Origin of the sequence: Anoxybacillus andreesenii, from assembly GCF_030813005.1 — a bacterium.
Classification (GTDB): Bacteria; Bacillota; Bacilli; order Bacillales; family Cytobacillaceae; genus Robertmurraya; species Robertmurraya andreesenii.
In genome coordinates this window covers 1-48,163 of sequence record NZ_JAUSTU010000024.1, presented here as the reverse complement: position 1 = coordinate 48,163, position 48,163 = coordinate 1, and the positions used below count along the sequence as shown (strand labels likewise).

The window sequence follows — 48,163 nt, the reverse complement described above, 5'->3', positions numbered from 1 at the left end:
CAGAAAGATAACTCAAGAAGCAACTCGATGAGTACGCTGGATGCTATTTCTCAGAAGCTTATTCATCGTGCTCTACCGACTGAGCTACTGAGCCATAAAATATGTAATGGCGGTCCGGACGGGACTCGAACCCGCGACCTCCTGCGTGACAGGCAGGCATTCTAACCAACTGAACTACCGGACCAAACTTAATCGACGTAAGGAGATTAACCTTCCATATTATCGACATAAGGAGATTAAGTATATTTATGGAGGAGGAAAGGGGATTCGAACCCCTGCGCGGTTTGACCCGCCTGTCGGTTTTCAAGACCGATCCCTTCAGCCGGACTTGGGTATTCCTCCAACATATTCATGGTAGCGGCGGAGGGGATCGAACCCCCGACCTTACGGGTATGAACCGTACGCTCTAGCCAGCTGAGCTACACCGCCATATTAATTTCTATAAATTTTCTAAGAAAAACAAAGTGGAGCCTAGCGGGATCGAACCGCTGACCTCCTGCGTGCAAAGCAGGCGCTCTCCCAGCTGAGCTAAGGCCCCATTCTGAGTATTAAGGAACATTTTTAGCTATGTAAAAAAGTACTGGTGACCCGTACGGGATTCGAACCCGTGTTACCGCCGTGAAAGGGCGGTGTCTTAACCGCTTGACCAACGGGCCATGCTTTATCAATCTTCAAAAACAACTATTTCAATATATCATCATTATCAACTACCGTCAATGCTAATTTTAAAAATTTCTTTTAAAAAAACTTATTGCCATAATAATAAAAAAACAGCGGAAGATCCTTGCCCCCACTGTGATCCAAAACTATATATACTTTCGATGAACTCCTTTTCCGTCATAAGTAAATAACATTTTCCTCTCTTCGATAATCGTCTCTAGATGTACTCCTCTCCCCCAAAGCTGATACATATAGGGGAGCACCTTTTCCAAATACTTAATATCTAATTCAATGCCCTCATACCAATGTTTAATATACAATTCCCCATTTTTGAGATAATCTCCGTTTGTCACCGTCAAGTAAGGAAATCCTCCATTAACCCTCATGTTTACAAGCTGGTCCCTTACTTCCTTCCAATCCTTATCGACAATCTTGTAATCCCTACCCTGTTTTTGGAATAAATACATATCCTCTCGCAGCACGAGATCCTTTGTTAAATAATTTCGTAAAAATGAGATGTCTGACTCAATTTCCCGTACTTCAAACATTTTTTCCCGACCCGAGTTTTCTTTTACTCCCCTTTCCTTCATTTCCTCCGTTGGATGATTATAGCGCTCCTCGATATCCTCGAAAATTTTCAATCCTAAATAGTATGGATTAATTCCTGTTCTTGAAGGCTGAACAACCCCTGCATTCAGCTTGGCAAACTCCAGTGCTTCTCCAGAAGTTAAATCCATTTCACGTAGAATTCTTTGATGCCAATAGGACGCCCAGCCTTCGTTCATAATTTTCGTTTCGAGCTGCGGCCAAAAATACAACATTTCCTCTCTCATCATCGTTAGAATATCCCGTTGCCAATCCGATAATTCTCGGCTATAGCTCTCAATAAATAGCAGAATATCCTTCTCTGGCTGAGGTGGGAATGGCTTTTTCTTTTTCTTTGGTTGTGTTTTTTTCTCATCCCTTTTATCTAATTTCCATAAATCATCATACGGAGTGGACTGCTCCACCTCCTCCTCATACTCTGAGTCATCTAATGTCCAGGCAAGCTTCGGCCTCATTAATGAAGGATCAATATGCTCTTCGATCGCGAGAACAGCATCAAGAAATTTCTCCACCTCATGTTTTCCATGTTCGATTTCGTACTGTCTTATCCTTTCTGCCGTTGCAGACATACTTTCAACCATATCCCGCTTTGTATTTTGGAAACGAACATTATTTTTGAAAAAATCACAGTGGGCAAGAACATGGGCAACAATCAGTTTGTTCTGAATCAAGGAATTAGAATCAAGCAAGAAGGCATAACATGGATCTGAATTGATCACCAGCTCATATATTTTGGAAAGCCCTAAATCATAATGCAGTTTCATCTTGTGAAATTGCTTGCCAAAACTCCAATGCGAAAATCTAGTCGGCATTCCATATGCACCGAATGTATAGATGATATCAGCTGGACAAATTTCATATCTCATTGGATAAAAATCCAAACCAAATCCAGAAGCGATTTCGGTAATTTCATCAATGGCATATTCAAGGGCTTTTCGTTCGTCTTCTCTCATCCGCTTCTCCCCCTTCTAAGTCTTACCATAATGTATGTTAGACCTCAGAAAAACATGATCTGGTTAAGCGGTTGAACAGCGGCTTTATTCAGGTAAATGATGATAATCGCTTCATATCAAGATGTCCAACTTTTGCTGAGTGATTTTTTTCGAATCCCTCACACAATAACATCAACTCCTTAAACAGAAGGAGATGAGACATTTGAATTTGATTGATTATGACCGGGCATTATATTATACGCATCGGTCGGAATGGGATAATTTATTGATACTGATGGTTCGAACAAAGGACCATTTTTTATCAAAAAAAATTGAACACTTTCTACATGCCTATAATTTTGAAAAGGATTATTCAGTCATCGAAAAACAGTTATATACCTTGTTAAGATACATCGATCATGCCAACGACCACCTTTCAGAGCAAGAAAACATTGATGTCAACACAATATAATGAATTCCACCAAAAAAAGAGGGTGTCCAAATAGCGCAATTTTGGACACCCTCGCAATTATAATTTTATTTTTTCCATTTTATTATTCACGATCTTCATAAAGCTCTCTTGCAAAAGTTCCAGCTTTTCTCTGCTGGCTTCTAAAGTCTCACCCTTTACCCCAAAATAGAACTTTATCTTCGGCTCTGTTCCTGACGGTCGTAGGCATACCCAAGAGCCATCTTCAAGGATGTATTTCAGCACATTTGATTGAGGAAGATGGATTTTCTCTTGACCCGCTTCACTCATGACGATTCCTTTTAAGTAATCTTCTTCTCTAACGACCTTTTGTGCTGATACTTCCTTCAAATTGTCTTCCCGGAAGGATGTCATAATCTGCTGAATGAGTTCAGCCCCTTCCTTCCCTTTTAATGTTAGTGAACGGAGCCCTTCCTGAAAGTACCCAAATTTTTCATATAGCTCCAACAGAGCGTCGTATAGAGACATCCCTTTTTCCTTATAATAGGCACATATCTCTGTGGCTAATAAAGCCGCTTGGATTGCATCTTTATCTCGAGCGAAATCACCAATTAAATACCCATAGCTTTCTTCATAACCGAAGAAAAATTGATGCTCACCCGTTTCCTCATATTCCTTGATTTTTTCGGCAATGTACTTGAAGCCTGTTAGAACATCAACTGTGCTGATTCCGAAAGAAGAGGCAATTTCCCTGCCAAGCTCAGAAGTGACAATCGTTTTTAATACGACCCCATTTGGGGGAAGAGCATTTTTTTTCTTCTTTTCAGTAAGAATATAATAGAGGAGAAGCGAGCCTGTTTGATTTCCCGTCAGAACCTGATATTCTCCCTCTAAATTTTTCACGGCGATCCCTAAGCGATCCGCATCTGGGTCCGTTGCAATCAATAGATCCGCATCGATTTCCTTCCCTTTTTCAATGGCAAGCTCAAATGCAGCATGCTCCTCCGGATTTGGACTCTTTACGGTCGAAAACTCGGGATCTGGATGCTCTTGTTCCTCAACAATTGTAACTTGCTCATAATTTAAAGCCTTTAATGCCCTTCGTACTGGCTTATTACCCGTGCCGTGTAAAGGAGTAAAGACTATTTTTATTTTTGAATTCGTTCCAAGTGGATTCTCGGAAATGCTCGTGAGCCTGTCAAGATAGGCTTGATCAATTTCCTCTCCAATTGTTTTTATGTATTCTGTTTCCCTAAGCTCTTTTTCACTTTTTACCTCTATCTGTAATTCATCGTCGATTTCATTAACCTTGGCAATCACCTTATCCGCAGCTTCAGATGTAAGCTGTGCACCATCCGGTCCATATACCTTATATCCATTATATTCAGGTGGATTATGACTGGCTGTGATCACAATCCCTGAATAAGCGTTCATGTGACGTACGGCAAAGGAAAGCTCTGGAGTGGGACGCAGTTCATCGAATACATAGGTTTGAATGCCGTAGGTCGCTAAAGTCCTGGCAGCTTCAAGTGCAAATTCACTAGACTTATGACGGGAATCATAAGCAATGACGACACCTCGTTTTTGGGCCTCATTGCCATTTGCTATGATCCATTTAGCTAGCCCCGCTGATGCTTTTCTAATTGTATAGATATTCATACGGTTTGTACCAACACCAATTTCACCGCGCATTCCACCTGTTCCGAACTCCAAATTCTTGTAGAAAGCGTCCTCTAATTCCTTTTCGCTTAATGACCGTAGCTGTGATTTTAGCCCCTCATCAAACCCATCAAATCGCAGCCATTTCTCTGCTTTTTTTCTCCAATTCATTACAACAAGCCTCCACACCATTTTGGATTCTTCTTCCATTATAACGCACCTCCATCTTGATGACCATGATTGTAGAAACACCTTTAACCATCTGTTTATGGACATTCTCGTAACAATAATCCAATCATTTGAAAAACAGCTTTATTCAGAATAAAATAATGAGGACTACCTATACGAGGGATTGATTAATTGATGAATCATAAAAAGGATAACCGAGAATCACTTATATTCTTGGCATGGGCTGCATCCGTAATTGCGATGTTTGGAAGCCTGTATTTTTCGGAAATTCGCCAATATGAGCCCTGTGAATTATGCTGGTATCAAAGAATTGTTATGTATCCCTTTGTTATTATCCTTGGAATAGCTACCGTTAAGAAGGATTATCGTATTTCGTTATATACCATGATTCTTTCTGCCATTGGAGCGGCGACATCTCTTTACCATTATGGTCTGCAGAAGGTTTCCTTTCTAGCGGACGCGGCACCGGCATGCGGACGAGTTCCTTGCACTGGTGCCTACATAAACTGGCTCGGATTTGTAACGATTCCGTTCCTTGCATTAACTGCATTTATCATTATTTTTGTTTGTAGCTTCGTGATTTGGAAGAAGACAAAGGAGGTCGAATATAATTGAAGAAAGTCATCATTTTTCTTGCTGTCATTATTGTATTATTCGCAGGAGTTGCCATCATGACGAAGATGCAAAATGAAGAAAAGGTTTCAGAGGATAATAAATACAAGAAAGAAACGCTGCATCCAGATACAGTGGCACAGCTCGATGATCCAAACTACCAAAACCTTATATTACCTGATGAATTAGAGAAAAAGCTAAATAATAAAGAAGATGTCACGGTCTATTTTTATAGCCCAACCTGCCCACACTGTAAGCGAACAACCCCAATTGTCGCTCCTTTAGCTGAAGAAATGGGAGTCGACCTTGTGCAATTTAACATTCTTGAGTTCGAGAATGGCTGGGATCAGTACGGGATCGAGGAAACACCAACGATTGTTCAATTTAAGGATGGCAAAGAAACAGAGCGCATCGTGGGATATAAAGAAAAAGAAGTCTTTGAAAAGTGGTTTAAAGAAAATAGCAAGTAAAAAAATAGGTACCTCCTATCTTATTCGAGGTACCTATCGTTATTTGAACATCTAGATCAGCAATTCATTGGCTGCCTTTGTGTAAATACTAAACACATTGTCCTTCATACTTCTTTCTTCTAAAAAGTGTTCATAATCAAATGGGAAGAATAACCCAAATTCTTTTAGGAACTCTGCATTTATTTCAAAGATCTTCTTATATTTTGGTTGTCTTTCGCGAGACTGCAATATGGATATTAAGGTCTGCAAGCTTGAAATAACCTGATAAGCTTCCTTTAAAGTACCAAAATATTCGAAATGTCTCGTAGAAGTATGTAGCACTTTTAGATTTTCAAATTCCTTTATGTCTTTGTCTGAATAATAAAGAGGAAAAACGTCCCGATAAAACGTCTTAACAAGCTCCCGGATCATTTCTTCTTGGTCTGGTGTAGACGCAAAAACAATCTTCACTGATAACCCACCTTTAATAACCGTAATCTATTTGTCATATATGTTAAGAATAACATAGAAAAAGTTAAGTTTACCGTGGTAATTTAAGGCATTAGAAAGGAAGATCCATATGATCGTTACCTCCAAAAAAGGAGATTGGTTCGAATTAATCATTCCTTCCCAATGGGAAGGAATCACTTTAGAGCAATTATTTTGGGAGGTCTGGAAAGCCCCTAGGAAGCTTACCCATCAATTTAGAATGGAAAAAGAAGTCACCATCAATCATATGCAAGCGAAGTGGAATATCCCGTTGAATATCGGGGATCGTCTTAATATAAGACTCTTTCAGGAGCAAGATTTTGGAGTTCCCCCAACCTATATTGAAATGGATATTCTCTATGAGGATGAGCACTTACTTATTGCCAACAAACCACCAGGGCTCAAGACCCATCCAAACACACCTGATGAAACAGAAACATTGGCAAATGCCGTTGCCTTTCATTTGCAGGCTAAGGGAGAGTTTCGGCATATTAAGCATGTTCACCGATTGGATCAGGATACATCAGGGGTGATTCTTTTCTCAAAGAACAAATTAGCTGGTGCCATATTGGATAGGATGCTCGAAGAACGCCAAATAAAAAGAAACTATGAAGCGCTCGTTCAGGGTCGAATGAAAAGGAAAAAAGGAACGATCGATGCACCCATCGGTCGCGACCGGCATCATCCAACAAAAAGACGGGTCTCACCAAATGGTCAACCTGCTGTTACTCACTTTGAAGTACTGGAATTCAACAAAAATTCGACCAAGGTTAAATGTCAATTGGACACCGGCAGGACCCATCAAATTCGGGTACATCTTAGCTCGATTGGACATCCCATTATAGGTGATGCTTTATACGGGAATAGCCCTACTTCCAAACGACTCGCACTCCATGCAGCGAGACTTCAATTCATCCATCCTTTTACGTTGGAAAGCATTGAAGTTTCATCTCCTTCAACATTTGAATAGCCCTTCGAAGTAAAAGAGCGCCCTCTATGGATATGGGGCGCTCCATTTATATAAAGTATTTCTTAAATGGAAGGAGGGACCTCGCCACTCTGCTAATTTAAGAAATACGGAATCGAATTAACAAGATGGCAGATCAAGTATTTCTTATTCTTCTGTGTGGAGAAGTGATTAAATACCTTTTTCCCTTGATTATTTTGTCCAAAACAAAAAAACAACCTTGGAGAGAAATCTCCAAGGCCTAATTTGTTTATTGTGGTAGTTCAGGTTTTTCATACATTGGTGGTTCACCGCTCATGCTTTCTAAGAAAGCAACAAGATAGCCAACCTCTTCATCTGTTAATCCTAATGGCTTAATTAACGCACTCTTATTCGGATGTGCGCCTCCACCTGCATTGTAATAGTTCACAACATCTTCTAATGTTGCCAGGCTACCATCATGCATGTACGGTGCAGTATGAGCAATACCGCGAAGACCAGCTGTTCTAAATGCTCCTTTGTCAACCTCTTGGTTCGTAACAGCGAATCTTCCATCGTCGCCTTCCATACCTAAGTTATAGTAGTTATGGTCAGAAAGAAGTGGACCAGCATGACATGAGATACAGCTTGCCTTTCCAACGAAAAGCTTCATACCTTCTTTAGCATCAGCAGAAATCGCATCATCGTCTCCAGCAAGGTATTTATCGAAAGCAGTATCCTTTACGACAATCGTTCTTTCAAATGCAGCTATTGCTTTGGCAATATTATCTGCTGTAATTTTATCATTAAATACTTTGTTGAATTCATCGACATAGCCAGGTACTGCACTTAATTCCGTAACTAATTCATCTAAATCCTGATTCATTTCCCCTGCTGCTGTAATCGGTCCAACAGCTTGTTCTTCTAAGCTCCCAGCACGTCCATCCCAGAAATTCTCTTTGTAATATCCCGCATTAATAATAGTCGGGCTGTTTCTCGGACCATTAAAGCCTTGGAAACCGACAAACTTTGCTAAATTATCTCCATAGCCAGCTGCTGGAGCATGACAGGAAGCACAGCTTAATGTGTTATCTCCTGATAATCTTTCATCAAAATATAGCATTTGACCTAAAGCAAGTTTCTCATCTGTCATTTCATTGTCCTCTGGAATTGGAATATCACCAAGAGGCTCGAATTTTGCTTTAGCAGCTTCTAGTTCTTTATCTACTTCTGTCTCTGTTGTTGCTGGTTCTTTCTTCTGATCGTCTACTGGTGCACTGGCATCGTCTTTGCTATTACATGCTGCCAACAGCGCAAGAGCGAAAAAAAGAGTGAATAGTAGCTTCAAACTTTTCATTGTTTAATCCCCCAAAAATTTTTATTGGCTGAAAATTTTTCGTCGCGACTTATCCAAATATTTCATCCAATTACAGATATTATATAATTAGATTAATTATTATTTTCGAGTCATTTTTGAAAATAATGTGAAATATGTCACAAAGATAGTTTGACACGTTTGTCATATTAGATAACATTTTTCGACAAATTCACTCCCACGCAGACATGAATCCACATTTTTTTATAAAAATTTGAAGGAATTCGTTTATTTTTTACTTTTTTTAATATAAAATTAACTAGTTTGGAAATATAAAAACTAAGGTTCACTATTTATAGGGGGTAAACCAATGGCTTTTAAGAAGCAAGATAAGTTCTCAGTTTTGTTGAAAAACATGTCCACAAATTTAAGAGAAGGCGCGGACTTTTTTGCTGATTATAAGATTCGGAATGTGAATGACTTAAAAATATTTTTCGAAACAATGAAAGAATATGAAACAAAAGGCGATACATATGTTCATGAAACCATTCAAGAACTGAATAAAGTGTTTATCACACCTATTGAAAGAGAGGATATTCTGCAATTATCCATGAGTATGGACGATGTACTGGACGGGTTTGAAGCCTGTGCTGCATTATTTGAAATGTATTCCATGACAGAAGCAGATGAATACATGATTAAATTTGTTAAGGCCATTAGGGCCTGTACAGTGGAAATTGACACATCGATCGATCTGATGACTACAAAAAAGCTTCATCAAATTCGGGAGCACGCGATCAAAATTAAGGATTATGAATCCAAATGTGATGGAGTGTTACGTCAATCCATTAAGCATTTATTCTCGGTGGAGAAGGATCCCATTCGCATTATCCAATACAAAGAAATATATGAAACATTAGAGGAAATCGCTGATCACTGTCAGGGTGTAGCCAATACGCTTGAAACCATTGTTATGAAAAATGCCTAAGGAGACTTTAATATGGAGCCTATGTTAATTCTTACCGTCCTTATTGTCATCGGGGCATTGACATTTGATTTTATTAACGGATTTCACGACACAGCGAACGCCATTGCGACTGCCGTATCAACAAAGGCACTAAGGCCGCGTCAAGCAATTATTCTGGCAGCCCTCATGAATTTTCTAGGGGCGATTTCATTTACCGGAGTTGCAAAAACGATTACAAAGGATATCGTTAATCCGTTCAACCTCGAGAATGGTTCCGTGGTTATCCTGGCGGCACTTATCGCAGCCATCGCTTGGAACTTGATTACTTGGTACTTTGGAATTCCCTCCAGTTCATCCCATGCGATCATTGGGGCTATTGCTGGTGCCGCGATCGCCGCTGCTGGTTTTGACTCTTTAAATTACAATGGTTTTATTAAAATCGTGGAAGCCCTTATCCTGTCACCCATTTTGGCTTTCGGAGTGGGATATATTGTCTATAGCATTTTTAAGGTCATTTTCAAAAATAACAATCTTGCCAAGACCAATCGTAATTTTCGTTTATTCCAGATTGCTACAGCTGCCATTCAATCCTATACACACGGGACCAATGATGCTCAAAAGGCAATGGGGATCATTACGATGGCACTGATCGCGAACAACTATATCTCAACTAATGATGTTCCATTTTGGGTGCAATTATCCTGTGCAACAGCAATGGGACTAGGTACCTCTATCGGTGGATGGAAAATCATCAAGACCGTCGGTGGGAAAATTATGAAAATTCGTCCTGTTAATGGAGTTGCTGCTGATTTAACTGGAGCGATGATTATATTTGGAGCTACATTCATCCATTTGCCAGTAAGTACTACCCACGTTATTTCCTCTTCTATTCTCGGAGTTGGTTCAGCTCATCGAGTGAAGGGTGTAAAATGGGGAACAGCCCAAAGAATGCTTATTACTTGGGTAATAACTTTGCCTATTTCTGCGTTTTTGGCGGCAATTTGCTATTTTATCATAAATCTATTCTTTTAATTGACAAATCGGGTGCCCACACCCGATTTTTTTGTTGAAGGCCATTCATAAAAATGAACAGAATATAGCAAAATAATAAAGAATACGCTCCCTTTAGTAGGTTAAGTAGAAAAAATAGAAGAAAATATTCGATTTAGACCTTGTATTCCCCATGTGAAACGAATATTATAGAGAATGTGTTTTAAAAACGTTCGTGTTTTTGGAGGTCAGTCATGTTTAAATTAAAAGAGCATCAAACGAATGTTAGGACTGAGGTTCTAGCCGGAATTACAACATTTTTTACGATGGTCTATGTCGTGGTCGTTAATCCGATTATTTTAGCTGATGCGGGTGTTCCCTTTGAACAGGTATTTTCCGCTACCATTATTGCTGCGATTGTCGGTACCTTATGGATGGGTTTATTCGCGAACTATCCGATTGCGATTGCACCTGGGATGGGCTTGAATGCCTATTTTGCGTATTCCGTTGTTGGAAGTCATGGAAATATTGACTATATGACTGCCTTTGCTGCAGTATTTGTTGCTGGTATCATTTTTGTTATTTTATCATTAACACCTTTAAGAAATATGCTAATTGAAGCTATTCCTGAAAATTTGAAGCACGGAATAAGCGCAGGTATTGGTCTCTTTATCGCATTTATTGGTCTACGTCAAACAGGGATTATTACCGATCATCCGACAAACCTTGTTGCCTTAGGAGATTTGCGTGATCCAGTGGCCTATTTAACCCTCATTGGCCTAGCTGTAACCTTAATACTCATGACATTGCGGGTACATGGGGCTTTATTCTTTGGCATGATTGTGACGGGAATCATCGCTTTATTCACAGGGCATCTATCCTTTGACGCTGGCTTTATCGAAAAGCCGAGCTTACCTGAAGGATTTATCGTTTCAAATCCTTTTGAAGCCATCGGTCAGGTGGTTGAACACGGGCTCTATGCTGTTGTATTTTCCTTCTTGCTTGTGACCATTTTCGATACAACTGGAACCATGATCGGTGTGGCTCAGCAAGCGGGATTAATGAAGGGAAACTCTTTGCCAAATGCTCGTAAAGCATTGCTTTCCGATTCTGTTGCTACTACGGTTGGGGCTATGTTTGGGACTAGTCCAACAACAGCATTCATTGAATCATCCTCTGGAGTTTCAGCTGGCGGTCGGACAGGTCTTACCTCTGTTACCGTGGCGGCCCTATTTGGTGTAGCGGCCTTCTTTGGACCACTTGTGAGTGCTGTATCTGGACTGGCTTCGATCACAGCTCCAGCCTTAATTATTGTCGGAAGCCTAATGATGGGGTCCATCTCAAATATTAGATGGAACGAACTAGATGAAGCATTCCCTGCGTTTCTAATCATTTTGGCGATGCCTTTAACTTCAAGCATAGCAACAGGGATTGCCTTAGGATTCATCTCCTATCCTCTGCTCAAAATTTTCAAAGGACAATGGCGTCAGGTTCACCCATTAATTTATGTATTTGCTGTTCTTTTCTTTTATCAGCTTGTATTCCTTCCACACTAAAGTTTCTTCTGCTTTTACAGCTTTTAGAAAGCATGAAGGAAGGAGAAAAGTCCATAATAATGATGTATGGCCACATGCCTACAAATTCTGAAGTTATGGGGGTACAAGAATTTGCAACAGTTTTACGGCAATGGACAACAACAGCAACCCATGAATCAAATGATGCAGACAGGTTTTACAGGTCAAATGAATCACGGAGCACACGAAATCCTTGATACTCATCAAGTGCTGTCTGGTTTTACAGGGGCGTTCAATGAATATTTAATGTGTGAGCAGCATATAAAGGACCCAGAGCTAATGGATATTCTTCAGCGCCAAAGACAATTTATGACCAATGAATACAATATTCTAGTCGAGTCCTTTAAGACGGGACAAGAGCCTTCTCAGAAAACCTCTACCTATCTTATGGATCAGTCGAACGAGGTAAAGTATGGGTTGTCCCCGTCACAGCCAACAAAACCAAATCAAGAGCTCTCTCAAATCGGTGACAAATGTACCTCTGGGATCATGATGTCCTGTATGAAATCATTAGCTAGCTGCATGACGATGGCAGCAGCTGAATGTACAAATCCTGTCGTTAGACGTGTTCTAGCCGATAGTATTCCGAATCATATCGAAATGGCTTATGAGCTATTCCTTTATCAAAACAAAAAGGGCTACTACCAGGTACCGCAATTTAGCCAGCAGGATATGCAACAGATGCTGAACTCCTTCGCACCTGCACCTGAAATGCCTAATCAAATGAAACCACCATTGCAATAAAAGAAAGGGACCCACTTTTGGGTCCTCTTTTTTAATATCGTCATTAATTTGCGATAAAACTTGAGGCGTTGAAAAAGGGATGCCATCTTTTCGTGATGACATCCCCTTGTATATTAAGTACCATATTCAACATTCGTTTCCTTTTCAACTGGTACACATAGTGTGTCACCAATGGTAAGCTGCTTTGGATCCATATGTTTATTGACCTTTAAAATGGAGATTATGGATATGTTGAATTCCCGAGCTATGGAGCAGACTGTGTCACCTCTTTTGATCTTATAGGATCTCAAGCTACCATGGACTACTGTACTCTTACCCATTTCCATCACCACCATGCTTTTTCTTCCTTCTACCCCGCTCAACTAGGCATTAAACCTATGACAATATCAAACGTTTAGACAAATTGGGAATCAAAAAAGCCCCCTCCTAAAAAGGAAAGGGCCTTAATCAAACAATCAAGCTACTACATAGGTAATGACTACATTTTGCGGTAGATCTTCTTCATGCTCTGAATTCTTCAATCTTTCACAGGATGGCATTTCAAATGAGAAATCCTCTACACCATTTGGAATGATCCCCTTTTTCTTGAGGTGATCAAAAACCATTTGAATGCCCTCCTCAGAGGACATTTTCTCCCCTGTGTCTGACCTTTCAAATCCTTCTACACATGTTTCAATAATATGTTCGTTAACCTGCTCCGTAGCAAAAATCATTTTTGCTTCGGTAATTTCTTCAACCTCTTGATTTTCCAACTCAATATAAGTAGTTATATGCATAACAGGCACCTCCACCATCTTCACTCACATTATAGGAGATGAAGTTAACCGTTGGATAAAGATTGGATAAAGTTCATCTTTTATCCATATATTTTTGACAAAATTTAGTCTTTTTATGTCTGAGATCATTATTCGTATCTCAATGCTTCGATTGGATCAAGCTTTGATGCTTTGTTCGCTGGGAGCAATCCAAAAATAATGCCAATTGCCATGGAAAAAATAATTCCACCAACAACGACCTGCCAGGAGATAAGCGACGGCCAACCAGCAAAGAATGCGACCACCGAGGAGACTCCCCAACCTAATAGGATTCCAATTAGGCCCCCGATCAGCGTCAGGATAATGGATTCAATAAGAAACTGAGTGAGTACCTGATTTCTAGTGGCACCAAGCGCCATGCGAATGCCAATTTCACGGGTTCTCTCTGTCACTGAAACGAGCATAATATTCATCACGCCAATTCCGCCAACAAACAGGGAGATCCCCGCAATACTGCCGATGATAATCGTCATAATCCTTGTAATTTGCCCAATTCCCTCGGCCATTTCCTCCATATTAATCACCATATAAGAGTCTTCGGTCTTATGAAACTGATTCAGCTGAAAGGTAGCTTTTTCACCCAATGCTTGAATCTGATCTGCCGAAGCAGCCTGAAGGGTGACCTGAGTAATATCGTCCTTTCCAAAGACCATTTTCCACGTATTAAACGGAAGATAGATATCCATTGAACCAAAGGAAAATAAGCCCGTTGGTTTCTTAAGAACACCGATGATTTCAACAGGCTGGTTTCCAATGCGGATTACTTCCCCAATAGGATTCTTATTTTCAAATACCTTTTCCTGCAAGGAGTGACTGATTAAGGCAACCCTTCTTCCACCAAAAAAATCTGTGGCGGCAAAACCTTGCCCCTTCTCAATTTGCAGATCATTCAAATCCATATAGGCCTGATTAATGCCAAAAACAGAGCTATCGGCTGTTTTGTCGCGATATCGTATTGGTGAAAATTGAGAACTGGAGGCCACAACCTGCTTCACCTCTGGAATAGCCTCTAAAATTCTAATGTCCTCCGATGTAAAAGCTGCTTCATAAAGAACACTGGGATTCGCTTGTAGCTCCTCTTCACTCGGCTGGTAGAAAATTTCAATCGTATTTCCTGGTCCGGTAATTTGGGATTTCAGCATCGCCTCACCACCTTGTCCAATGGCTACAACGATAATCACGGCCCCAACGCCAATAATGATTCCTAGCATCGTCAAAATCGAGCGGAGCTTATGGGCCTTCAAGGAGCTAAAGGCCATTTTAATATTTTCCATCAAACTCATGGCTGTAGCCTCCCTGTCTCATCCGCAACAATTTCTCCATCCCGAACCATGATTTTTCGATTCGTATACTCAGCAATTTCTAATTCATGGGTGACAAGAACAACCGTGGTCCCTTCTTCATTGAGCTTTGAAAACTCCTCCATAATCGAAACGCTCGTTCTCGTATCAAGGGCACCTGTAGGCTCATCAGCCAAAATGAGCTTAGGGTTATTGACGATGGCCCTGGCAATTGCCACTCTCTGCTTCTGCCCTCCAGATAGGGCGTTTGGAAGATGCTCCATTCGATCCCCTAGCCCTACCTTGATCAGCGCTTGCTCAGCCCGCTCCAGCCTCTCTTTTTTTGAGAGCCCGCTATAGATCATTGGAAGCTCCACATTCCGAAGGGCATTTAACCGAGGCAATAGCTGAAATTGTTGAAAAACAAAGCCGATGGATTGAATTCGGATTCGAGCCAGATCCGTATCCTTATAATCCGATATATTTTCCCCGTTCAGAAAATACTCACCTGAGGTTTGCTTATCAAGGCAGCCAATAATATTCATCAAGGTAGATTTACCAGAACCGGAGGGTCCCATAATCGACGTGAATTCTCCATCCTCTATGACTAGATTAATAGACTTTAAGACATCAATTCTTTCCTTGCCAACGGAATACGACTTCGTAATATTCTTCAACTCAATCATTGAGTAGACACTTCCATTCCATCTGTTATTTTGCCAGATGGATTCTTGATCAATTTGTCTCCGGCTTTGAGCCCCTTCACGATCTCTATTTTTTCACCCGAGGATATCCCAATTGTTACCTCTTGTTTATGCGCTACGCCATCTTGAACGACAAACACATAGCTTTTTTCTTGTTCATATGTAATGGCATCGATGGGTACCGCTATTCCCTTTTTCTTTTCTGTTTCAATTTCCATGATTAATTGAAAGCCTGGTTTTAACGGGATATTCGTGCTCTGTAACTGCACGGAAATCGGGTACTGAACCGCTTGGTTCTCAAGAGTGTTAGATAGGGCACTGCTCGCTGGGATCGTTCCCACCTCAATAATTTCACCCTCCCATTTTTCATCAGGCAGGGCATCTGACTGCAGGATCACCCTTTGACCCTCTTTTACATTAAGAACGTCATACTCGGATAACAACCCTGTTGCGATCAAAGATTTAAGGCTCCCTACGATGACAATCGGCTGAGCAGTATCCGTCGGAGCTTGAGTTGGCTCATGAACGGATAGCACCATGCCATCTATCAAACTAACAACCTCAAGCTCCTTCACACGTTTTTCAAGAGCATCCTTTTGGAGAAGAGTTTGCTTTAATTCGATATTCGCAAGCTTCTTTTCCATGTCAAGCTGTTCAAATTCAGAAGCCATTTGTTTATCCGCTTCTTTTTTCCCGATCTGCTTTACTAATTCCTTCTTCCTATCATCTAAGGCTTTCTTCTGTTTATCAAGCTGATTGATGCGCAGATTCCCAGATTCAATCGAAAGCTTATTCTGCTCTAGTTCAAGCATGAGCTGGGGATTTTTGAATTTAACTAGGATATCTCCCTTCTTTACCTGCTGTCCTTTTTCAACAAGAATTTCTTCGACCTCTCCAATTTCTGGAGAGGCAAAGACCGATTGTTCGTCCGCTAATTCCAATGTTCCCGGAGTCATCAGCAAAGAAGAAACCTCTTCAAGCTTAGCTTCAATTATTTTTACTGTGGGGGGCTTACTGAAGGCTGTTCGATAGACACTTATACCGATCATGGTGAGAAGCAAAGCTGTCACACCGATCCCAATCCAAATTTTCTTCTTCATTATAGACCCGTAATCCCCTCAAAGGCTGTTCCAATCATGGCGAAGCCAAGCCCGATTAGGAAGAAGACAATGGCAATCGCCCATGAAGCACCTTTTGAAAGTTGACCAACCTTATGAAGACCTATAGCTGTTAAAATTAGGCCCCAGATGGAGAATACTTCAAATTGAGCGAGAACGAGCGAATCACTATTCATCACGCCCGCAAGACTAGTTATTTGAATTCCAGGCTTTCCATCAAGCATCGTTTGCAGGAGCGAATTTAATAACATCCCCGTGGCGCTAATCACCATAATATAAGTGGTCATGGAAAATAATTGCTTAAATGTCGTATCCTTTTTGGCAATTTTTACGATGATTAAATAAATGACTGAGGAAACCAAAATTCCAATGATCGTCCCAACTATACCAGATACCACCGTTGTAATTTTTGTGAATCCGAGGAACGCCTCTGCATCCTCAAGCGTGAGAGCTCCCGGTACAACTAAATCCTCAGCCTTCATCATGGTGGCCATTATAACGGAAGCAACCGTGTAGATTAGGGTCACAATCGCTAATGGTAGCCATATCCGCGGCTGGTGGCGTATTCTTTCAAACTGCTCGCTAGGACTCCAGAACATTCCCAGTAAGGACGGCTTTCCAGTACTTTTTTCCATTTCATAACACTCCAATCCGATAGGTATTCCTTTTCACTTACGATTGATACAAAAAAAAGTTTCACCCTTGCATTTCGTCACTTGGGTAGACAACTCCCATCTGTCTTCTTGCTTCATCAAGGATTTCCATCACCATTAAAGAATATTCAAGTGAATTAATACTGGATTCCCTCTTGCCTGTTTTAATCAGTTCGATAAATTCCTTTGTTTCATAGTACATCGGGGGTTCGGTTTGTGCGCACGAAATATCCTCTATTTCTCCATTGCGGTAGTAAATTTTTACATCCTCAGGAGGATTCAATTTATCAAAGACAATGCTTCCTTCTTCTCCCTGTACTTCAGAAGGAATAAAGGAGTTCGTGATTTTCGAAAAAATCATCACTGCCTCTTTGTCTTCGTACTTTAGGATTAAGCTTCCCTCTGCATCTACGCCTGTTTCAAGCAACAGACCACTTGCCTTGATCTCATTTGGTTTGCCAAATAGGACGACTGCAGGATAGAGACAATACACCCCAATATCCATTAATGACCCATTGGAGAACTCTGGCTTGAAGGCGTTTAAGACGTTCCCTTCCTTATAAGCATCATACCTTGACGAATATTGACAGTAGCTTGAAAAATAGCGGCGCACAGGACCGATTTTCGACAAATTGTCCCTAATCGATTGAAAGTTAGGAAGAAAAGTGGTCTTAAGCGCCTCCATTAGAAGCACATTGTTCTCCTTTGCCGCTTGAATCATTTTTCTTAATTCTGATGCATTTGATGCAATAGGCTTCTCACATAATACATGCTTCTTATGATTCATAAAAAGAATCGCCTGCTCTGCATGATAAGAATTAGGGCTTGCGATGTAAACTGCATCAATGTCACTGCTCATTGCCATTTCCTCTAGGCTTGTGAAAGTGAGACTGACCCCATACTTCGCCGCAAAATCCATTGCTCTCTCCTTTGTTCGTGAATAAACTGCAGAGAGCTGAAAGTCTGGATGCCCACTTGCCGCTTGTAGAAACCGATCCGTAATCCAATTTGTTCCGATGATTCCAAAGCGAATCATGAAGATTCCTCCTTTTTATGTAGGTTATTCTTCTAGTGTACACCAAAACTTCCATGAAAATTGAGTTTCACAAAAATCCGTGGACTTTCGCAAAAATCTGCTATTTTTCGCAAATAAATCCCTAATTCCGCAAATATCATTCATTTTTCGCAAACATCCCCGAAAAAAATAAAAACTTGGCCATTTGACCAAGTTTGCATAATTATTATTTAACTTTTGTTAATAATTTTCGTCCGCATGCACAAATACTGGAATGTTTGAGCTGAACCATTTCCTGTTGACAGATATTACAGATTTTCTTAACCAAATTCAATCCTCTCCTTCATGCAAACAAGTAATCTATCGTAAAACTAATTATTTACCATATCTTAATTAGAATTATACCAAATTAAAAATTAAAGTCAATATTTATTTAGAATAATTATAAATTATCTCGTTTTGAAGATGTTTCGATTAGCTGTAAGAAATGAGTGAGGATCCTCGCTGTCAATCCCCATATTACCTTATCCTCGTAGTAATAGAAGTGCTCCTCCATACTTCTCGCCTGCCATTTATACTTTTCCCCTCCGATAATATGATGAAAAGGAAATTTGCCTTCCGGTTCTAATTTGTAATCGATTTGGTAAATATCCGGTCCTGTATTTTGCAGATAGGTTAAAGGAACAGTAAAAACTTCAGCCACTTCATCAGGATTCGGAATGATTTGTGAAGAATCGTGAAGAAAGCCAACAAATGGGTAGATGATCGTTCCAAAGGGATTGACCATATAATCGAGCGGGGTAACATCTGCAATATCTTTTTCAGAAATTCCTAATTCTTCACAGGTCTCTCTTATGGCGGTATGCCTTTCATCTATATCTTTAGGATCAACTTTTCCGCCTGGAAAGCAAATCTCCCCTGGCTGCCTGCGAAGTTCGAGGGAACGCACCTCAAACAAAATATGCAGTTCTTCATTTTTTTCAATGATCGGGAGTAGCACCGCATATCGAGTAAGCCGATCGCTTCCCATAATTCCCGGCTCACGACCGTGAATTCTATTTTTTATCTCCTCTATTTTCAAGTTATTCACCCTCTTAACCAATTCCATTTCCTTTATTATAGCTGTTATCCACCACTTTCTTAAGCCATTTGATTTTTTGATCCTAACGAACACATAAATCAGGCATCTCGTGTCTTTTCTGCTTTGTTAGGAGGAAATCCTCCTTTGAAAAGTGAATATATTAAATAATCAGAAATATACAACATGCATAACAAGGGGGAAAATAACATGAAGTATGATGTCATTGTGGTAGGAGCTGGACTTGCAGGCTTGGTCGCTACAGCTGAGCTCACTGATGCAGGAAAAAAGGTGCTCCTACTCGATCAAGAACCGGAAAGCTCATTGGGTGGACAAGCTTGGTGGTCCTTTGGTGGTCTTTTCCTAGTTGATTCACCAGAGCAACGACGAATGGGGATTAAGGATTCACGTGAATTAGCCTGGCAGGACTGGCTTGGTACAGCTGGCTTTGATCGAGAGGATGACGAGGACTATTGGGGGAAAAAGTGGGCAGAGGCATATGTCGATTTTGCCGCTGGCGAAAAACGGGAATGGCTATACAATATGGGGGTACGCTTCTTTCCAGTTGTTGGCTGGGCGGAACGTGGAGGATACTTAGCGGAAGGACACGGCAACTCAGTTCCCCGATTTCATATCGTTTGGGGGACTGGTCCAGGGCTGGTGAAACCATTTGAAGAGAGAGTTCGGCAGGCCATGGCAAAGGGGTTAGTCGATTATCGTCCCCGCCATCAAGTCAACGAGCTTATGACGGAAAATGGAGCAGTAGTCGGAGTAAATGGCTCCATTCTTGTTCCTAGCACGGCTGCTAGAGGAGAAGCGAGCTCTCGTGAAGTAGTTGATACATTCGAGTTCTATTCACAGGCCGTGCTCGTATCAAGTGGGGGGATTGGAGCAAATTTTGATCTCATCCGTCAAAATTGGCCTTCTCGCTTAGGAGAACCGCCACAAAGAATGATTTCTGGTGTCCCTGAGCATGTGGATGGTCGAATGCTAGCCATTACCGAGAGAGCTGGCGGAAGAATCGTCAATCGTGACCGGATGTGGCATTACACAGAAGGAATCAAGAACTGGAACCCGATCTGGCCCAAGCATGGCATTCGCATTCTTCCAGGCCCATCCTCCATTTGGCTAGATGCCAAAGGAAATCGCTTCCCTGCACCAAACTTTCCGGGATTTGATACACTTGGGACGCTCGAGGCGATTCAAAAAACAGGCTTTGACTATTCATGGTTCATCCTTACACAAAAGATCATCGAAAAAGAATTTGCCCTCTCCGGCTCTGAGCAAAACCCTGATCTTACCGGCAAAAGTATTAAAAAGGTGCTATCACGAGTATTGCCTGGGCCAACCGCTCCCGTTAAGGCATTCATGGATAAAGGAGAGGATTTCATCGTTGCAGGCACGCTTTCAGAGCTTGTTGATGGGATGAATAAACTTACAGGAGAACATCTACTCGATCTTTCACACATCCAAAGACAAATAGAAGCTCGGGATCGAGAAATCGATAACAAATTTACAAAGGATTTGCAAATCACAGCGATGCGTGGGGCACGGAATTATCTTGGTGACAAGCTGATTCGAGTGGCCTCCCCACACAAGCTCCTTGATCCGAAAAACGCTCCTTTAATTGCCGTTCGTCTTAATATCTTAAGCAGAAAAACATTAGGTGGGCTGCAAACGGATTTGTCTGGACGTGTCCTTAGTTCTTCTGGTGACCCTGTTCCTGGTCTATATGCCGCAGGAGAGGTTTCAGGCTTTGGTGGGGGTGGCATTCACGGCTACCGTTCCTTAGAAGGGACCTTTGTAGGCGGATGTTTGTTTACGGGCAGACAAGCTGGAAGGGCGATGGCGAAGGAGCTTGGATAATCAAAATTCATCAAAACAAAAAATACTCCCACTTCGACATCATAGGTGGGAGTAACTAGTCATATACATTTAAGAAATGCTAATCTATCAATTGTGCGAATTCCTTTCTTGGTTCCACGCCAAGCTCTTGTTTTAGGGATGTTTTATAGCCATTAAATGAATCCTTTGCTTCTTTATATTTCCCCTTCGAAATATAATATTTCACCAGCTCCATTGCATACCGTTCTTCCCAAGGCTCCAGCTCACATAGCTTTTCGATTACTCTTCTATAAATATCTTGTTTTCTAGTATCAATATTAGCTGAGAAGACAAAGCTATCTAGGTAATGTAAAAATTCCTTATGTAGATTTTCTCTTTTATGCATAGACCATGGATAGCTATCCCCTGATAAATAGTCGTCTTTATAAAAATCTATAAGCCTTTCAATGTTTCCGGAAGCTTGAAGGTTTTGTAGTTCATCGACATCTGTAAAAATATCTACCGTCAATCGGTATCTTTCATCCAAGAATCGGATTGGATTTTCTATTCCTATATCCCTGAATTTTTTTCGAAGTTGATAGATGGTCGTATGAAGCAGAGCCGAGGCTTTATCGCTTGAGTACTGTGGCCATAAATCTTCCATAATCGCATCACGATGAACAGGTTCATTGTGGTGGATCAAATACGCACATAGCTCCTTAACTTTTTTTGTTCTCCATTTTATTGGCTTATTATATATATCTCTTAATTGAAAATCACCAAGCAAACGCGCATATAGTACTTCTATTTCCGTCCCTAACGCGCTTTGGACATTCCTTCGTTGGAGAATTCTTTCTATCGTCTTCTTTAATCTTGCCTTCTCGATCGGCTTGAGAACATAATCAACCGCCTGAACATTAAATGCCTCAAGGGCATAGTGGTCATATGCCGTAACAAAGACAATATCAGTGTCAGAGGAATTAATTTTTTCCGCCACTCCCATCCCCGTCATTTCAGGCATCTCAATATCTAGAAAGACAAGGTCCGGCTTAAGTTTTTGAATCTGTTCAAGCCCCTCAATTGGATTCAAGAATTTTCCTACAATCTCAATATCCCCTATCTCAATCAAAATGGCCTCCAATAAATTTAATGCCAATATCTCATCATCGACCAATACCACTTTGAGCATCATGGTCACCCCGTCTTTTTGCTAAATCTATGTTATAGTTTAAATTTTGATACGATTGATTGAAGTCCTTCAGCCATTTGAGCTAATACATCAGCCGATGCAGAGATTTCCTCCATTGATGCATTTTGCTCCTCCGCTGCCGAGGCTACATTCTGAATGAAGCTGCTTGATTCAGTTGCGATATCCTGTGCATCCTCCGCCGATTTAACAACCTTATCAGTACTTACCGTCATTTCTTTTACCATGGTTGCCATCTCATCTATTTGAGAAGTCACTGTTTTTACTCCCTGTTGTATTTCTTGGAAGGATTGTCCTGCACTATCTGCTAAGTTAATCCCAGCCTCAATGACGGAGCTATTTGTTATAGACGCTTTAATGGTTTCATCCATTTCCTGTTGAATGCCGTAGATCAGCTGATTCACCTGTTCCCCCGCCTCAGCTGATTGCTCAGCTAGCTTCCGAACTTCATCGGCAACCACGGCAAATCCTTTTCCGTATTCCCCTGCCCGTGCCGCTTCAATTGCAGCATTTAAGGCCAATAAATTAGTCTGTTCTGCAATGGAGGTAATGATCGAAATGACGGCACCAATTTGCTCTGACTTCTGTCCTAGAGAAAGAATGATTTTTTTCATTTCATGACTAGATTGTTTAATCTGATCCATCTGCTTTATGGATTCTAGGATCACTTCGTTTCCTCTAGTTGCTTGTCTAGTCGCTTCATTCGAAGAGGTGGCTACCTCTTGAAATTTTGCCGAAATCTGTTGAATGGTGTCAGAAATATTCTCCATTTCTTGTGCGGCATGGTATGCCTTTGACATCTGCTCTTCCGACCCTGTGGAAATTTTGTGAATCGATAAGGTAATTTCCTCTGTCGCCTTACTCGTTTGCTCACTGCTTGCAGACAGTTCTTCTGAAGTCGCTGCAACCTGTTCGGTTGTTCTTGCCACTTCTCCGATCATTTCTTGCAGATTTATGGTCATTTGGTTGATATCGTGAACAAGCTGACCAATTTCATCCTTTTGTTTGACCTGCAGGGGTTCTGCCGTTAAATCACCTGTGGCAAGTCTATTTACCTGCTTCATCATTTAACACATCAATCATTTGGATTACTTGTTTCGCACTATTTTTCAGCATTTGTCTCCCAAGTTCATCCATATTAGATTTGGAAGTTTCATAGCCTACGAAACCAATAACGAGACATGGCACTGATAGGATGAGCATGGCCACTGTAATTAATTTCAGTTGAATATTATACTTCATCATAACCCTCCACCACTCAAAATTCATGGTATAAGTCTATCAACCTCTACTGAACATATTCTGAACAAATATCCTACGAAATAGATTGAGGTTCTCTCAAAAACGGAAAATGTATTTCTGCTATCGTTCCGATATCATTGCTATCAATTGTAATCGAGGAGGATTCATAATGGGTGAGCCGTTTGGCAATATTTAGAAGACCCACTCCCTGCTTAATTTGTTTATCCTTATCCCATATTTTCCTGAGAACTTCCTTTGGAATCCCCTTTCCATTGTCAATAATTCGAAAAATGACCTGTCCGTTCTCTTTCTTAATGATTACTGTTACCTTTCCACCTTCAGACTTATTCTTGAGGCCATGAATAATTGCGTTTTCAACAAGCGGCTGCAGCAATAATGGAGGTATCAAGCAATGAAAATCCCCATCCATCTCAATTTCTAATTCCAGTTGGTCCGGAAATCTCGTTCGGTGAATATTCACGTAGGATTGAATCAATGAGAGCTCCTTCTCTAGTGGCACCAATCGACTTGTATTTTCGAAAGCAAAGCTTCCCCTCAAGAATGTTGCAAAATCTGTGATCATCGTTCGTGATTTTTCCAAATCAATATAGCTTAGAGATAATATCGTATTTAGCACATTATAGATAAAATGAGGCTTGATCTGCGCCTGCAAAAAGGCAATCTCCATTTTCGTAACCGTTTCTGATGATTCCTTCATTAATAATAGATTCCTTATCCTTGTCTTCAGTTCGGAAGCGACGAATGGCTTATGCAAGAAATCATTTGCTCCAGACTGAAACGCAGCAATCATATCCTCTGGAGTGATGGCAGCAGTCAGCATGAGTATAGGTAATTCCGAGAGATTAAAAGATTTTCTAATTTGTTGGCTAACCTCATATCCTGATAATCCTGGCATCATGATGTCAAGGACAACGAGAGCGATTTCAGGATTATTTTTTAACTCTTCAAGTACGGCCGCCCCATTATCGACTGCAATGATCGAATAGGCTTCTGACTCAAGTGTATCGATCAGAACTCTTAAGTTGACATGATCATCATCGGCAATCAGAATCTTTTTCGGACCATTTTCATATCGATATGGCAATGATAACGCTACCGGACTTTGGATCGAAAAATATTGCCTTGGGACCTTCTTTTTTCTCATTTCATTTGGGAAAGCAGCAGGTAAAGAAACTAAAAAAGTGGTGCCTTCTCCAACCTTCGAATGTACAGAGATTTCTCCTCCCTGTACTTCAACAAGCTGCTTTACGACACTAAGACCCAAACCAGCTCCCTTTACCGAATTATCGAATTGCGTGAAGGGCTCAAATAATCGTTCCATATGTTCTGGTGGTATCCCCACTCCCGTATCACGAACCTCCAACACCACCTTATCCATTTGCTTATAGCATGAAATGTCCACACTTCCAGCTTCCGTGTACTTCACTGCATTATCGATTAAATTATAGAGAATTTGCCGCAGCCTATCTTCATCTGCAAAAACAAATGTCCCTCGGGGGATATGGCTTGTCAATCGCAAATCCTTTTTAATCATATACTGAAAGATTTCAACAGTGACATGGATGAGCGCATACAAATCAACTGGGGTTTTCAAAAGCTTTAATTCACCTTGCTGAAGCTTCGAATAATCCAATATATCTTTCACAAGATGAGACAGGCGTTCCGCAATACTTAAGATAAGAGATACTTTTTCTTTTTCAGCTTCATTCATCCCCGAATCCTTTCTGTCTATGATGGATTGGGAAATCACAGTAATTCCATGGAGTGGCGTTCGGAATTCATGGGAGGTCTTTGCCAAAAATTCGTCCTTTAATTTGTCAATACGCATGAGTGCATTGGAAAGCTCTTCTTTTTTCAGAAATGAATCGGTAAAACGGTAGGAAATGAACAGGGAAAGCATTGTCAAAATAATAAACGGCAAAAAAGGTGGTAAAATGGTCAATTGAAAATTACTAATTACATTCAACGTACCGACGATAAAATACCCAAGTATGGCAACCGAGCTGACAGTTAAATAGACGGCTCCGGTTTCTTTATTCTTAATAGCTCTAATTTGGATAAAAATTACATACAAAATGATGATAAGCAGGTAGGTTGAATATGCCATCTGCAATTCCGAGTGAAGACGAATGGGCAATACACAAGTAGCATTTAGAAAAATTCCAGTTGCTACCAACAACTGCAAGATCCTTCTATTCCCATATTTTTGTAAGGCATAATAAAAATACAGAAGTAGAAAAATTCCAAAACAAATACTCGTAACCATTTGGATTCTCTCAAATACTTCATACGTCATATTCGGAATAATTGACAGCAGCACCTTCTCTCCATGTGAGGCGGAGTAGCCAATGACTGCCAAGCATAATTGAGAAAAATAGAACAGCTCAATATCTTTTTTAAAATGAAGATAACTTCCAAAGAAATAAATAAACATCATGATGAAAGCTGAAATGGTCACCCAATCATATAGAAGGGAGCTCTCATGAAGTTTTGAAATACTTTGCTGATCGCCAAAATAAATCGAACCGACGATTCCGCCGCCAGAAGCATAATCAAAATTAGCTACCTGGACGATTAATTCTATTTCTGTTTGATCTGGAGAAAAATAAACTGAATAAGGAATATTGTGCTGCACATATGTATCCTCATCCCCAGGCTGCCCGCTCTGTCCCTTCAGCTTCCCATCGATGAAAATAGCATTGGACATGCGTATATTCGTTGTCTTTATTCCAAAGACATCATCATTTTCATCGATTAAAATTTTGAGGCGGTACGTACCATTCGTATATTTCGGCACATTCGCTCCGTCAATTTCGTATTTTGTCCATAACGAGGGAACTTTGACGGAATGAGAAAGAGCTGAATCATATTGTTTTGGTTCCAATAATTGACCTGGAACAAACTCCCATTCCCCTTTGAGCTCAATTGCTCCCTATTGAAAATCATAGTCACGGGCATCAAGTACCCCATTCTTCGCTATGGGTACACGAGGACTATGAATCTGCTTAAATATTTGATTGGTAATGACACCTAACATCAATGTAATTACAATTAATAATACGATCACTGGTACTTTCTTCATTCGACCAATTCCTCACGCTCAATTTAAAATGTTCCTAGTAAGTTGATTGTAGTGTGGTTTTGGTATCCATTCAATACCGAAATTTTAAAAAATTATGGAAAAGTATAGAGAAAGGGGATGCTTCATTGATTGAAACATCCCCTTCCTCTCATTATTATTTTAGTATCTCTGTTCCATCTTTTTCTATTTTGTATTGATGCTCTCTTCCCGCTTCTTCAATCTCTTCATATGCCCAGTGAGTAGTTGGTACGTCCTTGAAGGTTGGAGTAGTTACTTCAGTTAATGGACCACGCTTGAAAAGACGGTTAAGCACCTTCACGGCTTGAGCTCTTGTTAGCTTTTCTTCTGGGTGGAAGTTGCCATCCTCATAACCAACCATAATTTCGGTAGCTTTCAAGAAATTAATGGCGTCAGCTGCCCAGTACTTTGCTGGGACATCCTTGTAACTAGCCTTGCTGATACTTGAGAGTTTTCCACAGCTATCAAGGTTTTTTGCATGTCTTTTTCTGTTTAGCTGTTAAAGTCAGGAGTCATTGATGACTACCGATTTTAGGACCTTCGGGTCCCTTTCTTTTTATGAGAATAGTATAAATTTCATTTGAATTCAATGGAACTTATATCCACTTAATGCCAATATAATTGACGAAAATAAAAAGAAAACGAAAGTGACGGTGGCGAACTTAATTCATCACCGCCACTTTCGTTTCCGAATAGAACGCCATTGAATATGACTCTTAATAGCTTAGTTTGCTGCTTTATCAACGAGACAACTACTAATCCATTTCCTTCTTTATATCTTCTATCATTTCTTTTGGGAGTCCTGTGAACTCTCTAATGCTATTAACGTCAATCCCTTTTCCTAACATTTTTTTGGCTATTTCTATCCCTTGTATCAATTTTCCTTGTTCGATTCCTTCTTTAATACCCTGTTTAATTCCCTTTTCAAAATAGGAATTTGGTAGCTTGAGCACCTGGTTCATCTCATGTTCTGGAAGCTTTGTTATTTCCTCTCTCATTCGTTCTTCCTCCTTTTCATTCAACCGTAAATACGTTTCAAAGAAACCGTAGAGGAGTTCCATCTTCGCTGGATTTAATTCCATTTTACTTAGCATTCGCAGAAATTCAAGTTTTACTTGAATACGTTCTTCTTCAGCGTATCCCATTTTACTTAACAAGGCTGCAGCAGCAGGATTATTATTGTGAATAAATGCTCGCCAATTTTTCTTAATGAGATGAAGCTGTAAATATTGAAACTCATGAATTTTCAATGTTGGAAATGAGATTGTAAATTGAGTAGGAATGTCACGCTTATTAGGATAGCTGAAGACGGCAATTGGAAGTATAGGCTTTCGATGGTGTTCGTAGAGGCGGCTGTTATAAATAAACATTCTTTCGTGGAATTCATGCTGGAAGTAGGATTGGGGCTCGATATGAACAATAACAATAGTGTCTTTACCCTTCAGCTTTGTTTCAACCAAAATATCGACCTCTCGTTTTTCACCCATTACAATATCGGTATATATTTCTTTATCTAGAAAAGTGAGTTGTGAGAAATCGATATACCCATACTCCTCAGGGAAAAAGGCTTCAATAAATTCTTGAAAAAACGTCTTGATGAGTTCTTTAAACAATCGGTCGTGGTCGATGTAATAATTGGTTTCCTCATAAACAATACTAGTCGTTATCAACTGAACACTTCCTTTCAATTAGAATATATAGCTATTTTATTGTATCATATAAATTTTAAAAGAGGATTGCCAGATTTAATCGTGGCAACCCTCTTGGTGTTATTGCTATTTTTTCAAAACTTCTTTTCCTTCAGCATCCATAGTAAATTCATGCTCTCTTGCTGCTTCTTCGATTTCTAAGGTTCGGTAGGTTCGGTGCCTGTCACTCCTCGAATTTTCTTGTTCCACATTCATGTTTCACGGAGGTTTTATTTCCTAAATTCTACATCAATCCATAGTTAATGTAGTTTTATATGTTTTTGTAATCTCAAATTGTTCGAAATTCCCCCATTCCCTCAATACATACAATACTATATTATAAAGAACCTTACAGAACAATTTCGACAAAAATCCACTTTAGTCCGTAGAAGAAAATAGGATCCTATTTCAATGTGTAATTGCTAGAATAAGTTTTTTATTGTCCTCTCGATAAAAAAAGGATTGGCTGAACAAAATCAAGTCGATCCTCTCTCTGCTATAAAAAAATTTCTCCAATTTCCACACAAAAACCATGCTGAACCCTCGATGTAATAACTCCTGTCTCAACCTTCAAGTCTTGCTGAACATACATACCATTAATTTGGATGGTCAAAGAAATAAAAAAGCGCTATAACGAAACGGTAATAGTATTAGGCTCTTTTCTCAAACATTGTTGCTTTTAGACAAAATGATTAAGCTAAACTAGTGATTTTGCTCGTATATTTATTAATAAAACGGAGAAAAGAGCTGTTTACTAAATGCGTATCGCACGCTACGTATGAAGAGGAATGGCTGGCAGTAGAGCCATTCCAAAACAACATTCCGTACGAAAACAGCCTAATATTAAATGCTGGGTTTGGTTAGAAAGGCTTAGAATTTCGACAACCAATGCGGGAACACCAATATATCTTTAATTGGGCAACCCTGTTTTATCACAAATCACAGCCAAGTCTGGTATAACAATTTTAGTTCCGTCTATTTTTTTCATTTATTGATTTGATTTTTCTTAACGTATTCTTAAAATTCTCTTACTCATTCCCTATCAAAAAGCAGTATAGTTAGGATACAGAATAATAAGAGTGGGGCGAAAGGCATATGAAAAAAAGGATTCTTGTGATTGAAGATGAAGTGCGTATCTCGAGGGTCATTTCACTGGAATTGATGCATGAGGGTTATGAAGTGGAAACGATTGAAAATGGAAAAGACGGTCTGTCTCGAGCGAAGGAAGAAAAATGGGATCTAATCCTTCTTGATGTGATGTTACCAGGGATGAGTGGATTTGAGGTGTTAAGACGACTTCGGATGGAAGATGAGAACACACCGGTGATACTTCTTACTGCACGCGATTCAGTATTTGATAAGGTAAATGGCCTCGATCATGGGGCAAATGATTATATTACGAAGCCATTTGAGATGGAGGAACTGCTTGCAAGAATGCGTTCTGCGATAAGAGTGTCGACTACACGTAACAGTCAATCTTCTGCCACTGCACTTAAAAGTATCGATGATCTAGAGATTGATGAGGGAGCTCGAACGGTTAAAAGGGCAGGCACTCCAATTGAATTGACACGAAGAGAGTTTGATTTGCTTGTATTCCTACTAGACAATCGGAATCAGGTGCTTTCAAGAGACCAGCTTTTAAACAAGGTCTGGGGCTTTGATTATGTTGGAGAAACCAATGTTGTCGATGTTTATATTGGCTATTTACGAAAAAAAATCGACCATGACTATGATTATCCCCTCATCCATACAATTCGGGGCGTAGGATTCATGCTAAAGGGGCAAAACACATGAGTATCAAGACGAAGCTAAGCTGGCTCTTAATCGGCTGGTCTCTTCTTATCCTGGTCGTCGCAAGTTCCATTATCTATTTCTCCTTTCTCAAGGTGACAGAAAATCGCGAAATGGATAATCTAGCCGATATAGGTGAAAGGCTCCTCGAAACAAGTGAGATAAATGATCTTTTCTCAGAAAAGATGCATCCCTTCTATCAATCATTTATCCCTGATGATGGAATGATACGAATTCTCGATCGCAATGGAGCCATAGTGTTTCGTGCTGCAGATGATGATGAACTGTACGAGCTCCCGGTACGGGCGTCTCAGGTGTCAAGATCAGAAATGGTTACCCTTGATGGAGAGATGGTTGCACTATTTTCGTCACCTATCTATAAAAATAATGAAATGATTGGTTCGATTGAACTCTCAAGAAGCATGGATGATCGGATTGAGGACCTTGATGTTCTACTCACCATACTCATCGGTGTTTCTCTCCTATTAATTGTGCTTGCTATTTTTTTTGGAAAATGGGTATCAAGGGTATTCTTAAGGCCAATCTCTGTAATCGGAATGACGATGAACAATATTCAGAAGGACGGAAGATTTAAGAAAATTCAGCTGCGTCAGTCTAGACGGGATGAAATTTATCAATTAGCGAACCATTTTAACCAGATGATTGATACTTTAGAGATTATGTTTCAGAAGCAGGAGCAATTTATTTCGGATGCCTCTCATGAATTGAAGACCCCGCTGACAGTAATTGAGAGCTACGCCTCTATGCTCAAGAGATGGGGCAAGTCTGACCCCGAGCTTTTAGATGAGGCCATTGAAGTCATTCAGGATGAATCGAAGAGACTGCATCATATGGTCGAGCAGTTCCTTGATCTAGCTACGATGAATCAGAAGCCTTTCGAGGTTGAAAACATAAATATTACTGAAATTTGTGAAAGCACAGCCAAACGGCTGCATATGGCAACCAATCGCAAAATTGTCATTGAACATGATGATGAGCCTTTGTTTGCCCTGTTTAATCGTGAAAAGCTGATTCAGGTTTTGATCATTTTACTAGATAATGCCTTGAAATATAGTGAAAAAGATATTGTTCTCCGTACATCCCAAAGCATCAATGGACCAGCCATCCAAATTATCGACCAGGGAGCCGGAATTCCCAAGGAGGAAATTAAGCGTTTGTTTGAGCGCTTTTATCGAGTTGATAAATCAAGGACGAGAACAACAGGTGGTAGTGGACTAGGCCTGACAATTGCCAACACCCTTATCGAGCAAAGCGGTGGTTCGATTGAAATTGATAGTGAGATTAATAAGGGCACAACAGTCACCGTTTATCTAAAAGCTGCCTCAAGCTTTTCTTAAGAATTTCTTACAAACATCAAATAATCATCTTAATTTCCGCTGTTACATTAAGGCTAATAAAGAAATGGAGGAATTGAAGATGAAACACTGGAAAAAATTTTCTATTATTGGGGCGATTGTGGCTGTTTTAGGAATCGGGGCTGTTTTGGTCTATGAAGAATTCTATGATGAGAGAAGAGGTTATAAGAACTACGTCAGTAATACGAACTCTCCGAACAGTAATACGCAAGGAACTACAGCTAACACCGGCATACAGGCAAATAATCTTTTTATCGAGCTTGACGGGAAGGTAACTGCTCTAACAAGTGATTCTTTGACCGTTGAGGTTCCTCTTCAAGGAAGTAAAACCTTCAAAATAGATGCTAATACTAGAGTCGAGGATTTTCTATTACCACTAAAGGAAGGCTCGTTGGTCGACATTAATGCTAACGGAGAGTTTGCCTACAAACTTGAGACAGATAGAACGATGGACGCCCACGGTACAATTGTGGCTGTAACAGACCAAGAGGTAACCATCAGCTATAATGGTTCTGAGCATGTATTCAAGAAGGCTTCAAACTTCCGCATTGAAACGGACGGATATATGGGCCCTATTGAAGGCCTCCCAGCAGATATCACCTTTAACGAAAATGTTGAAATTATCGGCATTGATATCGAAGATGACTACGACGGGGGCTATGATGATTAATTAAATTCTTTTTTTCAAAACAAAGCCAGATGATAGGCTTTGTTTTTTTGATAGAAATTGGATTTCTTAGGAAATTCTTAAAAAATATAAAGAATCATCTTATTTTCAATTGATAAAGTTAAGATAAATTAAGAAAAGGAGGAAAAATGACATGCTAAACTGGTTAAAGAATAATAGCTTTCTATTAGCCGTTCTGGTCGTAAGTTCGACTGCCATCGTCATGATGATAGCACAGAAGAGCAAGGAAACACCTGAAACTGCGGTTGAATCAAACCGGCAAATTGTTAGTTCTGAAGTGGCTGCCGCAACAACTAACGAAGTTGTTGAGACGGGTGAAGGTATAAAAGCCCAGGCATCTGAACAATCAAGTTCAGGACAGACATCTGCTACTACATCTGCTGAAACAGATACTACTACTGACGGCAGCAAAACGACGAACAGTCAAGCGCAATCAAAGAGTACTGCATCATCTACTAATTCTTCTACATCAAGCAGCACAGAAACAGCTCAAAAGAAGGTAACTACCTCTACTAATTCCAGTATCTCTTCAGGTACAGGAAATGTGTTTCGAAGTCTAGAAGGGAAAGTTACTGCCTATAGCAGCAATCAAATCACCATTGATGTTCCAATTGAGGGGAAGCTTACTTTTGCAATAAATAATCAAACCATAATACATGATCAGTATCATCCAATCGGTGTCGGCTCGTTGGTGGATGTAGATGCCCAAGGGAATGTTGCATACAAAATTGAGACAGAGCGTGTTGTTGAGGGACATGGGACCATTGTCAATGTTACAAACAATAGTGTAACTCTTGAAAAAAATGGCAAGCAGGTAACCTTCGCAAAAGCTCCACAATTTTATATGGACACCGACGGATACCGTGGAAATTTGGCGGGGCTATGGGCTGAATATACATTAACAAGTGAAAATAAAATCATTGGCTTAGACATCGAAATTGATGATCAATATGATGACTATGATGATGATGATCGGTATGATGATTAACTAATGGGAGGAGTCGCATATGAGACAGGGAATAAAAAGTTTAATGGCTTTCGGAATCCTCTGCACTGGGCTTTTTGCTGGGATTTCTAATACACAAGCCGCATCTGATAACAATACTTATAAAAGTCTGGAGGGAAAGGTTACTTTCTATGACGGTAAGAATATCACTATTGATGTCCCTTTTGATGGAACCCAAACCTATTCCGTCGATGCGAATGTTCGAATCAGTGACCGCACCATTCCACTTGCAGCAGGGGTCTTAGCTGAAATTGAAGGTAAAAATGGAGTCGTGACGAAAATCAAGACTGAGAAAACCTTTGATGATCATGGCACCATTATCTCTATCACAAATAGTGAAGTAACCATTGAAAAGAACGGCCAACAAGTAACCTTCACGAAGTCGAACAACTTCCGTTTGGACAATGATGGATATCGGGGTGATCTTAAAGGACTCCGTGCTGAATTCTCAATTGACAAAGATGATTACATTGTTGAACTCGAAGTTGATCATGATTAAGTAAAATGAGTCTCGAAACACCGAACAGCGTTTGAAATACAATTAGTCCCTACCTCTTTCAAGAGATAGGGATGATTTTTTTCTATGAAACTAGCTTTTCCGTCAGCATTCCCCTATTGCATCCGCTCAGGCATCCATAGTGAAAGCTGCGGGAAGAGGACAACAATGGCAAGAACAATGATCATAAGAACAATAAATGGGATAACCCCTCTTACCACCTGGCCTAGCTTCTCCTTGGCAATTCCACTGACAACGAATAGATTCAAGCCAACTGGCGGTGTAATCATGCCTAATTCCATATTGATGGTCATGATGATCGCAAAGTGGATCAAGTTAATATCAAAATGTTTTAGCATTGGTAGTAAAATTGGTAGTGTAATCAAGATGATGGATACTGCCTCTAGGAACATTCCCAGAATGAAAAATAAGATATTGACAATGATCATGAATACCCATTTGTTCATTTCACTTTCTGCAATCCAGCTACCAATTTGGAATGGAATTTGTGCGTTTGTTAAATATAAGCCAAAAAGGCTTGCTGCACCGATGATTAAGAAAATCATCGCAGTGATATTGATGGATTCAATAATAATTGGACGAATATCTTTCCAGTGAAGCTCGCGATAAATAAAAGCAGAAACGATAATACCATAGAATACCGCAATAACTGCCGATTCAGTAGGTGTGACAATCCCGCTGTAAATACTACCGAGAATTAAGAATGGTAGGAAAGCACCCCAAATCGCTTTGAGTGATTTTTTTCCTCTCTCCCCCCATGTAGCTGGTTTCCCTTTTCCGTAGCCATTCTTTTTTGCATAGAAAATAGCTGAAACGATTAATACTCCACCCAATAAGACTCCAGGAATAACTCCAGCCATGAATAGCTTACCAATGGATTCCTCAGATGTAATCCCGTAAATAATAAGCGGGATACTCGGCGGAATGAGGATTCCTAGTGTACCCCCAGCTGCAACAAGACCCATTGAATACTTCTTATCGTAGCCAGCATTCACCATTGCTGGAATCATAATCGACCCGATTGCCGCTGCAGTTGCAGGACTGGATCCAGAAATAGCCGCAAAAACCATACACGCAAGAATCGTAACAACTGCTAGTCCACCTGGTAAATGTCCAACCCAAGCTCTTAATGCTTCAATTAAGTATTTAGAAATACCACCGCGCGCCAAGAGGACACCAGCAAGAACGAAGCCTGGAATGGCCATCATCGGAAAGGAATCAAGAGCTGTGAAGATTCTCTGAGGAACCATATTCATATTGAAATCAGTTAGAAAAAGAACAACCATGGTCGATGATGCTAGACTGATCGCAATAGGTACCCTGAGAAGCATCAAAACTAAGAAAATACTAAGTAATAGGATTATCATAGTTCACGTCCTTTCCGCGCAGCTGGCTGACAAGCCTTTCAACAAACCGCACTAAGAATAAGACACCAGAGATTGGTAATATTAAATAAACAATCCACATTGGAATCCCCACATCGAGTGAGACCATTCCAGAGTGGAATCTATTTTCAACGAGAATGTAACCATAGTAAGTATAAGCAAGACAAAAGACGATGCTGATCGTTGTGGCAAAAATATCGACAATTCTCTTAGTTCCTTGAGAGAGCTTATCGTATACAATGTCAACTTGGATATGCTGGTTATGACGTAAAGCAATAGCAAATCCTAAGAAGGTTCCCCAAATAATAATATATCGAACAACCTCTTCCACCCATGCCTTCGGTTCATTAAAAATATATCGCATGATAACCCCATAAAATATGAGTGTGATGCCTGCAAAAAAGAATGTTCCTGCGGAAATTTCTTCAAACAAGCTCCAAACTTTGTTTAATTTTTTCATTTCCGTTTATCCCTACTTTCCAAAACCTAATCCAAACTTAAGGGCACTTGGAGAAAAATGTATGGGTGTCAATCATGTTAACTGACTGACACCCGTCCCTTCCTACTTCAGATTACGAATTCCATCAATTAATTCTTTTGTAATTACATCTTCGAATTCGTCATAGACAGGTTGCAATGCTTTCTCAAATGCAGCGCGCTCATCAGCAGTTAACTCAAGAACTTCCATCTTTCCAGAATTCTTTAAGTTGTCTAAGCTCTTATCGTTTTCTTCTTTAGCAAGCTTCCACTCAAGCTCTGTTGCTTCCTTCAAAGCTTCTTCTACTTGTGCACGAATGTCATCTGGCATACCTTCCCAGAAAGATTTATTTACAAAAATCGCATAGTCTAGACGTCCGTGTTCACTGATTGTCATATATTTTTGTACTTCTTGATACTTTTGTGTGTCCATGTTGTTATAAGTATTTTCTTGTCCATCAACCGTTCCTTGCTGAAGAGCAGCATAGGTTTCACCAAACGCAATGGTCGCACTTCCAGCTCCAAGTGCTTTGAATTGTGCTTCTAACACTTTACCAGCTTGAGCACGGAATTTAAGACCTTTCATATCCTCTGGTTTTTGGATTGGACGCTCATTGTTTGTAAAATGCTTAAATCCATTTTCCCAGAAAGCTAATCCCATAATATCGTTTGCTGCTAACTGATCACTATTTAATAATGTCTTAGCCACATCACTTTCAAAGAACTTATGAACATGCTCTTGGTCCTTGAAAAGGAACGGCATGTCTACATACTGCCAACGTGGGTCAAGCTTTACCATCTTTGTAACAGATGGTGCAATCATATGGACGTTTCCTGAAACAAGAGCATCTAGCTCATCGTTATCTCCATATAATTGCGAAGATGGATATACTTCAACAGTAGCTTTTCCACCAGTTTTCTCCTCAACAAGCTCCTTGAAACGCTCAGCTGCTTTTCCTTTCACACTATCAATAGAAGTAACGTGTGAGAATTTGATCACAATGGGCTTACTGCCTTTTCCTGAATCCTCTTTGCCTGAACCGCCAGACTCCTTAGAGCCACCGCCAGAGCATGCTGCTAACGCAATTAGAAGCACAGCTGCGAGTAGTGTTAACGCTTTCTTTTTCCAATTCAAAATGATTTCCCCCTTGAAATAATTTAGAATCTCCCACTTATTTGTTTTTTGGAAGACTCTTTATATAGTCAGCTCCGAACCGATCTGCAAAATTTTTGTAGACTGGTCTAAGAGCGTCCTCCCACCTTTGTTTCTCTTCTTCTGTTAAATAATGAATATCAATGCAATTACAGGTTTCTACCTCTCTCAATCCCTCATCATTCAACTGTTCAGCTCTTTCGATTTCCCATTTCGTCACTTCATCCATCGTTTCTTGAATGATGGATTGAATATCCTCCGGAAGCTGATTCCAGAAATCTTGATTCATCAAAACTACATAGCCAAGGTATCCATGATTACTGACTGTTAAATAATCTTGAAGGGAGTACAAGTGTTTACTGACGATATTGGAAAAGGTATTCTCCTGTGCATTCATTTGTTTTTTTTCCAACAGCTTGTACACTTCATTAAAGGAATTTGAATGCGTTGTAGCACCCAATTGTTGAAATTGATTTTGAATAACCGAACTAGGCATAATTCTAAATTTCAGTCCGATAAAATCATCGGGGTTCACGAGTGGACGAATGCTATTCGTCATTTGTTTGAACCCATTATCCCAAACTCCTAAAGGATGGTAGCCGCTCTTTTCAAGTAAATGTAGTAACGATTTTCCTTTTTCACCTTCAAGGTATTCTCTTACTTCTTTACTATTTTGGAAGGCAAAAGGTAGATCAATGACCTCCCATTCGGGAACAATGGTCGAAAGCTTTGACATAGCAGGAGCAACCATTTGAATATCTCCCTGAACCAAAGCCTCCAGCTCTTCTCCATCGCGATAGAGATAGCCATTGGGAAAAACTTGGACTTCAACAAACCCATTTGTTCTTTCCTTCACCAAACTTGCAAATTTCCTTGCCGCTAATCCCTTTGGGGTATTCTCACCGACAATATGAGAAAAGCGAATCACGATTCTCTCCTCTGCACTTAATTGCTCGTGATCCATTGGATATTTCTTAATATCACATCCTGAAAGGAAGATCATCATACCAACCAATATGAATCCATAAACGGTAAGCGCTGTTATCAACTCATGTGGATTCAACATGATAGCCATCCATCCATTCTTGTCTGAAAAATTCGCATAGTTCTATGTAGCAGTCCAGCAGTTCTCAAGGTGTTATATAACAAAATTTTTCTGATAATTTAGAGTATAAGGAATCTGGATTCAATCGACAATAAAAGACCATAAAGAAGATTATGGTCTTTTTGGTCTTGATTATTTTATTTGCAAGAAACAATATTGTTAGTTTGTAAGCCTGAGCGAGCCTTTGCTCACAGTTTTCGAACAGCAGTGAAGAGATGATGTGCCAAGTGAATATTCTTATATTGGAAGACGGCACCCATCCATTTAATTTTCACAGAAATAATAATGACTTGGCCTTCCGACACTTCCGTATTTGACTTCAAATTGTATTTTTCCCTGTTGAACTAGGTAATCTAAATACCTTCTCACTGTCACCCTTGCCATCCCCAAAATGGACGCCAGCTGTTCAGCTGTAGTAGGTTCGTCCTGATCGATTAATGCTAACAGAATTTGCCGCATTGTTTTTTCACTTAGGCCCTTTGGGAGATACTCCTCTGTCGTCTTAATTTGTTTCATTTCATCGATGTCTTCCTGCTTGAGGTCTGAAACGTCACGCAGTTTCTTCCACGTATTTTCGTAAGCTTCAATCGCTGTTTTGAAGCGATCAAAGCGGAATGGCTTCACAATGTAATCGACTGCCCCCAAACGGAAAAACTCATGAATGGTCTTCGTGTCTCTCGCCGCCGTGATCATAATAATATCCGTTGGAATCTCCATTTCTCGAATAATCTTCAACACCTCAAACCCAGAAATATCGGGGAGAAACATATCCAATAAGACGAGATCCGGTTTCATTTTCTCAATAAGTACGATGGCCTCGTTACCGGCCCTAGAGTGACCAATTAATGATAGATTAGGTATTTTTTTTATGAAGCCAGCATTTACTTCCAACACCATTGGGTCATCCTCTACTAAAAATACCTTAATCATTCTTCATCGCCCTATCTACTGAAATTCTAATTTCTGTACCAATCCCCACCTCAGTGGTTACCTCAACCTTGCCCCCGTGACTTTTGACAATATGGTCAACTAACGCCAGCCCAATCCCGCGTCCTTCTTTACTTTTAGTACTAAATCCATAAGTGAACATTCCCGCCAGTACATCCTCTGGAATGCCATTACCATTATCTTTTACGCAAATCAGCAGGTTGCTTTCGTTTCCTTGGATCAAGCAGTCAACCTCATGAATATCCTCCTGAGTTGAAAAAGCTTCAAAGGAATTCTCGATTAGGTTGCCTAAGATGGTAATCAGATCACCTGAACTAAATCCATCTATTAAATGATGTAAATAGCTATCTCTATTAATATGAAAATGAATATTCAACTCCCTCGCTCTAGACTTTTTCCCAAGCAATAGTCCAGATACAGAATGATCCTTGATATTCTCCTTCAAAAATTGGATGATGTTCTCCTCATTCGTTGTCTCTTCGATTATGTAGTCGAGCGCATCCTCTGTGCGATCCAGCTGAATTAATCCCGCAATACTATGAAGCTTATTCATGTATTCATGATTTTGAGCCCTTAGAGAGTCAACGAAGGTTTTTACACCTGTCAGCTCTTCTGCCAAATGATTGGCTTCAGTTCGGTCGGTCATTGTAATGAGAGACCCGGCTAGCTTCCCATGAACGAAAATTTTATAAAAGGACATTAGATACGTATTATTGTACAGTACTATATTTCGATTGATATTTTGTTGGTTCTCATCTTTTAGAAGTATCACAATCGTATCCCAAATCGATGGAAAAACCTCAGAGAGATGAATTTTCTCCTTAGTATAATCTTTTTCAGAAAAACGCAAAAATTGCTTTGCCAACCGGTTCATAAAGGTAACATCATGCTCTTCATCAATACTGATGATTCCCATCTCCATTGCCTGCATGACCGCAGAGCGCTCCTCTACGAGCTTAGCAATTTCGTAAGGCTCCATATCCATGGTTTGTTTCTTGATATGGTGAGCTAAAAAAAGGGAGCCGGCCAACCCAATTAATAGACCCCATAAAAGAGACAACAGGATTTTGTCTCGATAATTATCCATCAATGCCTGAAAGGTTGGCATCAATATCCCAACAACCGCTACACCGACCTGTTTAACTCCTTCATCATCCATCACAGGTACAAACGAGCGAATGGAATAACCGAGCGTCCCTTTTGCCTTTGATGTGTATTCATGCTCAGCTAAAGAAGCGCTTTCATCTCCTCCAACAAACGTCTTTCCTATCAAATCCTCAGAAGGGTGGGAGTAGCGAATTCGATTCATATCAAAGACAACAATATAATTTACATTTGTCGCAACCCTTGTTCTTTCAGCAATAGGCTGAATCACCTTTTCCCCATCCGGTTTGCCAACGTTGTTCTTAACATCAGGCATTTGCGCAACCGTCCTTGCAATCGCCATCGCGCGTTCTCCAAGCTCTTTTTCTAACACATTAGAAAAACTATCAACCATGATCCATCCGCTTGTCACTATCGAAATGGAGACAATCACAAATGACATCAATAGCATTTTTGCCCGTAACCCTATTTTGATAGGTATCACACCCTCTTAACTTACAACTCTATTATAAAATTATACATGATTGCTAGTATTTGTTTATTGAAAATTTTAATAAAATGATCTAATCTGTCAACTTCAAGAAAATATAATCCAAAAAAATAAGGGGATTTGTCAACGACGACAACATCCCCTTTAGGTAAAATATTCTTCAAGTGCTTGAACTAAAATATTTATATCGTTTTTTGTATTCATCGCCGAAAAGCTAACCCGTAGAGCACTATCGGCTAAGGCTCGGCTGAGTCCTAACGATTCGAGCATTGCCGGACCTCTTGAATGGTTAGATTTACAGGATGCACCGCTTGATATATAGATTCCTTTGCTGTCAAGAAACTGCACGACCTCTTTGTTGCGAGTACCAGGCAGTGAAAAATTCACAATATGAGGGGCTCCCTCCTTACTGGAATTAATCACAGCGGTCGGAATGCTTTTTGAAATCCTCTCTATGCAATAATCACGAAGCTTAGCCATATGAAATATGTCCTCCTGCAATCGGGCAAACGTCACTCTAACGGCCTCGCCAAAAGCGGCTATTAGGGGCGTACTTTCTGTCCCTGAACGCAACCCCCGTTCCTGTCCCCCTCCGAACATCGTGGTGAACAATTTTGTTCCCTTTTTCACATAAAGGGCACCAGCGCCTTTCACCCCGTGAATTTTATGTGCACTAATACTGATTAGATCTGCACCAATACTTGACGCTGTGAATGGAAGCTTCCCATAACCTTGGACGGCATCACAATGGAGCAGGGCTGGAGAACTTTTTCTTTTTATCATTTCATGTATTTCTTGAATTGGAAAAATCGCTCCTGTTTCATTGTTGACCATCATCACACTGACAAGTACGGTATTCCCATCGATTGCGTTTTCAAGTTCGTTAAGGTCCAATACTCCATTTGGCGCTGGAACATACTCTACCTGCCACCCCTGCCGCTTCAAATTTCTAATTGTTTTAGTCACAGCAGCGTGTTCCGCAACCGTAGTGACGATACGTTTACCCTTGCTTTCATTCGCCAGACAGGCACCCGTTATTGCCAAATTATTGGACTCTGTTCCACCAGAGGTAAAAAAGATCTCCTCCGACACTGCTCCTAGTGAGTCCGCAATGATTTTTCTCGCCTTCTCCATTTCTATTTTGCTTTCTCTACCCAGTCGATGAAGCGAAGATGGATTTCCATAAGTATTCGTTAGCATCTCAAGCACTTTGCTGGTTACCTCTGGATATGGTTTCGTGGTTGAGCTGTTGTCGAGGTAGATTTCCATTGGTTTCTTTCCCTTCTATTTATATATTCTAAGTGGTCAAAGGATTCATTAAGTAATTTTACATGCTAGTTTAAGTTAATTTTACAGATTTTCAATAAACTATTAAAGGCGGGGAGTTGGAGGCCTCAGAGATGCTTGAAGATAAGAAGGCTACATTATAGATTTTTATAGATTTTTAATGTCCTTAATAGGCTTCATTCTGCGCACTCACGAGGAGTGCGACAGCCCCGTTCTCTGTCAAATCATCTAGTTCCGCATCAATTTCAATCCACGCACTCACAAGGAGTGCGACGTTTTCTGGAGTAGAAGGATTGGGGATCGGAGTATTAATTTCAATCCACGCACTCACGAAGAGTGCGACCCAATTACATTTTACCATAGGGGGTCTCCTGGTATTTCAATCCACGCACTCACGAGGAGTGCGACTTGTTACCATTTTTCCTGTTATTGGATAGTTTGCTCATTTCAATCCACGCACTCACAAGGAGTGCGACAGGTAGCCGAGTGATTTTAGATGAAATAGGGGCGGAGATTTCAATCCACGCACTCACAAGGAGTGCGACTCATAACGCAAAATTCGATATACACATGTTGGCGAATATTTCAATCCACGCACTCACAAGGAGTGCGACGGTCGATCGGCCGTTTCGCCCAATCTTTAAACGTATTTCAATCCACGCACTCACAAGGAGTGCGACCAGAACTGGCTGAGTTGCAAATTCAATCCGAAATAATTTCAATCCACGCACTCACAAGGAGTGCGACTTTAAGGAGAAATAAGATTAATAAGGGAATAGTGGAATTTCAATCCACGCACTCACAAGGAGTGCGACTAAAATAAATTTATATAACTAGGGGGAATTTACAATATTTCAATCCACGCACTCACAAGGAGTGCGACCTGGAATCTGCTTTAAGTGTTACGGCTCAAAAGTTGAATTTCAATCCACGCACTCACAAGGAGTGCGACGATTTATGATAGCTTAATTTTAGCATTTAAGGCATTTCAATCCACGCACTCACAAGGAGTGCGACCGCGGTTATGCAAGAACACAGCTTCCTATAGCGATTTCAATCCACGCACTCACAAGGAGTGCGACTACATCCGCAAGACTTTGTAACTCCTTGGCGCAGAATTTCAATCCACGCACTCACAAGGAGTGCGACATGAAAAATGAAGATGATTTTCCGTTGTGCAGTATTTCAATCCACGCACTCACAAGGAGTGCGACAATATCGAATCAACTGCATTAAGTTTGGAAGAATCATTTCAATCCACGCACTCACAAGGAGTGCGACTGCCTTGAGAGTCGAAGTTTATAAGAAAAAGGAATTTCAATCCACGCACTCACAAGGAGTGCGACAGAGACTAAGAGGAAATTTTACTATTCGATGGATATTTCAATCCACGCACTCACAAGGAGTGCGACAATAACTAAGCCTAAGCAATAACCAAAAAGAGACGATTTCAATCCACGCACTCACAAGGAGTGCGACTAAAAAACTTGATGAAATACAAAAGCACCTCCAGATTTCAATCCACGCACTCACAAGGAGTGCGACCTGTTCAGCCATAGCTTCTGCAATTCCTTTATCAATTTCAATCCACGCACTCACAAGGAGTGCGACGGTGCTGCTTTTGTTTTCGGTGCGGATCTAATTTATATTTCAATCCACGCACTCACAAGGAGTGCGACCCGAATCAAATGACATTGAATCACCTATCACATTAATTTCAATCCACGCACTCACAAGGAGTGCGACAGTGATGCGGCTACAAACATATGTTCTATTGTCAATTTCAATCCACGCACTCACAAGGAGTGCGACAACTGACCACTAGCACTTGCAGAACTTGCAAAAAATTTCAATCCACGCACTCACAAGGAGTGCGACGACCCCATACTTAGTCTGACATCAGAGTTTGTAATTTCAATCCACGCACTCACAAGGAGTGCGACAGCCGCAACAATGATAAAAACAACAACATAGATATTTCAATCCACGCACTCACAAGGAGTGCGACTAGAAATGGATCCGTTATCGTTCCACTTTCCCGTATTTCAATCCACGCACTCACAAGGAGTGCGACGCTCGTCTCCTTCGTTTGCTTTGACTGTATATAGTATTTCAATCCACGCACTCACAAGGAGTGCGACGCCAAGAAAGCTACGCAGGCACTTCGCGAACTCATTTCAATCCACGCACTCACAAGGAGTGCGACCTCCTGTGACTGATAAACTAGATTTAACAGTTTCCGATAAATAATATTTTACACTTTTAAACTTGAATGGTTAGATTCTTTATCCTTCTGCCCTAGGGCAGGAGGATAAAGAAAAATCAGAACTTACTAACATCCGTTCCTATTAAAATATTTCTCTATCACTGTTATATTTTATTCGTTGATGATGATTTACAGTGATGGAGGACATGAAAGGTGGACAAGTTTGAAGTGTATGTAGAGATTCGTCAATTATTAAATCAAGGGTTTAGTAAAGCAAAAATAGCTAAAAGGCTGGGAATTTCTCGACCCACTCTGTATCGATATCTTCAAAAGGATCCGAAAGAAATGGCAGACTGGATAGATTCCCTCCAAGTCAGGACGAAAAAATTAGATCCATATAAGGATAAGATTTTATCCTGGCTCAAAGAGAATCCAGACATGTCAGCTGCTCAAGTGGAAGATTGGCTAAGAGAAAGATATTCTTCCTTGGAGATATCGGAAAGCACCGTCAGGGGCTATGTCAGGAAACTTCGAGAAGATTATGATATCCCAAAAGAAATACGTGTTCGTGACTATGAAGCTGTTCCAGAAATGGCCATGGGGGAACAAGCACAAGTGGATTTTGGGGAAACCATACAGGAGACCCCTGAAAAGAAGAATGTAAAACTTTATTTCATTGCTTTTGTCTTATCACATTCACGTTATAAATATGTAGAATGGCTAGATAGGCCTTTTACAACAAGGGATTTGATAAATGCCCATGAAAATGCTTTTAAGTGGTTTGAAGGGATTCCGCATGAAATGGTATATGATCAGGATTCAGTCATTGTGGTCAGTGAAAATGGGGGAAACCTCATTTACACAAAGGAGTTTGAAGTCTACCGACAACAGCGTAACTTAAAGATAAGAATTTGTCGCAAAGCAGATCCAGAAAGCAAAGGGAGAATTGAAAATGTAGTCGGGTATATTAAGAAAAATTTCGCAAAGCATCGGATATTTACCAATATCGATCGCTGGAATGAAGATTCGTGGAAATGGCTTAATCGTACAGGGAACTATAAAATTCATCATACTACAAAAAAAAGACCGGTCGAAGTGTTTCAAGAAGAAAAACACCATTTAAGACCAGTCCCTAACCCGTTAGAATTCAGTCATGTAAACCCTGTATCTAGTATAACAAGAACGGTTCGCCAAGACAATACAATCCGATATCAGTCCAACCGATATTCTGTTCCTCTAGGTACATTTAATAAACAAGAAAAGGTTTATATCCAAAGAACCGAAGAACATCTGCTTATATATGCATCTCCAAATGGTCCGTTAATGGCCAAGCATAAAATTTGTCATGGGAAAGGGCAATTGATTCAAGACCGGCAACATACTAGGGATCGGTCAAAAGGAATCGATGCCTATATGGATACAGTAGGCCGTTATTTTACGGATTTCCATCTGGCACAATATTTTCTGGAGGAAATCAGAGATCGATATCCTCGATATATACGTGATCAGCTACAGATCATCATGAATCAGCTAAAAAAGACGCCGCAAGAAATATCTAACCATGCATTAAAGGGGTGTGTGGATAAAGGGCTTTTTTGTGCAACAGATTTTGTCGATATGGTTCAGTATATCAAACGACAACGACAAATAAATGTTACAGATGTCCGTAAAGCCGAGGTTAAAATTAAACCATTCCATGGTCAAAATGCGTTTATTATTCAAACCTGTGCCCAAAAAAGAGATGTAAATGAATATATAGCTGTATTGGAGGGAGAAAAATGAGCCAATTAAAGAAAGCAGAAGAGCTTTTAAAAACCCTTCATTTATCAGAAGCAGCCCATTCTTTGTCTCAGCTTGTTAAACAAGCTGAGACAAGCGAATCAACCTATCTTTCCTTTCTTAACAGCATTTTGGAATATGAACAGAAACGAAGAGAGGAAAAACAATTGGAAAAAAGGCTAAAATGGGCTGCCTTCCCTTTTCAAAAAACACTCGACGAGTTTCATTTAGAAGAACAACAATCATTAAGTCAAAAGCAATTAAATCATCTGAGAGAATTAACATGGGTGGAACAATTATATAATATTATTCTACTTGGACCGCCAGGCATAGGAAAAACGCACTTATCAGTTGGATTAGGATTAGAAGCCATCAATCAAGGTTATAAGGTTATGTTTATCACCATGGGAGAACTGGTTCATGCCTTGAAAACAGAGGAAATTTCAAGGAAAGCACAAACAAAAATGAAAAGAATCCGTACTGCAGACTTAGTCATTATTGATGATCTTATGTTTATGGCAATGGATCAGCATGAAGCAAACCTATTTTTCCATTTAATCAATGACTTATACAACCGCTCCTCTATAATCCTAACCTCCAATAAAGCTCCGAAGGAGTGGGGTGAGTTATTAGGGGATCCAGCAATAACGACAGCCATTTTGGATAGGATCATCCATCGGGCAGAGGTCCTTCACTTAAATGGCGATAGCTACCGAATGAAACATCGAGCTACTATTTTTACTGAAAAAGTGTAAAAAATAAATTACCGAAAATTGTAACATTCTACTTGACGGTCACACCTCCTTGCCGTTCTTGTCTTTTAGGCCTGTGTATTATTTCAATCCACGCACTCACAAGGAGTGCGACATACATAACGTAAGTCTCGCCGTCAGTTGTTTCATTTCAATCCACGCACTCACAAGGAGTGCGACATTAACCACTCTTCATTTGGACGTTCCATGTGTATTTCAATCCACGCACTCACAAGGAGTGCGACTTCAAGGATGGAAAATAGGATTTAGCATCGATATATTTCAATCCACGCACTCACAAGGAGTGCGACCTTCTTTTGAGATCGGATTACAATGTCCGAACTCTATTTCAATCCACGCACTCACAAGGAGTGCGACGAGAACTAGCCCAAGGGTTAGCAAAAGATAATTTGATTTCAATCCACGCACTCACAAGGAGTGCGACAAGATTTACCGTGCATGGTTTGACCCCAGATAAAATTTCAATCCACGCACTCACAAGGAGTGCGACACAGATGGAATTAAGTATTTAGATAAGATAAAAATTTCAATCCACGCACTCACAAGGAGTGCGACTAAGCCTGTAATCCTTCCAGTAATGCTTCTTCCATTTCAATCCACGCACTCACAAGGAGTGCGACTACAGCGTAACAAAATTCTTGTAAGTCATCAGGATTTCAATCCACGCACTCACAAGGAGTGCGACGACCATATTGAGCAAATTTACCATCAGTACTATGAATTTCAATCCACGCACTCACAAGGAGTGCGACGCCGATCAAGAATCCCTGACAAAAAATACAATTATTTCAATCCACGCACTCACAAGGAGTGCGACAAGCTTCTAATAACAGAGCAAAATTTGCAGTGACAATTTCAATCCACGCACTCACAAGGAGTGCGACTTTTCACGTGATCCGATTTTAACCCCTGCTCCTATTTCAATCCACGCACTCACAAGGAGTGCGACATAATAAGTATAAAGTTAATATTAATTTAATTGATATTTCAATCCACGCACTCACAAGGAGTGCGACAAGAAAGTGAAATCCTTAATCCTCAAACAAGCGTATTTCAATCCACGCACTCACAAGGAGTGCGACGACTTTTTCGGAGTAACAGTAGATTATCTTATAGATTTCAATCCACGCACTCACAAGGAGTGCGACACTTCAAGGTTGATTCTTATGAAAATGTTGTATGTATTTCAATCCACGCACTCACAAGGAGTGCGACGCTGATGCTGTAGATTATTTAGCGTCCTTAAATATTTCAATCCACGCACTCACAAGGAGTGCGACTGACTATAAACAATGATGTTATATAATTAATAAATTTCAATCCACCACTCACAAGGAGTGCGACATCATGCGCTTGAGGTTATTATTGATTATTTGTCATTTCAATCCACGCACTCACAAGGAGTGCGACCCGGCAACATCGCACGGGCTAGCGGATTGAGAGCATTTCAATCCACGCACTCACAAGGAGTGCGACAAAATGTGAGTGTCAACGTGTCGGTCATTTTTATCATTTCAATCCACGCACTCACAAGGAGTGCGACTAGAAAACTAAATGATAGGAGTGTTTATAAATGATTTCAATCCACGCACTCACAAGGAGTGCGACCAATCTCGCAATTTCGGCAAGTGTTTCCTCGGCTAGTTCAATCCACGCACTCACAAGGAGTGCGACCACGATGATTCGGCGCGAGCATGCTCATAAGCCCCAAAATGAACTTGGACAATAAGAGTATTTTATTTTATACTGCCTAATGTACCAAGGAGGTTAACATCATGCCAAGAACAAAACA

42 protein-coding genes, 5 tRNA genes and 3 CRISPR repeat arrays are annotated in these 48,163 nt (G+C 40.3%); of the genes, 16 read left to right on the top strand and 31 right to left on the bottom strand.

Features of this window, described 5'->3' with window-relative positions; all coding sequences use genetic code 11:
• Nucleotides 1-107: 107 nt before the first annotated feature.
• From J2S07_RS18055 to J2S07_RS18030, 6 genes are all read right to left on the bottom strand, one after another.
• Nucleotides 108-184, bottom strand: a tRNA-Asp gene (locus tag J2S07_RS18055).
• 65 nt (nt 185-249) lie between these two features.
• A tRNA-Ser gene (locus tag J2S07_RS18050) sits at nt 250-342 on the bottom strand.
• Nucleotides 343-352: 10 nt separating this feature from the next.
• Nucleotides 353-429, bottom strand: a tRNA-Met gene (locus tag J2S07_RS18045).
• 36 nt (nt 430-465) lie between these two features.
• A tRNA-Ala gene (locus J2S07_RS18040) sits at nt 466-538 on the bottom strand.
• A 43-nt stretch (nt 539-581) separates the two neighbouring features.
• Nucleotides 582-656 (bottom strand) — tRNA-Glu (locus J2S07_RS18035).
• A gap of 150 nt (nt 657-806) precedes the next feature.
• Entirely contained in the window at nt 807-2,219 is a 1,413-nt protein-coding gene (locus J2S07_RS18030) for a SpoVR family protein (protein ID WP_307151804.1), read from the bottom strand.
• Between the two features lie 202 nt (nt 2,220-2,421).
• Here J2S07_RS18030 and J2S07_RS18025 point away from each other — a divergent pair, with 202 nt between their 5' ends.
• Entirely contained in the window at nt 2,422-2,670 is a 249-nt protein-coding gene (locus J2S07_RS18025) for a YhdB family protein (RefSeq protein WP_307151803.1), read from the top strand.
• Between the two features lie 57 nt (nt 2,671-2,727).
• Here J2S07_RS18025 and J2S07_RS18020 read toward each other — a convergent pair whose 3' ends face one another.
• Complete coding sequence (locus tag J2S07_RS18020; protein ID WP_307151802.1) at nt 2,728-4,458, bottom strand: phospho-sugar mutase; 1,731 nt, start codon at nt 4,456-4,458, stop codon at nt 2,728-2,730.
• Between the two features lie 192 nt (nt 4,459-4,650).
• Here J2S07_RS18020 and J2S07_RS18015 point away from each other — a divergent pair, with 192 nt between their 5' ends.
• Nucleotides 4,651-5,091, top strand: a complete 441-nt coding sequence (locus J2S07_RS18015) for a disulfide oxidoreductase (RefSeq protein ID WP_307151801.1) — start codon at nt 4,651-4,653, stop codon at nt 5,089-5,091.
• A complete protein-coding gene (locus tag J2S07_RS18010) occupies nt 5,088-5,558 on the top strand; it encodes a thioredoxin family protein (RefSeq protein WP_307151800.1) in 471 nt (156 codons plus the stop codon). The genes J2S07_RS18015 and J2S07_RS18010 overlap by 4 nt, the downstream gene beginning before the upstream one ends.
• Nucleotides 5,559-5,609: 51 nt before the next feature.
• Here the strand turns inward: J2S07_RS18010 and J2S07_RS18005 are convergent, their stop codons facing one another.
• Entirely contained in the window at nt 5,610-6,008 is a 399-nt protein-coding gene (locus J2S07_RS18005) for a YhcU family protein (RefSeq protein ID WP_307151799.1), read from the bottom strand.
• 109 nt (nt 6,009-6,117) lie between these two features.
• On the opposite strand from J2S07_RS18005, the gene J2S07_RS18000 reads away from it, so the two are divergent.
• Nucleotides 6,118-6,996, top strand: a complete 879-nt coding sequence (locus J2S07_RS18000; RefSeq protein ID WP_307151798.1) for an RluA family pseudouridine synthase — start codon at nt 6,118-6,120, stop codon at nt 6,994-6,996.
• A gap of 247 nt (nt 6,997-7,243) precedes the next feature.
• Here J2S07_RS18000 and J2S07_RS17995 read toward each other — a convergent pair whose 3' ends face one another.
• Complete coding sequence (locus J2S07_RS17995) at nt 7,244-8,308, bottom strand: cytochrome-c peroxidase (protein WP_307151797.1); 1,065 nt, start codon at nt 8,306-8,308, stop codon at nt 7,244-7,246.
• Nucleotides 8,309-8,636: 328 nt separating this feature from the next.
• Here J2S07_RS17995 and J2S07_RS17990 point away from each other — a divergent pair, with 328 nt between their 5' ends.
• From J2S07_RS17990 to J2S07_RS17975, 4 genes are all read left to right on the top strand, one after another.
• A complete protein-coding gene (locus J2S07_RS17990) occupies nt 8,637-9,254 on the top strand; it encodes a DUF47 domain-containing protein (RefSeq protein WP_307151796.1) in 618 nt (205 codons plus the stop codon).
• 12 nt (nt 9,255-9,266) lie between these two features.
• The gene (locus J2S07_RS17985; RefSeq protein ID WP_307151795.1) at nt 9,267-10,265 is read left to right on the top strand and encodes an inorganic phosphate transporter; all 999 of its coding nucleotides are present in this window, start codon (nt 9,267-9,269) and stop codon (nt 10,263-10,265) included.
• 212 nt (nt 10,266-10,477) lie between these two features.
• Nucleotides 10,478-11,779 carry an NCS2 family permease gene (locus tag J2S07_RS17980; protein WP_307151794.1) on the top strand — a complete coding sequence of 434 codons (1,302 nt, stop codon included), beginning with the start codon at nt 10,478-10,480 and terminating at the stop codon, nt 11,777-11,779.
• 150 nt (nt 11,780-11,929) lie between these two features.
• On the top strand, nt 11,930-12,541 hold the full coding sequence (locus J2S07_RS17975) for a spore coat protein (protein ID WP_307151806.1): 612 nt from the start codon (nt 11,930-11,932) through the stop codon (nt 12,539-12,541).
• Nucleotides 12,542-12,654: 113 nt separating this feature from the next.
• On the opposite strand, the gene J2S07_RS17970 is transcribed toward J2S07_RS17975, so the two are convergent.
• From J2S07_RS17970 to J2S07_RS17935, 8 genes are all read right to left on the bottom strand, one after another.
• Complete coding sequence (locus tag J2S07_RS17970; protein ID WP_307151793.1) at nt 12,655-12,861, bottom strand: LysM peptidoglycan-binding domain-containing protein; 207 nt, start codon at nt 12,859-12,861, stop codon at nt 12,655-12,657.
• Nucleotides 12,862-12,996: 135 nt separating this feature from the next.
• Nucleotides 12,997-13,317, bottom strand: coding sequence for a hypothetical protein (locus tag J2S07_RS17965; RefSeq protein WP_307151792.1), 321 nt, complete (start codon nt 13,315-13,317; stop codon nt 12,997-12,999).
• A 128-nt stretch (nt 13,318-13,445) separates the two neighbouring features.
• A complete protein-coding gene (locus J2S07_RS17960; protein WP_307151791.1) occupies nt 13,446-14,639 on the bottom strand; it encodes an ABC transporter permease in 1,194 nt (397 codons plus the stop codon).
• The gene (locus J2S07_RS17955; RefSeq protein WP_307151790.1) at nt 14,636-15,322 is read right to left on the bottom strand and encodes an ABC transporter ATP-binding protein; all 687 of its coding nucleotides are present in this window, start codon (nt 15,320-15,322) and stop codon (nt 14,636-14,638) included. The genes J2S07_RS17960 and J2S07_RS17955 overlap by 4 nt, the downstream gene beginning before the upstream one ends.
• Complete coding sequence (locus J2S07_RS17950; protein WP_307151789.1) at nt 15,319-16,440, bottom strand: efflux RND transporter periplasmic adaptor subunit; 1,122 nt, start codon at nt 16,438-16,440, stop codon at nt 15,319-15,321. The genes J2S07_RS17955 and J2S07_RS17950 overlap by 4 nt, the downstream gene beginning before the upstream one ends.
• Nucleotides 16,440-17,093 carry a YknW family membrane protein gene (gene yknW, locus J2S07_RS17945; RefSeq protein WP_307151788.1) on the bottom strand — a complete coding sequence of 218 codons (654 nt, stop codon included), beginning with the start codon at nt 17,091-17,093 and terminating at the stop codon, nt 16,440-16,442. The genes J2S07_RS17950 and yknW overlap by 1 nt, the downstream gene beginning before the upstream one ends.
• Nucleotides 17,094-17,154: 61 nt before the next feature.
• On the bottom strand, nt 17,155-18,147 hold the full coding sequence (locus tag J2S07_RS17940; protein WP_307151787.1) for a Gfo/Idh/MocA family protein: 993 nt from the start codon (nt 18,145-18,147) through the stop codon (nt 17,155-17,157).
• A 421-nt stretch (nt 18,148-18,568) separates the two neighbouring features.
• Nucleotides 18,569-19,207 carry an NUDIX hydrolase gene (locus tag J2S07_RS17935; RefSeq protein ID WP_307151786.1) on the bottom strand — a complete coding sequence of 213 codons (639 nt, stop codon included), beginning with the start codon at nt 19,205-19,207 and terminating at the stop codon, nt 18,569-18,571.
• Between the two features lie 207 nt (nt 19,208-19,414).
• Between J2S07_RS17935 and J2S07_RS17930 the strand changes: the two genes are divergently transcribed.
• Nucleotides 19,415-21,070 (top strand): FAD-binding dehydrogenase, encoded by a 1,656-nt coding sequence (locus tag J2S07_RS17930; RefSeq protein ID WP_307151785.1) that lies wholly within the window; start codon nt 19,415-19,417, stop codon nt 21,068-21,070.
• 79 nt (nt 21,071-21,149) lie between these two features.
• On the opposite strand, the gene J2S07_RS17925 is transcribed toward J2S07_RS17930, so the two are convergent.
• The 7 genes from J2S07_RS17925 to J2S07_RS17895 form a co-directional block, all read right to left on the bottom strand.
• Nucleotides 21,150-22,217: a response regulator gene (locus J2S07_RS17925; RefSeq protein ID WP_307151784.1), complete on the bottom strand. Its 1,068-nt coding sequence runs from the start codon at nt 22,215-22,217 to the stop codon at nt 21,150-21,152.
• Nucleotides 22,218-22,249: 32 nt separating this feature from the next.
• On the bottom strand, nt 22,250-23,299 hold the full coding sequence (locus J2S07_RS17920; protein WP_307151783.1) for a methyl-accepting chemotaxis protein: 1,050 nt from the start codon (nt 23,297-23,299) through the stop codon (nt 22,250-22,252).
• Nucleotides 23,283-23,477 (bottom strand): hypothetical protein, encoded by a 195-nt coding sequence (locus J2S07_RS17915; protein WP_307151782.1) that lies wholly within the window; start codon nt 23,475-23,477, stop codon nt 23,283-23,285. Before J2S07_RS17915 ends, J2S07_RS17920 begins: the two co-directional genes overlap by 17 nt.
• Nucleotides 23,478-23,550: 73 nt before the next feature.
• The gene (locus tag J2S07_RS17910; protein WP_307151781.1) at nt 23,551-26,382 is read right to left on the bottom strand and encodes an ATP-binding protein; all 2,832 of its coding nucleotides are present in this window, start codon (nt 26,380-26,382) and stop codon (nt 23,551-23,553) included.
• 48 nt (nt 26,383-26,430) lie between these two features.
• Nucleotides 26,431-26,580 carry a hypothetical protein gene (locus tag J2S07_RS17905; protein ID WP_307151780.1) on the bottom strand — a complete coding sequence of 50 codons (150 nt, stop codon included), beginning with the start codon at nt 26,578-26,580 and terminating at the stop codon, nt 26,431-26,433.
• 154 nt (nt 26,581-26,734) lie between these two features.
• Nucleotides 26,735-27,040, bottom strand: a complete 306-nt coding sequence (locus J2S07_RS17900) for an S-layer homology domain-containing protein (protein ID WP_307151805.1) — start codon at nt 27,038-27,040, stop codon at nt 26,735-26,737.
• Nucleotides 27,041-27,353: 313 nt separating this feature from the next.
• Complete coding sequence (locus J2S07_RS17895) at nt 27,354-28,268, bottom strand: PD-(D/E)XK nuclease family transposase (protein ID WP_307151779.1); 915 nt, start codon at nt 28,266-28,268, stop codon at nt 27,354-27,356.
• Between the two features lie 1,113 nt (nt 28,269-29,381).
• On the opposite strand from J2S07_RS17895, the gene J2S07_RS17890 reads away from it, so the two are divergent.
• From J2S07_RS17890 to J2S07_RS17870, 5 genes are all read left to right on the top strand, one after another.
• Entirely contained in the window at nt 29,382-30,080 is a 699-nt protein-coding gene (locus J2S07_RS17890; protein WP_307151778.1) for a response regulator transcription factor, read from the top strand.
• Nucleotides 30,077-31,435 carry a sensor histidine kinase gene (locus J2S07_RS17885; RefSeq protein ID WP_307151777.1) on the top strand — a complete coding sequence of 453 codons (1,359 nt, stop codon included), beginning with the start codon at nt 30,077-30,079 and terminating at the stop codon, nt 31,433-31,435. The genes J2S07_RS17890 and J2S07_RS17885 overlap by 4 nt, the downstream gene beginning before the upstream one ends.
• Before the next feature lie 79 nt (nt 31,436-31,514).
• Complete coding sequence (locus J2S07_RS17880) at nt 31,515-32,123, top strand: DUF5666 domain-containing protein (RefSeq protein ID WP_307151776.1); 609 nt, start codon at nt 31,515-31,517, stop codon at nt 32,121-32,123.
• Nucleotides 32,124-32,274: 151 nt separating this feature from the next.
• Entirely contained in the window at nt 32,275-33,129 is an 855-nt protein-coding gene (locus J2S07_RS17875) for a hypothetical protein (RefSeq protein ID WP_307151775.1), read from the top strand.
• Between the two features lie 19 nt (nt 33,130-33,148).
• On the top strand, nt 33,149-33,646 hold the full coding sequence (locus J2S07_RS17870) for a hypothetical protein (protein WP_307151774.1): 498 nt from the start codon (nt 33,149-33,151) through the stop codon (nt 33,644-33,646).
• Nucleotides 33,647-33,759: 113 nt separating this feature from the next.
• Here the strand turns inward: J2S07_RS17870 and J2S07_RS17865 are convergent, their stop codons facing one another.
• From J2S07_RS17865 to J2S07_RS17835, 7 genes are all read right to left on the bottom strand, one after another.
• On the bottom strand, nt 33,760-35,031 hold the full coding sequence (locus tag J2S07_RS17865) for a TRAP transporter large permease (RefSeq protein WP_307151773.1): 1,272 nt from the start codon (nt 35,029-35,031) through the stop codon (nt 33,760-33,762).
• Nucleotides 35,012-35,509: a TRAP transporter small permease gene (locus tag J2S07_RS17860; protein ID WP_307151772.1), complete on the bottom strand. Its 498-nt coding sequence runs from the start codon at nt 35,507-35,509 to the stop codon at nt 35,012-35,014. Before J2S07_RS17860 ends, J2S07_RS17865 begins: the two co-directional genes overlap by 20 nt.
• 102 nt (nt 35,510-35,611) lie before the next feature.
• Nucleotides 35,612-36,661 carry a TRAP transporter substrate-binding protein gene (locus J2S07_RS17855; RefSeq protein ID WP_307151771.1) on the bottom strand — a complete coding sequence of 350 codons (1,050 nt, stop codon included), beginning with the start codon at nt 36,659-36,661 and terminating at the stop codon, nt 35,612-35,614.
• A gap of 37 nt (nt 36,662-36,698) precedes the next feature.
• The gene (locus J2S07_RS17850) at nt 36,699-37,745 is read right to left on the bottom strand and encodes a DctP family TRAP transporter solute-binding subunit (RefSeq protein ID WP_307151770.1); all 1,047 of its coding nucleotides are present in this window, start codon (nt 37,743-37,745) and stop codon (nt 36,699-36,701) included.
• A gap of 303 nt (nt 37,746-38,048) precedes the next feature.
• The gene (locus J2S07_RS17845) at nt 38,049-38,714 is read right to left on the bottom strand and encodes a response regulator (protein ID WP_307151769.1); all 666 of its coding nucleotides are present in this window, start codon (nt 38,712-38,714) and stop codon (nt 38,049-38,051) included.
• The gene (locus J2S07_RS17840; RefSeq protein ID WP_307151768.1) at nt 38,707-40,287 is read right to left on the bottom strand and encodes an ATP-binding protein; all 1,581 of its coding nucleotides are present in this window, start codon (nt 40,285-40,287) and stop codon (nt 38,707-38,709) included. The genes J2S07_RS17845 and J2S07_RS17840 overlap by 8 nt, the downstream gene beginning before the upstream one ends.
• Before the next feature lie 183 nt (nt 40,288-40,470).
• Nucleotides 40,471-41,595: a cysteine desulfurase family protein gene (locus tag J2S07_RS17835; protein ID WP_307151767.1), complete on the bottom strand. Its 1,125-nt coding sequence runs from the start codon at nt 41,593-41,595 to the stop codon at nt 40,471-40,473.
• A gap of 191 nt (nt 41,596-41,786) precedes the next feature.
• Nucleotides 41,787-43,819: a CRISPR direct-repeat array (repeat unit 32 nt; unit sequence ATTTCAATCCACGCACTCACAAGGAGTGCGAC).
• 213 nt (nt 43,820-44,032) lie between these two features.
• Between J2S07_RS17835 and istA the strand changes: the two genes are divergently transcribed.
• On the top strand, nt 44,033-45,601 hold the full coding sequence (istA, locus tag J2S07_RS17830; RefSeq protein WP_307151766.1) for an IS21 family transposase: 1,569 nt from the start codon (nt 44,033-44,035) through the stop codon (nt 45,599-45,601).
• Nucleotides 45,598-46,353, top strand: a complete 756-nt coding sequence (gene istB, locus J2S07_RS17825) for an IS21-like element helper ATPase IstB (protein WP_307151765.1) — start codon at nt 45,598-45,600, stop codon at nt 46,351-46,353. The genes istA and istB overlap by 4 nt, the downstream gene beginning before the upstream one ends.
• 80 nt (nt 46,354-46,433) lie before the next feature.
• Nucleotides 46,434-47,651: a CRISPR direct-repeat array (repeat unit 32 nt; unit sequence ATTTCAATCCACGCACTCACAAGGAGTGCGAC).
• A 97-nt stretch (nt 47,652-47,748) separates the two neighbouring features.
• A CRISPR array of direct repeats spans nt 47,749-48,045; the repeat unit is 32 nt; unit sequence ATTTCAATCCACGCACTCACAAGGAGTGCGAC.
• Nucleotides 48,046-48,163 lie beyond the last annotated feature (118 nt).

Bases quoted from the DNA above. Each gene is read 5' to 3' on its own strand.
- J2S07_RS18030 (WP_307151804.1), bottom strand. From the start codon at position 2,219: ATGAGAGAAGACGAACGAAAAGCCCTTGAATATGCCATTGATGAAATT.
- J2S07_RS18020 (WP_307151802.1), bottom strand. From the start codon at position 4,458: ATGAATTGGAGAAAAAAAGCAGAGAAATGGCTGCGATTTGATGGGTTT.
- J2S07_RS18015 (WP_307151801.1), top strand. From the start codon at position 4,651: ATGAATCATAAAAAGGATAACCGAGAATCACTTATATTCTTGGCATGG.
- J2S07_RS18000 (WP_307151798.1), top strand. From the start codon at position 6,118: ATGATCGTTACCTCCAAAAAAGGAGATTGGTTCGAATTAATCATTCCT.
- J2S07_RS17995 (WP_307151797.1), bottom strand. From the start codon at position 8,308: ATGAAAAGTTTGAAGCTACTATTCACTCTTTTTTTCGCTCTTGCGCTG.
- J2S07_RS17990 (WP_307151796.1), top strand. From the start codon at position 8,637: ATGGCTTTTAAGAAGCAAGATAAGTTCTCAGTTTTGTTGAAAAACATG.
- J2S07_RS17985 (WP_307151795.1), top strand. From the start codon at position 9,267: ATGGAGCCTATGTTAATTCTTACCGTCCTTATTGTCATCGGGGCATTG.
- J2S07_RS17980 (WP_307151794.1), top strand. From the start codon at position 10,478: ATGTTTAAATTAAAAGAGCATCAAACGAATGTTAGGACTGAGGTTCTA.
- J2S07_RS17975 (WP_307151806.1), top strand. From the start codon at position 11,930: ATGAATCAAATGATGCAGACAGGTTTTACAGGTCAAATGAATCACGGA.
- J2S07_RS17970 (WP_307151793.1), bottom strand. From the start codon at position 12,861: ATGGGTAAGAGTACAGTAGTCCATGGTAGCTTGAGATCCTATAAGATC.
- J2S07_RS17965 (WP_307151792.1), bottom strand. From the start codon at position 13,317: ATGCATATAACTACTTATATTGAGTTGGAAAATCAAGAGGTTGAAGAA.
- J2S07_RS17960 (WP_307151791.1), bottom strand. From the start codon at position 14,639: ATGAGTTTGATGGAAAATATTAAAATGGCCTTTAGCTCCTTGAAGGCC.
- J2S07_RS17955 (WP_307151790.1), bottom strand. From the start codon at position 15,322: ATGATTGAGTTGAAGAATATTACGAAGTCGTATTCCGTTGGCAAGGAA.
- J2S07_RS17950 (WP_307151789.1), bottom strand. From the start codon at position 16,440: ATGAAGAAGAAAATTTGGATTGGGATCGGTGTGACAGCTTTGCTTCTC.
- yknW (WP_307151788.1), bottom strand. From the start codon at position 17,093: ATGGAAAAAAGTACTGGAAAGCCGTCCTTACTGGGAATGTTCTGGAGT.
- J2S07_RS17940 (WP_307151787.1), bottom strand. From the start codon at position 18,147: ATGATTCGCTTTGGAATCATCGGAACAAATTGGATTACGGATCGGTTT.
- J2S07_RS17930 (WP_307151785.1), top strand. From the start codon at position 19,415: ATGAAGTATGATGTCATTGTGGTAGGAGCTGGACTTGCAGGCTTGGTC.
- J2S07_RS17925 (WP_307151784.1), bottom strand. From the start codon at position 22,217: ATGCTCAAAGTGGTATTGGTCGATGATGAGATATTGGCATTAAATTTA.
- J2S07_RS17920 (WP_307151783.1), bottom strand. From the start codon at position 23,299: ATGAAGCAGGTAAATAGACTTGCCACAGGTGATTTAACGGCAGAACCC.
- J2S07_RS17915 (WP_307151782.1), bottom strand. From the start codon at position 23,477: ATGAAGTATAATATTCAACTGAAATTAATTACAGTGGCCATGCTCATC.
- J2S07_RS17905 (WP_307151780.1), bottom strand. From the start codon at position 26,580: ATGAAGAAAGTACCAGTGATCGTATTATTAATTGTAATTACATTGATG.
- J2S07_RS17890 (WP_307151778.1), top strand. From the start codon at position 29,382: ATGAAAAAAAGGATTCTTGTGATTGAAGATGAAGTGCGTATCTCGAGG.
- J2S07_RS17885 (WP_307151777.1), top strand. From the start codon at position 30,077: ATGAGTATCAAGACGAAGCTAAGCTGGCTCTTAATCGGCTGGTCTCTT.
- J2S07_RS17880 (WP_307151776.1), top strand. From the start codon at position 31,515: ATGAAACACTGGAAAAAATTTTCTATTATTGGGGCGATTGTGGCTGTT.
- J2S07_RS17875 (WP_307151775.1), top strand. From the start codon at position 32,275: ATGCTAAACTGGTTAAAGAATAATAGCTTTCTATTAGCCGTTCTGGTC.
- J2S07_RS17870 (WP_307151774.1), top strand. From the start codon at position 33,149: ATGAGACAGGGAATAAAAAGTTTAATGGCTTTCGGAATCCTCTGCACT.
- J2S07_RS17865 (WP_307151773.1), bottom strand. From the start codon at position 35,031: ATGATAATCCTATTACTTAGTATTTTCTTAGTTTTGATGCTTCTCAGG.
- J2S07_RS17860 (WP_307151772.1), bottom strand. From the start codon at position 35,509: ATGAAAAAATTAAACAAAGTTTGGAGCTTGTTTGAAGAAATTTCCGCA.
- J2S07_RS17850 (WP_307151770.1), bottom strand. From the start codon at position 37,745: ATGTTGAATCCACATGAGTTGATAACAGCGCTTACCGTTTATGGATTC.
- J2S07_RS17845 (WP_307151769.1), bottom strand. From the start codon at position 38,714: ATGATTAAGGTATTTTTAGTAGAGGATGACCCAATGGTGTTGGAAGTA.
- J2S07_RS17840 (WP_307151768.1), bottom strand. From the start codon at position 40,287: ATGCTATTGATGTCATTTGTGATTGTCTCCATTTCGATAGTGACAAGC.
- J2S07_RS17835 (WP_307151767.1), bottom strand. From the start codon at position 41,595: ATGGAAATCTACCTCGACAACAGCTCAACCACGAAACCATATCCAGAG.
- istB (WP_307151765.1), top strand. From the start codon at position 45,598: ATGAGCCAATTAAAGAAAGCAGAAGAGCTTTTAAAAACCCTTCATTTA.